This is a genomic window from Brotaphodocola sp. (assembly GCF_050873365.1).
Classification (GTDB): Bacteria; Bacillota; Clostridia; order Lachnospirales; family Lachnospiraceae; genus Brotaphodocola.
The window spans coordinates 1-57,671 of the sequence record NZ_JBNMIQ010000011.1 but is presented as its reverse complement, the minus strand read 5'-3'; the positions used below and the strand labels follow the sequence as shown (position 1 = coordinate 57,671).

General features: G+C 46.7%; 48 protein-coding genes, 1 other RNA gene and 1 riboswitch (1 of these 50 running past the window's edge). Of the genes, 34 read left to right on the top strand and 15 right to left on the bottom strand.

The window, feature by feature from the left end; translation table 11 throughout:
• From ACR0QT_RS07435 to purD, 8 genes are all read left to right on the top strand, one after another.
• Positions 1-721, top strand: partial view of a biotin-dependent carboxyltransferase family protein gene (locus tag ACR0QT_RS07435; RefSeq protein ID WP_432630193.1) — the 3' portion only. The gene continues 287 nt to the left of window position 1, outside the view; only the last 721 of its 1,008 coding nucleotides appear in the window; its start codon lies beyond the left edge, outside the window; its stop codon occupies positions 719-721.
• Positions 722-859: 138 nt separating this feature from the next.
• Positions 860-1,300 (top strand): acetyl-CoA carboxylase biotin carboxyl carrier protein, encoded by a 441-nt coding sequence (gene accB / locus ACR0QT_RS07430; protein WP_432630192.1) that lies wholly within the window; start codon positions 860-862, stop codon positions 1,298-1,300.
• 19 nt (positions 1,301-1,319) lie between these two features.
• Positions 1,320-2,666 carry an acetyl-CoA carboxylase biotin carboxylase subunit gene (gene accC / locus ACR0QT_RS07425; RefSeq protein ID WP_432630191.1) on the top strand — a complete coding sequence of 449 codons (1,347 nt, stop codon included), beginning with the start codon at positions 1,320-1,322 and terminating at the stop codon, positions 2,664-2,666.
• A 152-nt stretch (positions 2,667-2,818) separates the two neighbouring features.
• Positions 2,819-3,586 carry a LamB/YcsF family protein gene (locus tag ACR0QT_RS07420; RefSeq protein WP_432630190.1) on the top strand — a complete coding sequence of 256 codons (768 nt, stop codon included), beginning with the start codon at positions 2,819-2,821 and terminating at the stop codon, positions 3,584-3,586.
• A gap of 287 nt (positions 3,587-3,873) precedes the next feature.
• Positions 3,874-4,386 carry a 5-(carboxyamino)imidazole ribonucleotide mutase gene (purE, locus tag ACR0QT_RS07415; protein WP_308451046.1) on the top strand — a complete coding sequence of 171 codons (513 nt, stop codon included), beginning with the start codon at positions 3,874-3,876 and terminating at the stop codon, positions 4,384-4,386.
• A gap of 105 nt (positions 4,387-4,491) precedes the next feature.
• Complete coding sequence (gene purM / locus ACR0QT_RS07410; RefSeq protein ID WP_432630189.1) at positions 4,492-5,523, top strand: phosphoribosylformylglycinamidine cyclo-ligase; 1,032 nt, start codon at positions 4,492-4,494, stop codon at positions 5,521-5,523.
• On the top strand, positions 5,517-6,113 hold the full coding sequence (gene purN, locus ACR0QT_RS07405) for a phosphoribosylglycinamide formyltransferase (protein WP_432630188.1): 597 nt from the start codon (positions 5,517-5,519) through the stop codon (positions 6,111-6,113). The genes purM and purN overlap by 7 nt, the downstream gene beginning before the upstream one ends.
• 142 nt (positions 6,114-6,255) lie before the next feature.
• Positions 6,256-7,530, top strand: a complete 1,275-nt coding sequence (gene purD, locus ACR0QT_RS07400; RefSeq protein ID WP_432630187.1) for a phosphoribosylamine--glycine ligase — start codon at positions 6,256-6,258, stop codon at positions 7,528-7,530.
• Between the two features lie 313 nt (positions 7,531-7,843).
• Here purD and ACR0QT_RS07395 read toward each other — a convergent pair whose 3' ends face one another.
• A complete protein-coding gene (locus ACR0QT_RS07395; protein ID WP_432630186.1) occupies positions 7,844-9,211 on the bottom strand; it encodes a sodium-dependent transporter in 1,368 nt (455 codons plus the stop codon).
• Positions 9,212-9,547: 336 nt separating this feature from the next.
• Between ACR0QT_RS07395 and ACR0QT_RS07390 the strand changes: the two genes are divergently transcribed.
• Positions 9,548-10,495, top strand: a complete 948-nt coding sequence (locus ACR0QT_RS07390) for an AEC family transporter (RefSeq protein WP_432630185.1) — start codon at positions 9,548-9,550, stop codon at positions 10,493-10,495.
• Positions 10,496-10,728: 233 nt separating this feature from the next.
• Here ACR0QT_RS07390 and ACR0QT_RS07385 read toward each other — a convergent pair whose 3' ends face one another.
• Positions 10,729-11,241: a GNAT family N-acetyltransferase gene (locus tag ACR0QT_RS07385; RefSeq protein WP_432630220.1), complete on the bottom strand. Its 513-nt coding sequence runs from the start codon at positions 11,239-11,241 to the stop codon at positions 10,729-10,731.
• Positions 11,242-11,419: 178 nt separating this feature from the next.
• Between ACR0QT_RS07385 and ACR0QT_RS07380 the strand changes: the two genes are divergently transcribed.
• The 8 genes from ACR0QT_RS07380 (at position 11,420) to ACR0QT_RS07345 (ending at position 24,897) form a co-directional block, all read left to right on the top strand.
• Positions 11,420-11,608 (top strand): hypothetical protein, encoded by a 189-nt coding sequence (locus tag ACR0QT_RS07380; RefSeq protein ID WP_432630184.1) that lies wholly within the window; start codon positions 11,420-11,422, stop codon positions 11,606-11,608.
• Positions 11,584-12,189 carry a bifunctional phosphoserine phosphatase/homoserine phosphotransferase ThrH gene (thrH, locus tag ACR0QT_RS07375; protein ID WP_432630183.1) on the top strand — a complete coding sequence of 202 codons (606 nt, stop codon included), beginning with the start codon at positions 11,584-11,586 and terminating at the stop codon, positions 12,187-12,189. The genes ACR0QT_RS07380 and thrH overlap by 25 nt, the downstream gene beginning before the upstream one ends.
• Before the next feature lie 294 nt (positions 12,190-12,483).
• Positions 12,484-13,194, top strand: a complete 711-nt coding sequence (locus ACR0QT_RS07370) for a LytR/AlgR family response regulator transcription factor (protein ID WP_432630182.1) — start codon at positions 12,484-12,486, stop codon at positions 13,192-13,194.
• Entirely contained in the window at positions 13,194-14,507 is a 1,314-nt protein-coding gene (locus ACR0QT_RS07365) for an ATP-binding protein (RefSeq protein ID WP_432630181.1), read from the top strand. The genes ACR0QT_RS07370 and ACR0QT_RS07365 overlap by 1 nt, the downstream gene beginning before the upstream one ends.
• A gap of 317 nt (positions 14,508-14,824) precedes the next feature.
• On the top strand, positions 14,825-18,118 hold the full coding sequence (locus ACR0QT_RS07360; RefSeq protein ID WP_432630180.1) for a glycoside hydrolase family 3 C-terminal domain-containing protein: 3,294 nt from the start codon (positions 14,825-14,827) through the stop codon (positions 18,116-18,118).
• A 44-nt stretch (positions 18,119-18,162) separates the two neighbouring features.
• Positions 18,163-20,604 carry a glycoside hydrolase family 3 C-terminal domain-containing protein gene (locus tag ACR0QT_RS07355; protein ID WP_432630179.1) on the top strand — a complete coding sequence of 814 codons (2,442 nt, stop codon included), beginning with the start codon at positions 18,163-18,165 and terminating at the stop codon, positions 20,602-20,604.
• The gene (locus ACR0QT_RS07350; RefSeq protein WP_432630178.1) at positions 20,597-21,103 is read left to right on the top strand and encodes a polysaccharide biosynthesis protein GtrA; all 507 of its coding nucleotides are present in this window, start codon (positions 20,597-20,599) and stop codon (positions 21,101-21,103) included. The genes ACR0QT_RS07355 and ACR0QT_RS07350 overlap by 8 nt, the downstream gene beginning before the upstream one ends.
• Before the next feature lie 171 nt (positions 21,104-21,274).
• A riboswitch (cyclic di-GMP riboswitch) is annotated at positions 21,275-21,383 on the top strand.
• A 346-nt stretch (positions 21,384-21,729) separates the two neighbouring features.
• Positions 21,730-24,897 carry a hybrid sensor histidine kinase/response regulator gene (locus tag ACR0QT_RS07345; protein WP_432630177.1) on the top strand — a complete coding sequence of 1,056 codons (3,168 nt, stop codon included), beginning with the start codon at positions 21,730-21,732 and terminating at the stop codon, positions 24,895-24,897.
• Positions 24,898-25,041: 144 nt separating this feature from the next.
• Here the strand turns inward: ACR0QT_RS07345 and ACR0QT_RS07340 are convergent, their stop codons facing one another.
• Entirely contained in the window at positions 25,042-26,418 is a 1,377-nt protein-coding gene (locus ACR0QT_RS07340; protein WP_432630176.1) for an MATE family efflux transporter, read from the bottom strand.
• Positions 26,419-26,593: 175 nt separating this feature from the next.
• Between ACR0QT_RS07340 and ACR0QT_RS07335 the strand changes: the two genes are divergently transcribed.
• The 5 genes from ACR0QT_RS07335 (at position 26,594) to galE (ending at position 31,343) form a co-directional block, all read left to right on the top strand.
• Positions 26,594-27,481, top strand: coding sequence for a LysR family transcriptional regulator (locus ACR0QT_RS07335; protein ID WP_432630175.1), 888 nt, complete (start codon positions 26,594-26,596; stop codon positions 27,479-27,481).
• Between the two features lie 442 nt (positions 27,482-27,923).
• Complete coding sequence (locus tag ACR0QT_RS07330) at positions 27,924-28,184, top strand: Smr/MutS family protein (RefSeq protein WP_432630174.1); 261 nt, start codon at positions 27,924-27,926, stop codon at positions 28,182-28,184.
• A 28-nt stretch (positions 28,185-28,212) separates the two neighbouring features.
• Complete coding sequence (locus ACR0QT_RS07325) at positions 28,213-29,235, top strand: FUSC family protein (RefSeq protein WP_432630173.1); 1,023 nt, start codon at positions 28,213-28,215, stop codon at positions 29,233-29,235.
• A 136-nt stretch (positions 29,236-29,371) separates the two neighbouring features.
• Positions 29,372-30,013 carry an RNA polymerase sporulation sigma factor SigK gene (gene sigK, locus ACR0QT_RS07320; RefSeq protein ID WP_432630172.1) on the top strand — a complete coding sequence of 214 codons (642 nt, stop codon included), beginning with the start codon at positions 29,372-29,374 and terminating at the stop codon, positions 30,011-30,013.
• 307 nt (positions 30,014-30,320) lie between these two features.
• Complete coding sequence (gene galE / locus ACR0QT_RS07315; RefSeq protein WP_432630171.1) at positions 30,321-31,343, top strand: UDP-glucose 4-epimerase GalE; 1,023 nt, start codon at positions 30,321-30,323, stop codon at positions 31,341-31,343.
• A gap of 712 nt (positions 31,344-32,055) precedes the next feature.
• Here the strand turns inward: galE and ACR0QT_RS07310 are convergent.
• The 5 genes from ACR0QT_RS07310 to ACR0QT_RS07290 all read right to left on the bottom strand — a co-directional run bounded on the left by ACR0QT_RS07310 (position 32,056) and on the right by ACR0QT_RS07290 (position 35,057).
• Positions 32,056-32,259 (bottom strand): helix-turn-helix domain-containing protein, encoded by a 204-nt coding sequence (locus tag ACR0QT_RS07310; protein ID WP_432630170.1) that lies wholly within the window; start codon positions 32,257-32,259, stop codon positions 32,056-32,058.
• Positions 32,249-32,689: an RNA polymerase sigma factor gene (locus ACR0QT_RS07305; RefSeq protein ID WP_432630169.1), complete on the bottom strand. Its 441-nt coding sequence runs from the start codon at positions 32,687-32,689 to the stop codon at positions 32,249-32,251. The genes ACR0QT_RS07310 and ACR0QT_RS07305 overlap by 11 nt, the downstream gene beginning before the upstream one ends.
• 268 nt (positions 32,690-32,957) lie before the next feature.
• Positions 32,958-33,164 (bottom strand): cysteine-rich KTR domain-containing protein, encoded by a 207-nt coding sequence (locus ACR0QT_RS07300; protein ID WP_432630168.1) that lies wholly within the window; start codon positions 33,162-33,164, stop codon positions 32,958-32,960.
• Entirely contained in the window at positions 33,142-34,188 is a 1,047-nt protein-coding gene (locus ACR0QT_RS07295; RefSeq protein WP_432630167.1) for a C45 family autoproteolytic acyltransferase/hydolase, read from the bottom strand. The genes ACR0QT_RS07300 and ACR0QT_RS07295 overlap by 23 nt, the downstream gene beginning before the upstream one ends.
• The gene (locus tag ACR0QT_RS07290; protein WP_432630166.1) at positions 34,176-35,057 is read right to left on the bottom strand and encodes an AraC family transcriptional regulator; all 882 of its coding nucleotides are present in this window, start codon (positions 35,055-35,057) and stop codon (positions 34,176-34,178) included. The genes ACR0QT_RS07295 and ACR0QT_RS07290 overlap by 13 nt, the downstream gene beginning before the upstream one ends.
• Before the next feature lie 361 nt (positions 35,058-35,418).
• On the opposite strand from ACR0QT_RS07290, the gene ACR0QT_RS07285 reads away from it, so the two are divergent.
• Both ACR0QT_RS07285 and ACR0QT_RS07280 read left to right on the top strand, forming a co-directional pair.
• Entirely contained in the window at positions 35,419-35,676 is a 258-nt protein-coding gene (locus ACR0QT_RS07285) for a hypothetical protein (RefSeq protein WP_432630165.1), read from the top strand.
• 4 nt (positions 35,677-35,680) lie between these two features.
• Positions 35,681-37,330 (top strand): DUF4368 domain-containing protein, encoded by a 1,650-nt coding sequence (locus ACR0QT_RS07280; protein ID WP_432630164.1) that lies wholly within the window; start codon positions 35,681-35,683, stop codon positions 37,328-37,330.
• Positions 37,331-37,420: 90 nt separating this feature from the next.
• Here the strand turns inward: ACR0QT_RS07280 and ACR0QT_RS07275 are convergent, their stop codons facing one another.
• The gene (locus ACR0QT_RS07275) at positions 37,421-37,960 is read right to left on the bottom strand and encodes a DUF4364 family protein (protein ID WP_432630219.1); all 540 of its coding nucleotides are present in this window, start codon (positions 37,958-37,960) and stop codon (positions 37,421-37,423) included.
• 226 nt (positions 37,961-38,186) lie between these two features.
• Between ACR0QT_RS07275 and ACR0QT_RS07270 the strand changes: the two genes are divergently transcribed.
• The 7 genes from ACR0QT_RS07270 to ACR0QT_RS07240 all read left to right on the top strand — a co-directional run bounded on the left by ACR0QT_RS07270 (position 38,187) and on the right by ACR0QT_RS07240 (position 48,996).
• Positions 38,187-41,774 carry a DUF5717 family protein gene (locus ACR0QT_RS07270; RefSeq protein WP_432630163.1) on the top strand — a complete coding sequence of 1,196 codons (3,588 nt, stop codon included), beginning with the start codon at positions 38,187-38,189 and terminating at the stop codon, positions 41,772-41,774.
• 129 nt (positions 41,775-41,903) lie between these two features.
• Complete coding sequence (locus ACR0QT_RS07265; protein WP_432630162.1) at positions 41,904-43,127, top strand: DUF5716 family protein; 1,224 nt, start codon at positions 41,904-41,906, stop codon at positions 43,125-43,127.
• Entirely contained in the window at positions 43,124-43,936 is an 813-nt protein-coding gene (locus ACR0QT_RS07260; RefSeq protein WP_432630161.1) for a hypothetical protein, read from the top strand. Before ACR0QT_RS07265 ends, ACR0QT_RS07260 begins: the two co-directional genes overlap by 4 nt.
• A gap of 159 nt (positions 43,937-44,095) precedes the next feature.
• Positions 44,096-44,323 (top strand): preprotein translocase subunit SecG, encoded by a 228-nt coding sequence (gene secG, locus ACR0QT_RS07255; protein ID WP_177976883.1) that lies wholly within the window; start codon positions 44,096-44,098, stop codon positions 44,321-44,323.
• Between the two features lie 340 nt (positions 44,324-44,663).
• Complete coding sequence (gene rnr / locus ACR0QT_RS07250) at positions 44,664-46,790, top strand: ribonuclease R (protein ID WP_432630160.1); 2,127 nt, start codon at positions 44,664-44,666, stop codon at positions 46,788-46,790.
• A 107-nt stretch (positions 46,791-46,897) separates the two neighbouring features.
• The gene (gene smpB / locus ACR0QT_RS07245; protein WP_177977400.1) at positions 46,898-47,368 is read left to right on the top strand and encodes an SsrA-binding protein SmpB; all 471 of its coding nucleotides are present in this window, start codon (positions 46,898-46,900) and stop codon (positions 47,366-47,368) included.
• A 602-nt stretch (positions 47,369-47,970) separates the two neighbouring features.
• Positions 47,971-48,996: a branched-chain amino acid aminotransferase gene (locus tag ACR0QT_RS07240; RefSeq protein WP_432630159.1), complete on the top strand. Its 1,026-nt coding sequence runs from the start codon at positions 47,971-47,973 to the stop codon at positions 48,994-48,996.
• A gap of 325 nt (positions 48,997-49,321) precedes the next feature.
• On the opposite strand, the gene ACR0QT_RS07235 is transcribed toward ACR0QT_RS07240, so the two are convergent.
• The 3 genes from ACR0QT_RS07235 to ACR0QT_RS07225 form a co-directional block, all read right to left on the bottom strand.
• Positions 49,322-49,915 (bottom strand): L-2-amino-thiazoline-4-carboxylic acid hydrolase, encoded by a 594-nt coding sequence (locus ACR0QT_RS07235; protein WP_432630158.1) that lies wholly within the window; start codon positions 49,913-49,915, stop codon positions 49,322-49,324.
• Between the two features lie 74 nt (positions 49,916-49,989).
• Positions 49,990-50,583: a sugar O-acetyltransferase gene (locus ACR0QT_RS07230; RefSeq protein WP_432630157.1), complete on the bottom strand. Its 594-nt coding sequence runs from the start codon at positions 50,581-50,583 to the stop codon at positions 49,990-49,992.
• Positions 50,584-50,602: 19 nt separating this feature from the next.
• A complete protein-coding gene (locus tag ACR0QT_RS07225; protein ID WP_432630156.1) occupies positions 50,603-51,046 on the bottom strand; it encodes a MerR family transcriptional regulator in 444 nt (147 codons plus the stop codon).
• Positions 51,047-51,269: 223 nt separating this feature from the next.
• On the opposite strand from ACR0QT_RS07225, the gene ACR0QT_RS07220 reads away from it, so the two are divergent.
• Entirely contained in the window at positions 51,270-52,103 is an 834-nt protein-coding gene (locus ACR0QT_RS07220; protein ID WP_432630155.1) for an aldo/keto reductase, read from the top strand.
• A gap of 200 nt (positions 52,104-52,303) precedes the next feature.
• On the opposite strand, the gene ACR0QT_RS07215 is transcribed toward ACR0QT_RS07220, so the two are convergent.
• Both ACR0QT_RS07215 and ssrA read right to left on the bottom strand, forming a co-directional pair.
• Complete coding sequence (locus tag ACR0QT_RS07215) at positions 52,304-52,765, bottom strand: nucleoside deaminase (RefSeq protein WP_432630154.1); 462 nt, start codon at positions 52,763-52,765, stop codon at positions 52,304-52,306.
• 208 nt (positions 52,766-52,973) lie between these two features.
• Positions 52,974-53,313, bottom strand: a transfer-messenger RNA (tmRNA) gene (ssrA, locus tag ACR0QT_RS07210).
• A 257-nt stretch (positions 53,314-53,570) separates the two neighbouring features.
• Between ssrA and ACR0QT_RS07205 the strand changes: the two genes are divergently transcribed.
• A complete protein-coding gene (locus tag ACR0QT_RS07205; RefSeq protein WP_432630153.1) occupies positions 53,571-55,454 on the top strand; it encodes a B12-binding domain-containing radical SAM protein in 1,884 nt (627 codons plus the stop codon).
• A 140-nt stretch (positions 55,455-55,594) separates the two neighbouring features.
• A complete protein-coding gene (locus tag ACR0QT_RS07200) occupies positions 55,595-55,900 on the top strand; it encodes an iron-sulfur cluster co-chaperone HscB C-terminal domain-containing protein (protein ID WP_432630152.1) in 306 nt (101 codons plus the stop codon).
• Positions 55,901-56,215: 315 nt separating this feature from the next.
• On the opposite strand, the gene ACR0QT_RS07195 is transcribed toward ACR0QT_RS07200, so the two are convergent.
• Complete coding sequence (locus ACR0QT_RS07195) at positions 56,216-57,148, bottom strand: LysR family transcriptional regulator (protein ID WP_432630218.1); 933 nt, start codon at positions 57,146-57,148, stop codon at positions 56,216-56,218.
• Between the last annotated feature and the right edge of the window lie 523 nt (positions 57,149-57,671).

Here is a 57,671-nt window from a genome sequence, read left to right as displayed (position 1 = left end):
TAAGGGAGACATCCTGAAATTTGGAAGTGCAAGAACAGGAAGCCGTGGCTACATCGCCTTTTCCGGTTATCTGAAAATCCCGGTAGTCATGGGAAGCCGATGCACGAGCTTAAAGAGTAAGATCGGTGGTTTCAAGGGAAGAAAGCTGATGGAGGGAGATTACATCAGTTTCCGAATCAAGAGAAACTACCTTCCGTTCTTCCTCTCAAGAAAGCTCAACATCAATGAGTTTGATCAGGAGAGTGTGACCCTGCGCGTGGTCATGGGACCGCAGAACAATATGTTCAGCAAGCAGGGAATCCGCAATTTCCTGAATGAGGAATTCACCGTGACGAGCGATTTTGACCGAATGGGTTGCCGACTCGAGGGACCGTTCATTGCTCCGAAGACGACATCCGATATCATCTCAGAGGGAATTGCCCTCGGATCGATTCAGGTTCCGTCACACGGAAAACCGATCATTCTGCTCGCAGACCGTCAGACGACAGGCGGATATGCAAAGATTGCGACCGTGATCAGTGTGGATATCCCGAAACTGGTACAGAGAAAGACGGATCACAAGATTCGTTTCCAGGAGGTCTCCGTCGAGGAGGCACAGCATCTGTATCAGGAGGAGGAGAAAGAGCTTGCTGCGATGCGCGTGCAGATCCACAAGCCGTGTAAGGAAGTTCTCGAGTGCAGACAGGTTGCAAAGCGCCTGAGACGACTCTTCGCTGATTAAAGAGGATAATCCGTAGAGATAAGAGATTGATCATAAATCGATTGCAAATGCCTTGCAAAAAATAATTGTGAGAGATCATTTAAAGCATTTTGCGATATCAGAACATCGATGAAAATTAGGGATAAGGAGATTGTTCATATGGATTTAGAGAAGATTGAAGGACTGGTAAAAATTATTGAGAATTCTTCCCTGACGGAGTTTTCGATCAAGGATGGCGATACAAAGATTACGATGAGCAAGCTGACTCATCCGCCGGTAGTGACGACCGGAATTGCGCCGACTCCGGTTCCGGCAACCGCACAGCCGACCGCAGAGGCAAAGGAAGAGGAGGCAGATGACATCGAGCTGATCCTCGCTCCGATCGTAGGTACGTTCTACTCTGCATCTGCACCGGACGTTCCGGCATTCGTAAAAGTCGGAGACCGCGTAAAGAATGGTCAGACGGTATGTATCCTCGAGGCAATGAAGCTGATGAATGAGATCCAGTGCGACTATGACTGCGAGATCGAGGCTGTTCTTGTGAGCAACGAGCAGAAAGTGGAATATGGTCAGCCGTTGTTCCGCGTAAAGAAATTATAAGAGCAGGGAGGAGCGGACGATGTTTGAAAAAATACTGATTGCCAATCGAGGCGAGATTGCGGTCCGCATCATCCGGGCGTGCAGAAATATGGGAATCCGCAGTGTTGCGGTCTACTCAAAGGAAGATCAGAACAGCCTTCATGTCCAGCTTGCCGATCAGAGAATCTGTATCGGTGAGGGACCTGCCAAAAACAACTATCTGAACATGGATCAGATTATCATGGCGGCAAAAAATATGGGCGCTGATGCGATTCATCCGGGCTATGGTTTCCTGTCTGAGAACAGCGAGTTTGTGAGACGTTGTAAGGAAAACGGCATCGCGTTCATCGGTCCGGATGCGGATGTCATCGACCGTATGGGAAACAAGTCCCATGCGAGAAAGACGATGATGGATGCAGGTGTTCCGGTTGTTCCGGGCACGAGAGAGCCGGTTTACGACGCAGAGGTCGGAAAGAAGCTGGCAAAGGAGATCGGTTATCCGGTTATGATCAAGGCCTCCTCCGGCGGTGGCGGAAAGGGCATGCGTGTCGCAGAGAACGAGGAAGAGTTTGAGTTCCAGTTCGGCGTGGCTCAGAGAGAGTCCGCAAATGCATTCGGCGATGACACGATGTACATTGAGCGCTTTGTGCAGAATCCGCGCCACGTTGAGATTCAGATCATGGCAGATTCCTTTGGAAATGTCGTGGCACTCGGAGACAGAGACTGTTCCGTGCAGAGAAATCACCAGAAGCTGATCGAGGAGTCCCCGTCCCCGGCCGTTAGCGACGAGATGCGCGCGGAGATGAACAAGTATGCGATTCTCGCGGCAAAGACCGTTGGCTACACGAATGCCGGAACGATCGAGTTCATCGTTGATCCGAAGGGTCACTTCTATTTTATGGAGATGAATACGAGAATCCAGGTTGAGCACGGTGTCACGGAGATGGTGACCGGAACCGACCTGATTATCGAGCAGATCCGCGTGGCAATGGGAGAACCGCTGAGCTTTACGCAGGAGGATGTGCGCCCGAGAGGTCATGCGATCGAGTGCAGAATCAATGCGGAGATTCCGGAGAAGAACTTTATGCCGAGCCCGGGCGTTGTCAGACATCTTCATCTTCCGGCAGGAAACGGAGTTCGTGTCGATACCGGACTTTACACCGGATACAAGATTCCATCCGAGTATGACTCGATGATTGCGAAGGTGATTGTGCATGCTCCGACGAGAGAGGCAGCGCTGATGAAGATGCGCTCTGCACTCAATGAGATGCTTGTGATCGGTGTGGAGACGAATCTGGATTTCCAGTATCAGATTATGAGACATCCGATTTTTGCCGAAGGAAAGGCAGACACCGGATTTATCGAGAATGCAATGCATATCAAATAATGCAATGCATATCAAATAATGCACATCAAATAGAGATGCTATGTGATATAGGCGCCACCGGCAAATAAGCTTTGCAATGGATTTGCACAGACGTTTGCCTTGTGGCGCTGGTATTCTATGTATAGATATAGGGAAGACGGGAGGAGAAGACAATGTATCGTGTAGATTTGAACAGCGATCTTGGAGAGAGCTTTGGACGTTATACACTCGGAATGGATGACAAGGTGATTCCGTTAATCACATCTGCAAATGTGGCATGTGGATTTCATGCATCCGATCCGGTTGTGATGAAGAAGACGATTGAGATGGCAAAGGAGGCAGGCATCCGTGTCGGAGCACATCCGGGATACCCGGATCTGATGGGATTCGGTCGTCGAAACATGAATGTCTCTCCGGCGGAGGCGAAAGCCTACACCCTTTACCAGATTGGCGCTCTGGATGCATTCTGCAAGGCGTCCGGTGTCGAGATGCAACATGTAAAACCGCATGGCGCTTTCTATAACATGGCAGCAAAGGATTATAAGCTCGCAAAGGGAATCTGTGAGGCGATCGCAGAGTACAACCCGAAGCTGATCCTGATGGCACTTGCAGGAAGTGAGATGATCCGCGCAGGACAGGACTGCGGTCTGCGCACAGCATCTGAGGTCTTTGCAGACCGTGCCTATGAGGAGGACGGAACGCTCGTAGCCAGAACGAAGGAGGGCGCAATGATCACCGATGAGAATGAGGCGATTGCGCGCGTAATCCGTATGGTCAAGGAGCAGAAGGTTCAGGCAATCACCGGAAAAGACATTGCCCTGAAGGCAGATTCGATCTGCGTACACGGAGACGGTGCGAGCGCACTTGCATTTGTCGCAAAGATCCGCGAGTCGTTTGCGCGTGAGGGCATTGAGATCTGCCCGCTTGCAGATATCGTATAATTCCGCTATTGTATAACTCAGAGTGGATGCGCAGTGATAGTGATTTTGAAGTGATTCTGATAGGAAGAATTTTTGAGGGAGTGAGACAGAAGACGAATTCTGTCCACTCCCCTTTTTTATTCTCTGGAAAAATCGAGGATGGGATTCATCTATATAAGAATTAGGAAAGTTCGTCCCATTCCCTATTGACGTTGCAAAAAAAATCAGTTATGATATTGATAAGTAATAATTCATTTACAAGCACTAATTATAAGAACTACTAATATAATAATAAAGGAGAGCTTACAATGGCAAAAGTAGGAATTGTGATGGGAAGCGACTCTGATATGCCGATTATGGCAAAGGCAGCAGAGATTCTGGACAAGTTTGGAATTGACTATGAGATGACGATTATTTCTGCACACCGTGAGCCGGATGTATTTTTTGACTGGGCAAAGTCCGCAGAGGGAAAAGGAATCAAGGTAATCATCGCAGGTGCCGGAAAGGCAGCTCATCTTCCGGGTATGTGCGCAGCACTTTTCTCCCTTCCGGTTATCGGAATTCCGATGAAGACTTCCGATCTCGGAGGAGTAGATTCTCTCTATTCCATCGTGCAGATGCCGTCCGGAATTCCGGTTGCAACCGTAGCAATCAACGGCGGTGCAAATGCGGGAATTCTTGCAGCGAAGATGCTTGCAATGTCTGATGAGGCTCTCCTCGAGAAAGTAAAGGCATATGCAGAGAACTTAAAGAACGATGTTGTGAAGAAGGCAGAGAAGCTCGAGAACATCGGTTACAAGGAATATCTGGCACAGATGTAAGAAATTCGTAACTGTGAGGGTACTGAACAGTCTGAACAGTCACATTTATCCTAAAAAACATGTAGAAAACACAGTCGCAGATCGGGCGACAGAACGGAGAAAAAGATGGATTATAAGAAAGCCGGAGTGGATATCGAAGCAGGTTACAAGTCAGTAGAGCTGATGAAAGAGCATGTAAAGAAAACCATGCGTGAGGAAGTATTAGGCGGTCTCGGCGGATTTTCCGGAGCATTTTCCCTCGCAAAGATCAAGGAGATGGAAGAGCCGGTTCTGCTGTCCGGAACAGACGGATGTGGTACAAAGGTAAAACTTGCCATCATCATGGACAAGCATGACACGATCGGTATCGATGCCGTAGCGATGTGCGTGAATGATATCGCATGTGCAGGCGGTGAGCCTCTGTTCTTCCTCGACTACATCGCATGTGGCAAGAACTATCCGGAAAAGATTGCAGACATCGTAAAGGGTGTGGCAGAGGGATGTCTCCAGTCTGAGGCAGCTCTGATCGGCGGTGAGACCGCGGAGCATCCGGGTCTGATGCCGGAGGAGGATTACGATCTGGCTGGTTTTGCAGTTGGTGTCTGCGATAAGAAGGAGATGATCACCGGCGAGCAGTTGAAGGCTGGCGATGTGCTGATCGGTATGGCTTCCACCGGTGTTCACTCGAACGGTTTCTCTCTGGTACGCAAGGTATTTGAGAACGAGATGACGAAGGAAGGTCTTGACACCTACTACGACGAGCTTGGCAAGACCCTCGGTGAGGCTCTGCTTGCACCGACAAGAATCTATGTGAAGGCACTCAAGAGCGTGAAGAACGCAGGCGTGAAAGTCAAGGCTTGCAGTCATATCACAGGTGGCGGTTTCTATGAGAATGTACCGCGTATGCTCAAAGAGGGAACCCGTGCAGTGATCAAGAAGGACAGCTATCCGGTTCCGCCGATCTTTGGAATGCTTGCAAAGAAGGGCGATGTCGCAGAAGAGATGATGTACAACACCTTCAATATGGGTATCGGAATGATCGTTGCAGTAGATCCGGCAGATGTGGACAAGGCGATGAGCGCAATCCGTGAGACCGGAGATACCCCGTATGTGATCGGTTCGATCGAGGATGGTGAAAAGGGAGTGACCTTATGCTGAGAGTCGGAGTAATGGTTTCCGGAGGTGGAACGAACCTTCAGGCGATTCTGGACGCGGTAGACAGCGGAAAAATCACGAACGCAGAGATTGTGACCGTAATCAGCAACAATCCGAACGCCTATGCCTTAGAGCGCGCAAAGAAACATGGGATACCTGCGATCTGCATCTCCCCGAAGCAGTTTGAGACGCGCGAGGCATTCAACGAAGCTCTGCTTGAGCAGGTCGATGCGTGCAACCTTGACCTGATCGTGCTTGCCGGTTTCCTTGTGAAGATTCCGGAAAAGATGGTCGAGAAGTACCAGCACCGGATCATCAACATTCATCCGTCCCTGATTCCGTCTTTCTGCGGAGTTGGCTACTATGGACTGAAGGTGCATGAGGCTGCTCTTGCGCGCGGAGTCAAGGTAACTGGAGCGACGGTTCACTTTGTGGACGGCGGAATGGACACCGGCCCGATCATTTTGCAGAAGGCTGTGGAAGTAGAAGATGGCGATACGCCTGAGATTTTACAGCGCAGAGTCATGGAGCAGGCGGAGTGGGTGATTCTGCCGAAGGCGATTGATCTGATTGCAAACGGAAAAGTGAAATAGGATATCCTGCAAGATCGAACATATAGATATTAGATATGGATCGAATATGCAAAAAGAAGATAATCGAATATATAAAAAGAAGATACAGGAAAACTATACAGGAAAAATATACAGGTAGAACATACAGACGGGAGGACACAGAATGAAAGTTCTGGTTGTTGGTGGCGGTGGCAGAGAGCACGCAATCGTGTGGAAACTGGCACAGAGCCCGAAAGTAGATAAAATTTACTGTGCACCGGGCAATGCAGGAATTGCAGAGCTTGCAGAGTGCGTAAATATCGGTGTGATGGAGTTTGACAAGCTCGCAGAGTTTGCAAAGGAACATGAGGTGGATCTGACCGTTGTCGCACCGGATGATCCGCTTGCAGGTGGTGCGATCGATGTGCTTGAGAAGGCAGGACTGCGCGCATTCGGACCGAGAGCGAATGCGGCAATTCTCGAGGGATCAAAGGCGTTCTCGAAAGATCTGATGAAGAAATACGGCATTCCGACGGCGACTTATGAGACGTTTGACACGCCGGAGTCCGCGCTTGAGTATTTGGAGACGGCTAAGATGCCGATCGTACTGAAAGCCGATGGTCTTGCACTCGGAAAAGGTGTGCTGATCTGCATGAACCGCGAGGAGGCAAAGGCAGGCGTGAAGACGCTGATGCTCGACAAGCAGTTCGGTTCTGCCGGAAATCGCATCGTTGTCGAGGAGTTTATGACCGGACGCGAGGTTTCCGTTCTGTCCTTTGTAGATGGAAAGACGATCCGCATCATGACTTCCGCTCAGGATCACAAGCGCGCGAAGGATGGCGATCAGGGACTCAACACAGGCGGTATGGGAACGTTCTCCCCGAGCCCGTTCTACACCGAGGAAGTCGATGCATTCTGCCGGGAACACATCTATCAGCCGACGGTTGATGCGATGAGAGCAGAGGGCAGAGAGTTCAAGGGAATCATTTTCTTTGGACTGATGCTGACTGAGGATGGTCCGAAGGTGCTTGAGTACAATGCACGTTTCGGTGATCCGGAGACTCAGGTTGTGCTTCCGCGCATGAAGAATGATCTGTTTGAGGTGTTTGAGGCTTGTATCGATGGAACTCTCGATCAGGTGGAGCTGGAGTTTGAGGACAATGCAGCAGTCTGCGTGATGCTTGCGTCTGACGGCTATCCGGAACACTACGAGAAGGGCTATCCGATCAGCGGACTTGAGAAATTCAAGGATGCAGAGGGTTACTACGCCTTCCATTCCGGCACGAAGTTCGATGAGAACGGACGCGTTGTGACGAACGGAGGTCGTGTGCTCGGCGTGACCGCACTCGGCAAAGATCTCAAGGAAGCTCGCGCAAATGCTTACAAGGCAACAGAGTGGGTAGAATTTGAGAACAAATACATGCGCCACGATATTGGACATGCAATCGATGAAGTGTAGGATGCGATGTGCTGAGACACTTGTAAAAGAGTAAATAAAAAAAGATATGAAGTGAGAAACAAAAAAACATGAAATGAGAAACGGCTCTGTTGACAGATAAAGTTCTGCAAACTCGTTCGCACTCCGGGTTCGACGTAGTGGTGCATAAGGTTGCAAAGTACGCAACCTAAGCACCAACGTCTCACACGGGTTTGCAGAATCTTTTCTGTCCCAGAGCCTAATCTGCATGACTCAGAGTGGATGGCTTACATATATGCAAATGGGGATACCGCACAGTGTTGTGTGGTATCCCCATTTTTGTCACATCGAAATGTCACATTGAAATCCATCCAAATGCATTTGCCACGGAGCTGATCAGGATGATTCCTGCAAACAGCGGGCACAGATAACGGATCATGAAAAGGAAAATCTTTTTACGGCGGAATGGCTGTCCATTTAAGGTAACCTCTTCCTCAATTTTTTCGACGCCTACAACTCTTGACACGAACAGGCAGGTCGCAATCGCTGCGATCGGCATCATAACGGAGTTTGTCAGGAAATCAAAAAAGTCCAGGAACTGCATGCCGATGATCGTCACATTTGCGAGAGGTCCGTATCCGAGGCAGGAGAGTGTACCGAGAAGAACCATGATTACGCCCATGAATACGGTTGATTTCTTTCGACTCCAGTGAAGCTCATCTTCAAACGTGGAGACGGCACTCTCTGTCAGCGCAATCGAACTTGTCACTGCAGCAAACAGGACGAGCAGGAAGAACAGGATGCCAACACCGGTTCCAAATCCCATATTTGCAAAGACTTTCGGAATTGTGATAAACATCAGTGCAGGTCCGGCCTGAAGCGTGTCAGGATCTCCGCCGGAGAATGCAAAGACTGCCGGAATGATCATAAGACCAGCCATGATTGCGATTGCAGTGTCGAAAATCTCAACATGCTGGGTGGAATCCTCGATCGAAGTCTCCTTTTTCATGTAGGAACCAAAGGTGATCAGGATTCCCATTGCAATCGAGAGCGAGTAGAACATCTGTCCCATTGCAGATACAACCGTCATCCACGAAAAATGTGCGACATTTGGGATGAGGAAGTATTTCACACCCTCAAACGCGCCCGGTCTTGTCGTGGAATAGATCGCAATGATGACGGACAGGACAACCAGAATTGGCATCATAAATTTAGAGACGCGCTCAATTCCGTTTCGGACACCGGCATAGATGATGCCGAGGGTAAAAAATGTAAATACGATGAAACAGATCTCCGTGGAAAGTCCGTTGGAGATAAAGCTGGAGAAATATCCGTCGGAGGCGAGCGTCTGCGCATTTCCTCTCAGATACTCAAACAGATATTTGATAACCCATCCGCCAATGACGGAGTAGTACGGCACGATCAGAATCGGAATGATTGCATTGATCCATCCGCCAAATGATCGAGTTTTTGATTTTCCAAAACTCTGAAATGCACCTACCGGACTTTTCTTTGTCATGCGTCCGAGTGAGGTCTCCGCGATGATGATCGAGTAACCAAAGGTCAGTGCGAGGATGATATAGACGAGCAGAAAGATTCCGCCTCCATATTTCGCTGCCAGATATGGAAATCTCCATATGTTTCCCAGTCCCACAGAAGCGCCGGCGGCAGACAGGACAAAGCCGAGCTTTCCAGAGAAGGTACTTCTCTTGTGTTTGTGCATGATGATAACCCCTTCTGTTTTATAAAAATAACTTGGATATAGCACAAGGAAAGGCGGAGTACCGGAATTCCATGATACAGGTGAACTTATAAGTGTATAAGTGGTCCTAGCCTTTTGTGCATGAGAATTAGTGTACCACAAGCGAGAAGGAAAATCAATTTGAATACATTGGAAAAGAGTTTTTGGATCCCCTTTTATTTGACAAGGAAGGTGAATCGTGGCAAAATAAAAAACGAAATTGTTGCAAATGTGCGAAACTTTGGCGATTGAATTCGGAATGTGGGATGGATTGATTGGTCAGAGTAATTTTTTGGGGAGTACCTGGGAGGAAGTATTATGGAAAATCTGATTTTTAGTTTGAACGCCACAATTCCCATCTTTTTGTTGATGGTTTTGGGTGTTTTTTTTCGGCGTATTGGGCTGATCAAGGGGGAGATGATTGGTGGGCTCAACCAGTTTGTGTTTAAGGCGGCTCTGCCGGTTCTGCTGTTTGGTGATCTTGCAGTGGAAGATTTTGCGTCCGTCTGGGACACACGCTTTGTCGTATTCTGTTTTGCCACAACGCTTTTGAGTATCGCAATTGTTTATCTGATCTCATTGATACTCAAAGATTCCTCGATTCGAGGAGAGTTTGTACAGGGATCGTATCGAAGCAGTGCAGCGATTCTCGGCATTGCGTTCATCAAAAATATTTATGGTACCTCAGGAATGGCACCGCTGATGATTGTCGGAAGTGTCCCACTCTACAATGTGATGGCGGTGGTCATTCTTTCATTCATGCGTCCGGGACAGAGCGGAACGAATGATCCGGCTCTGATCAAAAAGACTCTGCGCGGGATTGCGACAAATCCGATCATTATCGGTATCTTTCTCGGTGCACTCTGGTCGGTACTCAAGATCCCGATGCCCGCAATCATGCTAAAGACAGTCAACACGCTTGGTGGAATGGCAACCCCGCTTGGACTTATGGCGATGGGAGCCGGATTTGACTGGAAGGAAGCAAAGAGCGGAATGGGTCCGGCATTTCTTGGAACCTTCATGAAACTTTTCGGACTCTGCGCAATCTTCCTTCCCATCGCAGTCTTTTTCGGATTCCGAGAGGCAAAACTGATTGCGATTCTCGTCATGCTCGGCTCAAGTACGACTGTCAGCAGTTATGTCATGGCCCGCAATATGGGGCATGCCGGAGTTCTGACCTCAAGCATTGTCGCATTGACGACCTGTGGAAGTGCGTTTTCCCTGACATTCTGGTTATATTTATTAAAGACATTAGAGTTGATTTAAAATTTTTATGAAAATCTAGGATGGAATAAGGCAAGATAGTGATAAGGCTCCGACGGTGGGAAAGATTTTGCAAACCCGTGTGAGACGTCGGTGTTTAGGTCGCATATTTGCGACCTTATGCACCGCTACGTCGAACCCGGAGTGCGAACGTGTTTGCAGAACTTTCTCCACCAGAGGAGCTAACTGATTTAATACTTAAATATCGAAAAAATACATCAAGAAGATGAGACAACTCAAAACTTCAACCGCATCTGGTACCACACGACATTGCCATGTACGGACTCAGAGATTCCCTCATTTTCAAATCCAAATGAGGCGTAGTAAGAAATCAACTTATCTTTGCAGGTAAGCACAAGTCCTTTGCGTCCCTGCTCTTTTGCGTCGGAGATTGCCTGACGAAGCAATTCTCCGGCGTATCCTTTTTTACGGCGGGAAGGGATTGTGTTGACGCCGAAGATCATCTGCCAGTCGCCGGACTCATCGTGGAGTTCTGCGCGTTCATAGAGATCATCGGTTAAATCTGCCTGATTTGTGACCATCCCGTCAACAAAAGAGACGAGTTGTCCATTCTCAAACATCAGCCAGAAATGGTTGCCGTAAGCGCGGATCCGGCGCTCAAATTCTTCTTTTGAGGCTGCCTCGGCAGGTGGGAAACATTCAGCCTCCACCGCAGAGACGGCATTCAAATCATCAATCGAAGCGGTGCGAATGATTCGCCCATCATCCAGAAAACGTTCTTCTTTCATCATAAAATCTCCAATCGTTTCTTTTCTTTCGTTTTTTACTTTCTTAGTTATTTTAAAACGAATCGGCAAAACCATCAATCCCATTTTATTGGCATCAGTCCTATTTTATTGACACAAAAAGAGAAAACTGTGTTACTGTCTGTGAAATACATGATGGAACGCATGAAGAAACGCATGAATGGTAGCAGAACTGCAAAAAACACAAGAAAACATAAGAAAATACAAGAAAACGCAGGAAAATGAGGAAAAACAGGGTGGAAAAATCTGGCTTCCTGTGCTAAGATCATTAAAAACTAAGATACAGGCATTTTGTCAGGCGTTTGCCGGGAGGAGAGAAAAATCATGTACATTACTTGTTTGGATTTAGAGGGAGTTCTGGTACCGGAGATCTGGGTGGCATTTGCAGAGGCGAGCGGAATTCCGGAGTTGAAGCGCACCACGAGAGATGAGCCGGATTACGACAAACTGATGAAGTGGAGACTGGGAATCCTCAAGGAGCACGGTCTTGGACTCAAGGAGATTCAGGAGACGATCGCAAAGATTGACCCGATGCCGGGCGCAAGAGAGTTTCTTGATGAACTGCGTGAGATGGGACAGGTGATCATCATCAGCGATACGTTTACCCAGTTTGCAAAACCGCTGATGAAGAAGCTTGGCTGGCCGACAATTTTCTGTAACTCTCTTGAAGTCGCAGAGAATGGAGAGATCACCGGATTTAAGATGCGCATTGAAAACTCCAAGTATTCGACCGTGAAGGCACTCCAGTCGATCGGATTTGAGACGATCGCGAGCGGAGACAGCTACAACGATCTCGGCATGATCGAGGCAAGCAAGGCAGGATTTTTATTCCGAAGCACCGAGCAGATCAAGAAGGATCATCCGGAACTTCCGGCATATGAGACGTATGACGAACTCCTCTCTGCAATCCGCCGTGCCGTGAATGAGTAACGAATTGTTGTTGACGGAAACGGACTGAACGAACCGACCCTAAGTGTCAGAGAAAAACTTTGATGCTTGGAGGTCGGTTTTCTTTTTTCTGGAAAACGTAAGGCAGTTATGATAAGATAAGAGAAAGATGTGTGCAGGTACAAAAAGGGAAGCATTTCCAAAAAGAAAAATTTCCCAAAAGAAAAAGAGGAAAACGACTCCCGAAACATGGAAAAACATGGAAAAAATTAGAAATAAAAAACACAAAGATTAGAAATAAAAAAACTAGAAATTGAAAAATGGTGGAGAAGAGAAATGATCCGTATTGCGATAGTGGAAGATGAAGAACTCTATGTAAAACAAATGGTGGAATACATTCAGGAGTATCAGAAAGAGAGCAAACGTGAGATTTCGGTTCAACTGTTTTCTGATGGAGAGGATATCACAGAAAATTATCGTGGAAATTTTGATATTATCCTGATGGATATTCAGATGCGTTTTATGGATGGGATGACAGCAGCGGAAAAGATTCGAGAGATGGATTCAGAAGTTGTGATTATGTTTATTACAAACATGACGAACTATGCGATTCGTGGATATGCGGTAGATGCGTTGGATTATATTTTAAAACCGGTGACTTATTTTGCTTTCTCACAGAAACTTGATCGCGCAATCAGCCGGTTGAAAAAGCGGGAGAAACAGTGGATCTCGATTGTAGTTGCAGATGGAGTACAGAAGTTGGATGTCTCAGCGATCTATTATGTGGAGAGTGAAGGACATATGCTAATTTTTCACACAGAATACGGTTTATATCGGACGAGAGCCAAAATGCAGGATATGGAAGAAAAAATGGAACCATATGGCTTTTTTAGAAGCAATAAGGGATACCTCGTGAATATGCATCATGTAGATGGCGTAAAGAATGGTTGCTGTTTGATTCACGGGGAGGAGCTTTTGATCAGCCGGGCCAGAAAAAACAAATTTATGGAAGTGCTGACCAATTATATGAGTGAGGGTTTGTTGTAATGGAACAGGTTTATCAGGATATTCCAAGATTTTATACAGCATTATCAGAATGGGGAGTCTGTACCGTCTATTGTCTTCTTCTGAAAAAGAGGAAAGAGGGGAGAGCTTTTCTGATTTATGAGCTGGTATGGCTGATCCTGCAAGGTGCGGTTCTTGTTCTGACAGAGAGACTTCCCATGCTTTTTTGGCTTCCGTGTATGATTTTTGCGGTGGGAATGATGATTTTCTTTCTTTACACAATCTGCAAGATTTCCTGGAAGATGGCAGTGTATTGTGGGGTCAAAGCATTTTTGCTAGCAGAATTTACGGCCTCGTTGGAATGGCAGTTGGACTGCTATGTGCGCGGGATCGGAGTGACAGAACCCATCATTCAGATTTTCCTTTTATGTGCCATTTACGGAGCGGTGTTTTTGATTGCCTGGAAGCTGGAGAAAAAAGTGATTCAGGGTCAGTTTCCGCTTGAAATATCAAGGCAGGAACTGTGTTCCGCCGTTTTGATTGTGATGGCATCCTTTGCGTTCAGCAATTTAAGTTTTCTTTATCAGGATACACCGTTTAGCAGTCGGTTTGTGGCGGACATCTTTAATATCCGGACGCTGGTGGATTTGGGAGGAGTGGCTATTTTATATGCTTACCAGAGCCGGATTTATGAGTTGAATGCAGAACGGGAAATTGCGTCGATTAACACGATGCTGAAGAGTCAGTATGATCATTACCGCCATTACCAGGAGAGCATTGATCTGATCAACATGAAATATCATGATTTGAAACATCAGATTGCGGGGCTTCGCGCAGAACAGGATTCCGAAAAGCGGACACAGTGGTTGAACGCGATGGAGGAGGAGCTGAAATGGAATCAGGCGGATATCCAGACAGGCAATCATGTGCTGGATACGGTTTTGACAGGAAAGATGATGTACTGTCAGGCGCACAATATGAATCTGACTTGTGTGGCAGATGGGGAACTCTTGAATTTTCTTCATGTGACGGACATCTGCACGATTTTTGGAAATGCCTTAGACAATGCGATCGAGAGTCTGATGATGGTCGAAGATCCACAGAAACGTTTGATTCATGTGCAGATTACGGCGAAAAAGAGCTTCCTTTTTATTCAGGTGGAAAATTATTGTGACAGAGAATTGAAGTTGGTGGATGGATATCCGGAGACGACAAAGGCGGACAAGGAAAATCATGGGATTGGATTGAAAAGCATCCGACATTCCGTGGAAAAATATGGTGGAAATGTTTCGTTTGCGGTCAATAAAAACTGGTTTGAACTTCGGATTTTGATTCCGAGACCGACAGAGGAATAAGGGCAGAGACAGAGAGAAAAAACAGAGAGCAAAACTTGGAAATGTAGAGGGAAGGCGCAGGAAAATAGCTGTGTCGTCTCTCTTTTTTCATATGATAGAAATTGCGTCCTATCATACAAAAAATGCTCCGCAAGGGTGGAAAGCACCAGTGGCGCTTGTTATGCACCGACCGCAGTGGAACGAAGAAGCGCACTCGGCGCAGGGGGCAGATGCTGTTTGTGCCAGAAAATGACCGTTTGTGCCAAATCAGGCACAAAAAGGGCAAAGATGCTATAATGCAGATACGAAAAAACTTAAAAAATTGGAGGGAACGTGAGATGAAGAAAAAGAAAAACAATCGCAAGTACATAACAATTTCCATGTCGATTGCCTCTCTTCTTCTGGTATTCAGCATGGTCGTGACAGGGGTGATGCAGTATTGGAGCACGGTCATGGATGCGGTATTTGGAAATGGACATGTCATTGTGTCCTCGAAGGCAGGAACCGAGAACTGGGATAGCGATTATTACGGTTTGAATCAGCCGGGAATGACAAAGGAGGAGACAGCAAAAGCTGGCGCTGAGGTGGCAAGAAGGGCAGAGGCAGAAGGAATTGTCCTTCTGAAAAACCAGAATCACGCTCTTCCGTTGACGAAGAACGAGGAAGCACTGTCGGCGAAGAATCAAATGACCGTAAATGCGATGGGCTGGTCGTTTTATTATCCGAGTGTAGGTGGATCTGGTTCTGGAGCAGTGGGATCGAATGATCTCGTGAAACCGAAGGAGGCACTTGCACAGGCAAATATTCAGATCAATGAGGGAATGGAATCCTATTATCTGAACTGGTCGAACGAGCATTATAGAGACTGGATGGTACTCAAAGAAAACGGATACTACACCGATGAGGATAAAAATGAAGAACCTGCCCGCCCGACGGTGAGCAAAACCTATGTGGCAGCCTGGGATGTCCCGGAGTTAAATGCAGAGGAGATTGAGGAGGCAAGCCAGAATTCACAGGCGAGTCAAAATGAAGTTCAGATTGTGTGGATTGGACGCGGAGGCGGAGAATATCATGATCTTCCAACGGTTATGACAAAGGAAGATGGAAGTGTGAACCGTTACGGAATAAATGCAGAGAAACATTATCTGGAACTTACCGATGAAGAGAAAGCGGTTCTTGACAAGGCAAAAGAACTCCGCGGAGAAAATGGAAAGGTGATTGTGATCATCAACTCCAATAACACGATGGAACTTGGAACCCTTCAGGATGACGAAAAAGTGGACGCAATTTTGTTTGTGGGCGGTCCTGGTAAATCCGGTTTTTATGCGATTGGAGATGTGTTAAACGGTACGGTTTGTCCTTCTGGACGTTTGGCAGATACCTATGCAGTAGATCTTTTAAAAGATCCGGCAATGCAGAATTTTGGAGATCCAGCATATTACAATGCAGATGCACCGTTCTCCTGTGAATACGATACGAAGATTGCCTATACGGCAACAGATGGATCACAGAAAGAACGCCCGATCATGTTTGTGGGATATGAGGAGGGTATCTATGTTGGCTATCGATTTTATGAAACGGCAGCGGATATGGGATATTTTTCCGCTGACCAGATGCCGGAAGGTGTGACCGATCCGTATTACAATCGAGAGAATGGAGTTGTATATCCGTTTGGCTATGGTCTTTCCTACACCACATTCTCACAGAATATCGTCCGTGCAGATTATAAGGATCGCCAGTTTGTGTTTGAGGTGGAGGTTGAAAATACCGGAGACACGGCAGGAAAAGATGTTGTAGAACTTTATGTGGAGACACCGTACATTTCGGGCGGAATCGAGAAGGCGAAAGTTGTTCTGTGTGGGTTTGACAAGACGGAGACGTTGAAACCGGGAGAAAAGCAGATGGTCACGATTGCCGTGGACGAGGAAGATTTAGCTTCCTATGACGATCAGAATGAGCGTTGCTATGTGTTAGATAAGGGAGATTACTCGTTCTATCTTGGCACTGTGGAAGAGACGGTTTACGGCTCTCATGCGTGGGCTTATGCAGAGGTAAAAGATTCTGAGGAGTTGGAAGTGGCAGAGGATGTCAGTGCCATCGTCTTCAGAGCAGAGAACGGAATCGACAAGACCCGAATTTATAAAGAAGGTCAGGATGGACCGCGTGACAGCGAGCGATACGCTCACAACGCAGACGGAACGGATTACACGGTAGCCGAGAATGCGTTTGACCGGGAGATGACCGGAAATAACTTAAAAGTTGCCAATGGCGATAAGACTATGAATCGTGCCGCAGGTTTTGCGGAATCGTTCCCGACAAGACCGACAGAAGAAGACTGTGTAATGCCACAGGAGCTGAAAGAAATTCTCGATCAGAATAATTACAGTACGAAGAAAGACATTGCGACCCACGATGAGGATGTGGAGATGCCGGTGACCGGCGCAAAGGCAGGAATATCCCTGATTGATCTTCGCGCAAAAGATTTTGAAGATCCGCTGTGGGAGACCTATATCAGTCAGTGGACTCCATCCGAGATGGCATTGCTCCTTGGAAAAGCAGGATTTCAGACGGAGGCATTTACGCAGTATGGAAAACCAACCACACTTGACAATGATGGTCCGCAGGCATTCCGCCATCAGGCGTTAGGAGAAGAGAATGAGAAGATTGACACCTATTACATGTCAGCATTTCCGTGTGAGGCATTGCTTGCATGTACATGGAATGTCGATCTGATGGAAGAGATTGGAGAGGCAGTCGGAAAAGAAGGAATGGTCAATGACATGACCGGATGGTATGCTCCGGGACTGGATACACACCGAACTCCGTTTGGAGGAAGAAACTTTGAGTATTTCTCAGAGGATGGTTTCCTTGCCGGAAAATTGTGTGCAAAGGAAGTGGCAGGAGCTGGAAAATATGGAGTCTTTGCGTATATCAAACATTTTGCGATGAACGATCAGGAGGCATTCTGTCGTTCCTGGTGCTGTGGAACGCATATGCATGAATCTCTGGATCGATACAAGAATCCGGAGTGGCTGTTGATGACGTGGGCAACGGAGCAGACCGTGAGAGAGATTTATTTGAAACCGTTTGAAATTGCAATCAAGGAAGCAGTCGGTGATCTTAATTATCTGGATCAGGATGGAAATCGTCAGGTAAAGAAGGATTTCCGCATGGCAACGGGTGTGATGACAGCATTTAACTGTGTGGGAAATACCTGGTCTGGCGCAAACCACGCACTGTTACAGACAGTTCTGAGAGACGAGTGGGGCTTCCATGGTACAGCGCTGACGGATTATGCACTTCATGACTTTATGTACCCGGATCAGATGATCCGAAATGGAGGTACCGCATGCTTACAGTCTAACAGAAAGAATTTTGTTGATCAGGACAATCCGAGTGCGACTACGGTAACGTATTTGCAGAAAGCGACAAAAGAAATGTGTTATATGGTAGCAAATTCCAATGCGATGAATCAGATTGCACCGGGAGCTGAGATCACTTATACGCTGGCTCCATGGGAGAAGGGATGCTATGCAGGAATCGCAGGGGCGAGTGCATTTTTCCTGCTGATGCTCGCAAGCTGTATCTGGCGAGTGCGTGATAAGAAGCGAAATCCGGAAAACTATCTGTAAGTCCAGATGGGGATACAGAGGTAACGTAGAAAAGGGAGGCAGAAATGAAGGAAAAGCAGTTGAAGTATGAGAAGATCGTGCGGAACATGACGCTGGAAGAAAAGGCCTCCCTGATGTCTGGAAAGAATTTTTGGGAGACGGTGAATATTGACCGTCTGGGGATTCCGTCCATTACACTTGCGGATGGTCCTCATGGAATTCGCAGACAGGCAGGGAATGCGGATCATCTGGGTTTAAATCCCAGTCTCCGGGCGACCTGTTATCCGACCGCATCTGCGATGGCAAACAGTTGGGACCCGAAGCTCGGGGAAGAAGTGGGGCATCATCTTGGAATTGAGGCGAGGAGTCAGGGGGTTCACATTCTTTTAGGTCCTGGTCTGAATATGAAGCGAAGTCCTCTGTGTGGAAGAAATTTTGAATATTTTTCCGAAGACCCGTATCTCGCTGGAAAAATGGCTTCTGCCTATATCCGGGGAATTCAGGAAGAGGGCGTTGCCTCATGTCCGAAACATTTTGCAGTGAACAGTCAGGAACTGCGGAGAATGTCAACAAATTCCGTTGTGGACGAGCGGACTTTGAGGGAGATTTATCTGACCGGTTTTGAGATTGCAGTCAAAGAGGGGAAACCGAAGACCCTGATGAGTGCCTACAACATGGTAAACGGTGTTTATGCGAATGAGAATGAGCACTTGTTGAAAGAAATTTTGACCGAAGAGTGGGGATTTCAGGGAGTTGTGGTATCGGATTGGGGTGGAAGCAATGATCATGTAGCGGGAGTGATTGCGGGAAGCCATCTGGAAATGCCGAGTACTGGGATGGATGGAATCCTGGAGATCACAACGGCGGTGAATGAGGGAAGATTGTCAGAGCAAGTGTTGGATCAACGGGTGGATGAACTCCTGGATCTGATTTTTACGACAGATCGGGCAGAAAAGGAAAAAGGAAAAAATCCGTTTGATAAGATGGCGCATCACAGGATGGCGGAACAGGTGGCGGAAAACTGCATCGTTCTTCTGAAAAATGAAGAACAGCTCCTCCCGTTAAAGCAGGGAACACAGGTGGCGGTAGTTGGCGACTTCGCAAAAGATCCAAGATACCAGGGAGCCGGGTCGAGTATGGTAAATCCGACGAGACTCGATCATACGCTGGATCTGATCGGGCAGAGTGGATTGGACTGTTTGGGCTATGCGCAGGGATTTCACCGGAATGGAGAGCCGGATGAGAAACTGGTAGAAGAAGCGGTAAAACTGGCACAGAATGCAGAAGTGGTTCTTGTGTATATGGGACTTTCAGAACAGAAGGAGTCCGAGGGCATGGATCGCAAAGAGATGAGTCTGCCAAAAAACCAGATTGAATTGTTGCGGGCAATCTCAGCGGTAAATGATAAGGTTGTGGTGATTTTATCCGCCGGTTCGGTGGTGGAGATGTCCTGGGATGTGGAAGCTAAGGCGATTGTGCATGGATATCTTGCAGGTCAGGCCGGGGCGAATGCGATCTTGAACGTTTTAACTGGTAGAGTATGTCCGAGTGGAAGACTCAGTGAGACGTATCCGATTTGCTATGAGGACACACCTGCGTATCACTACTATCCGGGAAAAGAGAGAAACTGCGAGTATCGGGAAGGGTTATACATCGGTTATCGCTATTATGATACCGTGGGGATACCGGTAAAATATCCATTTGGATATGGATTGAGTTACACGACATTTGCCTATAAAAATCTGAGAGTATCGAGGGAGCGTGTCTGTCTCGAGGTGACGAACACGGGAAACGTGGATGGCGCAGAAGTGGTTCAGATTTATGTTGCAAAACCAGACAGCCGGGTATACAGACCGAAGAAGGAATTAAAGGGATTTCAGAAAATCTTTTTGAGAGCGGGAGAATCGGCGAAGGTGGAGATCCCTCTCGATGATAAGGCATTTCGTTATTTTAATGGAAAAACAAATCGCTGGGAAGTAGAAGCGGGAATGTATACGATTATGGCGGGATCGAATGTGCAGGAGATTCATCTTGAGGAGGAGATCTTCGTAGAAGGTTCTCCGGTTCCGCGAAAAGAGGAGACGAAACTCCCGTCATACTGGTCAGGACAGATTCAAGATGTCTCGGACGAAGAATTTGAGAGATTGCTTGGACATCCGATTCCGGATGGAAGCTGGAAGCACGGAGAGGATCTGGGGATGAATGATACGATCTGTCAGATGCAGGGAGCAAAAAGTTTTCTGGCGCGGATGGTCTTTCGGGTTCTGGATGCGATGAAGAAAAAAAGTGACAAGAGTCGGGAACCCAACTTGAATCTTTTGTTTATCTATCATATGCCGTTTCGTGGGATCGCAAAAATGTGTGCGGGAGTCGTCAGTATGGACATGGTTCGCGCTCTGTTAGAACTGGTAAATGGGCGATATGTTTCAGGAGTGTCCCATCTTTTCACGGCATACTGCAAAAATCAGAGACTTAAGCGTGGGGCAAGGAGGAAGCAAAGTGGCTGAATCAATCAGAGAATGGAAGAGAAAGAATCCAGATCTGTATGAGTTTATTTTATTCAATCTCATGAGTAATGTCGCGACGATTGTAAATTTTGTGGTTCTGGCAATTGCATCTGGATATCTGTTTCGAGGGCTGTCAGAGATCCCGGTTCACTGGTTCATCTTTGATTATCCGGTGAAGGAGAGCGGAGACGGAGGACTCTGCGGATTTTTGGGATTTGTTTTGGCATATGTCTGTGCGCAGATTGTGAATTTTTTTGTGCAGAGAAAAGTGGTATTTGGTGTGGATGGAGAGATCGGGAAAAAAGTGTGGTGGTATATCCTCACAGTTACCGTTGCAGGAATTATTTCCGTCTGGCTTCCGCCTCATGTAATGAAATACACCGAACGTTTTGTGGGAGGAATGTTTGCGACTTATCTTGCGAACGGAGTCAATATTCTTGTTCAGGTGGCAATCAACTACCCGATGATGAAGTTTGTGATTATGCGAAAAGAAGCATAGCGCATCGTGTATCGAAAAGATAGCGAATTTCTTATTTCTTAATATTTTTACGTTTTATAATTGTACGAAATCAAGCGCAAGAGAATTCCTTTACTTGACATGGGGAAATCGAGAGAATATAATAAAGCTGATTTCATGTTCAGAGAAGGAACATGATTGCCGAAGGAAAAATAATATATTTAGTAAACTCGCCGAAAGACGGGGACACAAAGCCAAATGGGTCTAAGGTTTCAGGAATTACGTTCAAAATTCCGCAGGACTATGACAGCCGGTTGCATCAGTGATCTGATCTTTTTGCGGAGATTTTTGCTTATTGCATACCGTCTGTGGAAGTTGTATTTTCACAGACGGTTTTTTCGTATATCCCATGTCCCACCGTTTTTGGAATGAGGATTTATTAGATTTATTGAGGACGTTTCACCTGATGGAAAGATAACTTTGTATCACAAAAGTAGAATGATGAGAATGGGCAGGAACTATCCGAACGGATATGGTTGATGCCTGTTTTGTCATGGAAGAAAAAGAGAAACATGTTGAGTACAGAGTCGAAGGAAAAACTCGGGGGGGGGTATTAAACCGCAAGGGTTTCGCGTTTGACGGAAAAAATTAAGAAAGTAGAGTTTTGCATGAGAAATGAGACACTGAAGAAAAAGATAGAAATTCTGGAACATTCACTTGCTGAGAGTGCAGGCGCGTATTACAGCGTGAATCTGACGAGGGATCTTGTCCCGGGATATATGTATCAGGTGATTGATGGAACGGAATATTGCCTGAATGAGCAGATGGGATTGCCGGAGAATGCCCGTTTCAGCGATGTGGTTGCGTTCTGGGGAGAGAAGCTGTCGGAAGATCAGAAGACGGCTTATTTTGATTTTCTATCGATTCCGAATCTTCTGCATCGTTTTGAGAAAGGGGAAACGCACGTCTTCCATAAATACTGGACAAAGTCTGCTGTTTTTGAGCCGATGCTTGCAGAACAGCACATCGTCATGTTTATGGATGAGGAGACAGGGGATGTGCTTGCGATCACCTATGTTCTCGATCTGACACAGAAATTCAGAGAAGAGAAGGCAAAAAAGACGTTGGAAGAAAAACAGCAGAAACTGGAACTTGCCCTGAAGGAAGCCGAACAGGCAAGGAAATATCGGTCGCTCCAGGAGGTGCTCGGGACGGTCGATGACGTTCTCGACAACTTGAAGCTGTTTGACAATGTTGCCAGCATGGAGGAACTCAACCAGATCATGCCACGTCTCCTCGCTTCTCTAGGTTCTTATTCGATGTCAGATCGTGCGTATCTCTTCACCTGGACTTCCGATGATCGGAATGCTCTTCGCATGACACATGAGTGGTGTGCAGACGGAGTCCGTCACACGATGCCAGAGATGCAAAATTTAAGATTGGCGGATATGCCGAACTGGACGCCAAAGCTGACCGGTGGGGAAGCGATTGTCTCGATGAACTGGGAAGATCAAAAGAAGACGATGCCCGAGGAATATGCGTTGTTTGAGGGGCAGGATCTGCATGCAGTTATCATGATCCCGATTTTGGTGAGGGGAGAGTTAAATGGTTGTATCGGATTTGACAATCCGGAGCGCAACCGATCGGAGCTATCTCTGAGACTTTTAACCTCAATCGGTGGTCATATCGGAGGATTGAAAGAAAATCTGACAATAATGGAAAAGCTGGAGCAGAAACAGCAGTCTTTAGAGAACAGTCTTCGGGAACTGAATAAGGAAAAGAAGATTCTTGATGTGCTGAGCATCGATTACACTTCGGTTTATTATTGCGATCTCATGGAGGATACCATGATTGCACTGAAACAGGGATGTGACACGAATGCGGCGGTTGCAGATCAGAAGATCACAGTGGGACGTCAGTCATTTTCTTTCCGGATTCAGTATTACTTCGATCACTTTGTCGTCAAAGAGTCGGCACCGGATTTCGTGGAAAAACTGAGTGCAGAGTATCTGATGGAGTATCTCAAGACGAACAAGCGATTTGCGTACCGTTTCCGCACCTATCCGAATCCGGCAGGGCAGGAGTTCTTTGAGGTTCAGATTGCGCGCCTTCAGGACACCGACGGATTCAAGGTCATCATGGGCTACCGCTACATTGACGATATCATTGCCGAGCAGGAAAAACAGAAGATTCGGCTTGAGAAGGCGCTTGCCGATGCGACGATCAACAGCGAGATCATCAACTCGATCAGCAAGCTCTACTGGCTGATCTATCGGATTGATGTGGTTCGCGGGACGTATGAGGAGATCTCAGCGGGAGAAGATATGCACCGCCTTACCGGTAGATGTGGAAGTGCAGAGGAGATCTTGAGGGAGGCACGCGAGAGCGTTGTCGCTCCGGAGCATCAGGAGATGATGAAAGAGTTTCTCGATGTCTCCACGTTGCAGGAACGCCTTCGCGACACCGAGAGTGTCGCAGTTGAGTATCATGCGATCATGGGTTCGTGGCATCTCGCCCGTTTTATCGTGAAAAAGCGCGACCGGGATGGGCAGGTGACGAATGTCCTCTATGTGGTTCGCCAGATCGACGCGGAGAAGCAGAAAGAAGCCGAGTACAAGCAGAAGCTCATGGAGACTGCGGAGGATGCCCGCCGTGCCAACATGGCAAAGACGGATTTCCTGCGCCGGATGAGTCACGACATTCGCACGCCGATCAATGGAATTCTTGGAATGATTGCGATTGCCGATCACTATTCGGACGATGTGGTGACGCTGAGGCGGTGCAGAGACAAGGTGAAGGAAGCGGTTGGATTTCTGCTTGATCTTGTCAACAATGTCTTGGATATGAATAAGCTCGAGTCCGGTTCGATTACTCTTGAACACAAGCCGTTTAATCTGTTTCAGATTTTGAGAGAGATCAGCAGTATTGCGGAGATGAACGGCGAGGCGAGAAACTTGACGATCTCGTTCCAGCATGAGAAGACGAAACATTTTCATCTGATCGGAAGTCCTCTCCATCTCAAGCAGATCTTGCAGAATGTCGCAGGAAATGCAGTTAAATATAACAAAGACGGCGGAACGATCCAGTTTTCTACGGAGGAGATTTCCTGTGAAAATGGACGAGGCATCTATCGCTTTACCTGTTCGGACAGTGGACGGGGAATGAGTCCGGACTATATTCAGCACGCATTTGAACCGTTTTCTCAGGAGGAGGACAATGCGAGAACGTCTTATATGGGAACGGGACTGGGACTCACGATCACAAAACAGCTTGTCGAGATGATGGGCGGAACGATCGAGGTGGAGAGCAAACTTGGTGTCGGCACTGTCTGCACGCTCACGATACCGATGGAGATTGATTACGGATATAAGGAAAGTGCAGAAGTCAGGAAAGAAGCACCGGATCAGATGCTTGAGGGTGTAAAAGTTCTTCTCGCGGAGGACAATGAGCTGAATATGGAGATCGCAAAGTTCATTCTCGAGGATGCAGGAATTGAGGTGACGATGGCAAAGAACGGAAAAGAGGCAGTCGATCTCTTTGCCTCTTCCGATGAGGATGGTTTTGATTTGATTCTCATGGACATCATGATGCCGGTGATGGACGGACTCACGGCGACAAAGCTGATTCGAGAGATGAACAGATCGGATGCAAAGACAATTCCGATTTTTGCGATGACGGCGAATGCGTTCACTGACGATATTGTACTCAGCAAACATGCGGGCATGAATGAGCATTTATCAAAACCTCTGAATGTAGAACTGCTGATGAGTACAATCCGGCAATATGTGGAAGCAAAAAATGAGGACAGAAAGAATAAAGAGACAAAGCGACTGTAAAACAGCGAGAAAACGATAAGAAAACAATAATAGGGCAATAATAAGGTGATAATAAGAAAATAACTAAGGCAATAAATAAGAAAACAGGGCGAGATGGATGAAGCACTCGCCCTGTTTTCTTATTTATACTTGATTTATTTTGTCTTACTTTGCCTGTTTTGCCTGAAAACGGTGTGCCGGATGACAGATCAGAAGCGCAGTCAGGATCAGTACAGCTGTGATCGAGAGGCTGAGCGGATATGCCATCAGGAGCGTGTGAAACGTCTTGTTTTTCGGAAAAGCAAAGTAGACCCAGGCGAGTCTCGTTCCACAGACACCGATCGTCGTCAGAAGTGCGGGGATAAAGGAAATTCCAAAACCGCGCAGATATCCGGACATGACTTCATAGAGCATGCTGAAGATGTATGCGGTGAAAATCAGGAGCAGACGGGTGTAGCCAAGCTCAATGACCTGAGGATCGCTGTTGAAGAGCGAGAGCAGGAATTTTCCACTGCTGAGGACGAGGATAATCGCACTGACTGACGCGATGGAGTTCTCGATCAGAGACAGGATCAGGGTGCGCTCACACCGCTTGATCTGTCCGGCACCATAGTTTTGACCGACAAAGGTGGTGCATGCCTGACTGAAGGCATTGAAAACGTAGTAGACGAGAATTTCAATGTTGTAGGCGGCACTTGAAGCGGCGATGACGACGGTTCCAAGGCTGTTGATTGCAGACTGGATCACGACGTTTGCAATATTGAAGACCGCAGTCTGGATTCCGGCAGGCAGTCCGATCTGAAAAATTTTAATCAGAGACTCTCCGTGAATGTGCAGTTTGTTGATATGAACCTGAATCCACTTCTCGGTGTGTGTGAGCCGATAAAACAGGATCAGGGAGCTGACAGCGTTGGAGATCACGGTCGCGATTGCAACGCCGTTTACGGTCATCTTGAGACCGACAACGAAAATCAAGTTGAGCACGACATTTAAAATGCCGGAGAAGGCGAGAGCCTGAAGCGGGATTCTGGTGTCTCCGATGCTTCGAAAGATCGCCGCCTCAAAGTTGTAGAGGAAGATGACCGGCAATCCGAGCAGATAGATGCGGATGTACAGGAGTGCGTAGGGAAAAACCGCATCGGGAACATGGAGAAGCGTCAGCATGGATCCGATGCAGAGTTCTCCGATCAGGGCGACGAGGAGTCCGCCGAGAAGGGAAAAAACGATCGATGTGTGGACAGCCCGTTCCACTGCTTTTTTGTCATTACGCCCGATCGCATTTGCGATGACGACGTTTGTTCCAAGAGAGAGACCGATGAACAGGTTCAGAATTACGCCGATAACCGGGGCATTTGCGCCGACGGCAGCGATTGCGACGGTTCGGTCTGTGGTCGCAAAATTTCCGACAATGGCAAGGTCGGAGGCATTAAAAAGCTGTTCTAAGATTCCGGTCATTGCGACAGGGAGCGCGTACTGCGGGAGTTTACTCCAGATCGGTCCGTTCAGCATGTCGAGCTTTTTTGCCTTTGTATTCACTTTCATACCAGAAAACCTCCTTCTGTATTGGAAATATAAAAAATCTGTTTTTATCGATGGTTATCGATTTGTGATCGTGAACATTATACATTTGAAAAATCATAATATCAAATACCTATTGTGTATGATAAAATATAGCTAAAAGGAATGATAAGAACGATATGGGGAGGGGAAGAAAAGGATGGAAGTTCGACAACTGCGTTATTTTCTCGCTGTGGCGAGGGAGGAGAATATCACGCGGGCAGCGGAGCGCCTGCACATGGCTCAGCCATCTCTGTCGAAACAGATCATGGATTTGGAGCGAGATCTTGGAAAACAGCTTCTGATTCGCGGAAAGCGAAAGATCGTGCTGACGGAAGATGGAATTTTGCTTCGCAAGCGTGCAGAGGAGATTGTAGAACTTGTGGAAAAGACAGAGCGTGAGATTCGCTCGGATTCCACGGAGATTGTTGGGGAGATTCAGATTGGTGGAGGGATGTCGGAGACCGTGTTGCGTGTTGCTTCTGAATTCAGGCAGATCTATCCGGGCGTGCGGTTTTATTTTTATAGCGGGGATGCCGTGGATGTCTCAGAGAGATTGGATCATGGAACTTTGGATTTTGCGGTGATGCTCAGACCAATCGACAATGTGAAGTATGATTTTCTTGCACTTCCCGATTCGTCTGAGTGGGGGATTCTGATGAAAAAGGACGATCCGCTGGCACGGCAGAGTGCGGTGACGAGAGAGGAGATCCGGCGACTTCCGCTGGTGGCACATCGGAGAGCTGGATTGCAGAATGAGATTGCACACTGGGCGGGGACGGATCCGGAACATTTGCAGATCGTCGCGACCTACAATGTGCTTCACGGAAGTCCGGTTGCGCTTGTAGAACAGGGAATGGGATACTTTGTGACGACGAGAAATTTGCTCGATCCGGTGCTCGATCCGAACGTACATTTTCTGCCGTTAGAGCCAGAGCTTTCCACAAAGACGGCGCTTGTCTGGAAGAAACATGCGGTGTTCAGCAAGGCGGAAGAGAAATTCTACGAGAAGATCAAAGCCTACGAAAGAGCTTCTGAAAATGAGTAGAGAATCAGCAAATAGAGAATGAACGAATGGAGAATGAACGAATAGAGAATGAGAACGTGCTTTGGCGCATGGCACATTCTCATTCTTATCAGAAAAAACGGAGTGACCTAGGGGGAGGGTGCTTCGTAACTCACATTGACCTCGCTCCACTGTATCCAGATGGAAGTTCTTGCACCGCCGTTTGAGATAAAAGAGCGAATCTCGCACATCGACCAGAGTTTTGTGATGGGATTTTGTTGTCGAATTTTCATTATACATTATGCGGGTGGGTGGAAGATTGACGCAGAAGAATAAAAATGGGTGAGGGGAAACAAAGATTCAAGTCTTTGCAAGCGTTGACTTGAAAAAATAAGGTAGATAAATGAGCGTGTATGCGTTAAAATAGATTTCAAAAACTTATCTGATGAAGAAAACATAAGAAAAAAACAGAGTAGGAGAACTTATGAGACAGGAACCATACATCGATGCGGATCTGCATGGAATGACAGCGGATCAGGCGATCGAGAGAATTACTTCGCTGATTAAGCGGGCGAATGGAAGTACTTATCGGATTCGGATTGTTCACGGATATAACCGGGGAAATGCGATCCAGAGAGCGATTTACCGGGAACTTGGACACGGGCAGAATCCCAAGGTTCTTCGAGTTACGGGTGGGGAGAACCCCGGAATCACGGAGCTGGTTCTCAGGGAATATTCGATTTAAGGTTAAAGTTAAGGAGAGACAACAAAGGATGACATTTTATCAGGAATTACAATTGAATTCTGCCGGTTCCAAACGACTGATCAAAAACACCGCAGATAAGAAAGAAAAAATACGTCACATTTTGATTTATAATTTCAAAGTGTATTTGGTGATGGCGTTTTGTGTGGCAGTGGTGAGTGCATACAGTAAGTTGACGGGCAGTGAGAACAGTGTAGTCGGCGTCACGGTTCTGCTGTCCGTACTTGTGTTGCGTCAGGCAGATTTTGGAATCAAAACGACTCATGGAATTTTTTCCATTGCAGGAATTTTTGGCATTTTGATGGCGGGACCGCGTCTGGCTCATATGGTTTCTCCGGTCCTCGCATTTGTGATCAACGTTATCTGCATATTTCTGTTGATGATACTGGGGTGTCACAATGTGATTATGCATAATCATTCCACCTTTGTTCTTGGATACCTGCTTCTTTTGGGATATCCGGTGACGGGGCAGGCATATCTCTTGAGAGTCGAAGGGCTTGCGGTTGGAATGATTCTCTGTATGATTATTTTTTATAAGAATCAGAGAAAGCGTCCGTACCGGAGGACATTTTTAGATCTTTTCAGAGAGTTTGATCTGAAATCCGCGCGTGGCAGATGGTACATCAGACTGACACTGACTGTCTCCAGCGCGATGCTTTTTATGAATCTCTTGGGATTGCCGAGAGCAATGTGGGCAGGAATTGCCTGTATGTCTGTGTGCCTTCCATTTCCGAAGGATTGTATCACAAGAGCCAGAGACAGATGGATATTTAATGTTGTCGGTTGTCTCTTGTTTATCGGTTTGTACCTGTTGCTTCCAAAGTCGATGCACCCCTATATCGGGATGATTGGCGGAATCGGAGTGGGATATTCTGCGGGATATGCATGGCAGACTGCGTTCAATACATTTGGAGCTTTGTCAATCGCAGCGGGATTATTCGGATTGCCGATGGCAGTGTTGCTTCGTATCGGAGCGAATGCGTTCGGAGCTCTTTACACGTTGAGCGGCAATAAAGTGGTACAGCAAATATAAGACTGGACCAACATAAATAAAACCGGACAAACATAAGAACATAAAAATAAACCGCAAATTCGGAAAAGCCGAAGATGCACTGGAAAAGCCACCGAAGCATACATTATCATGAGTAAGCTTCAGGGTGGCTTTTTCTGTGCAGACATTTCCAAAGCCTTTGACACCTGAAGAAGAACGTGCCTGCCTGAAACGCTTGAGAGAGGGAGATCGGGAGGCACGCAATATCCTGATTGAACGAAATTTGAGACTCGTGGCTCATGTGGTCAAAAAATATCAGAGTACAGACTATGAGACGGAGGATCTTCTGTCGGTGGGGACGATCGGTCTGATCAAGGCGGTGAACACGTTTCATCCGGAGCGGGGCTCGAAGCTGGCGACATACTCGGCAAAATGTATTGAGAACGAGATTCTCATGCTCCTGCGTGCAGGAAAGAAGTACAGCCGGGAGGTCTCGCTGTTTGAGCCGATTGGTCTCGACAAAGATGGGGAGGCAATCGCGCTTGTGGACGTGGTGCAGGCGGAAAACAAGGATTTTCTGGAAGAGATCATTCTCGATCAGGATGTCAGGGAACTATACGAAGCATTTGAGACCTGCTTGAGCGAGCAGGAGAAGACGGTCATCAGCATGCGATATGGTCTTTTGGGAAAACGGGCGTGGACGCAGAGGGAGATCGCAAAACACTTGGGGATTTCCCGTTCTTATGTCTCAAGAATCGAGAAGAAGGCGGTGCTGAAAATGCGGGCATTTCTGTGCGCAGAAAAATTTTCTGCCAGATGAAATCAGATGAAATTATATGAAAACAGGTAAAAACGGAGAGCGGAGAAAAATTTATAGAAGAGATAGAAGCGATGGAAGATTCTGAGACAGACGAAAATTAGATTGATTTGTAAAGCGAGGGGGAAGGGATTCCTCCTCAAATTTTTGGAAAAATAAAAAGAAGATAGAAAAACTTCGATAAAAGTTGAACGAATTCAGAAGAAAATATCATTGTTTTTCCCGGACTCTCCATTTATAATAAAAAATAAAGTTATTATTAATCTCATGAAATCTCAGGATTTTTGAGAACAGCAAAGAGGAGGACATTATGGCTACTATTTTGGTAACAGGCGGAGCCGGATATATTGGAAGTCATACCTGTGTGGAACTGTTGAACGCAGGCTACGAGGTGGTAGTGGTTGACAACCTGTGCAATTCCTGCAAGGAGTCATTAAAGCGTGTGGAGGAGATTACCGGAAAGCCGGTAACATTCTATGAGGCAGATCTTCTGGACGAGCCGGCACTTGAGCACATCTTCCAGAATGAGAAGATTGATGCAGTCATTCATTTTGCAGGTCTGAAGGCAGTTGGTGAGTCTGTATACAAGCCATTGGAGTATTATCACAACAACATCACCGGAACTCTGATTCTGTGTGATGTGATGCGCCGTCATGGAGTGAAGAACATCGTGTTCAGTTCTTCCGCAACCGTATACGGAGATCCGGCATTCATCCCGATCACCGAGGAGTGCCCAAAGGGTGAGATCACGAATCCTTACGGACGCACGAAGGGTATGCTTGAGCAGATTCTGACCGATCTTCACACCGCAGATCCGGAGTGGAAGGTTATGCTTCTTCGTTACTTCAACCCGATCGGTGCACACAAGTCCGGTCGTATCGGTGAGAACCCGAAGGGAATTCCGAACAACCTGCTTCCGTATGTAACCCAGGTTGCAGTAGGAAAGCTCGAGTGCCTCGGAGTATTCGGAAACGACTACAACACCCCGGATGGCACCTGTGTTCGTGACTACATCCATGTAGTAGACCTTGCAGATGGTCATGTGAAGGCTCTCGATAAGATGAGCAAGGAGCAGGGCGGTGTCTGGATCTACAACCTCGGAACCGGTGTTGGATACAGCGTTCTCGATGTGATTCATGCATTCGAGGAGGCAAACAACCTCAAAATCAACTATGTCTTCAAGGATCGTCGTGCAGGAGATGTTCCGGCATGCTACTGTGATCCGAGCAAGGCAGCTCGTGAGCTTGGCTGGAAGGCAAAGAACGGAATCAAGGAGATGTGTGAGGATTCCTGGCGTTGGCAGAAGAACAACCCGAACGGTTACGAAGAGTAAGAGATAAGAATCGGGAATCTGAGACGAAGCAGAATGAAAACAGAAAATTAAAAAAGAAACTGCAAGAAAAAGAAACGGGGGACAGCCATTTGTTAAACGCCGATAAGGAAGTATTGAAAACAAACCAACTTAACGGCTGACAAACAGGGTGCAAACAAGAACAGAGAGTTAATCACTTTCAACGGTGGTTGGCTCTCTGTTTTTGTTACGCAGTAGAACGCCATTTTTAAGGATATGAGTATAAAACCATTACCCCCGTACTTAACGCGCCTTAAAAGCCTTACAAATCAAGAGGAAAATACCCTCTATTGCGTAACACACTACCCCGAAAAACAAATTCACAAGGTGATTTATCGGGTGAGCTTTGAATACAGTAGTAACTCCCGGTGTTGGGTTATCCGATATTGGATTTTCCGACGTCGGAAAATCCAACGTAAATAAATAAAGATATACAAAGTAAAGATATATCAATTACGGATTAAATCAATTCCATTCCTTTCCGTTCTGTCAAGCCCGTTTGAAGTTATGTTTTCGGAATGGAAGCGAAAGGAAACGGTACAAAATCATTTTCCACATTTCATCATAGGTAGAGAGCGTAAGCGTTTTATCCGATTACGCTCTCTTGACTACCCAACAGCAAGGACGAAAACAGCAGTCAAGGGCGCGAAGCGCAAAGTTTACCCTTGATGGCTGTTTTTGGCTTTGCTACTCATTATCGGTCAAACTGAAACTGTAAGATAGCTTTCATAAGCTGTGCTTTCAATCGGTCTTGAATATCATCATTGATACCTCCTTGATAGTTGGACAAATATTTTATGTGTCCTGTGTAATGCCGCAATACTGTGTCTATCGCGTCCGGCTCTCCGGCGACAGCTTTTTCAATGACTTCAAAAGATACCAGTTTTCTATTCCTCATGTTTTGTTTTCTCCCATTCTTTTTTTAACTGCTTCAATGCTGCTAATTTCCAGTAGTTAGCGGTGCTTCTGCTGCGTCCATACTCATTTCCGATTTTTGTATCAGTGTAGCCAAGGAAAAAGTACATCAGCAAGACAACGCGCCTTTGTTCCGGCAATCGGGATAATGCAATGGCTAACCGTTCGTTTACAATAATAATTTCATGACTTTGTACGATAAAGACAGTCGGCTTATCGTACTGTTCAAAATAAATATCCATTGTAAATGGTTCAAAAGATGTTTCAGACATCAGGTAGTTAAGCGATACTTCCCGTTTTTGTTTCCTTTTCATATCGCGGTATGCGTTGATTGCCGCATTGCGCAGTACGGTTTTGCAAAAGGCATTGAACGTATATTCAATATGCTCTTTGAATTGTTCAGAATATCTCATATTCATTCACCCCCTTTCTTCCCAGTCGGGGGCTACTACAACAAACGCCCATGTAACAAAAAAGCTACATGAGCGTTTGAATGATATGAGATATAAGAGCATACGCAAGGAACTGACAGTGCATATTTATGGACGAAATATGCCGTTGTATCGGTTAGGATTTTTTTGACGAATTGGATAGTCCTACGATAACAGTAAATGGCATAATAATACCTCCGTCCAAAAGAAAAGAGCCAATAGCCGCTATATTTCAAGCGTGCTATCGGCTCTACGTCTGTGCGTCTGGCTCTCTGATAACTGATATATGAAATTGTTGTAGGTTAATAAGCGTTTCTTGTTTGCATTTCGGGCAATATAGAGGGAAGTTAATTAAAACAGTGTCTGTTCGGACTTTGTTGCGTGTTTTGCCTTTACATACAGGGCATGTTATCCATTGATATATTTCCAAAGTCCTATTTTCCTTGCACAATGTCATGTAATCTGCTGTCTACAAGAAATTTCTTTTTCCGCGGATCACCCTCTGCGCGATATATTATCAGACTTTCCAAATCAAATACAGAACTCCAGACCGTTTCAAAATCCGGCTCATCATCATATTGACATATAAACCCATAAGCCCCTTTTAAGAGCTGTTCTGTCGCTTCAATGAGATTTCCGTTTATGTGGGCATGGAAACTATCCATAACGGTATGATAACGTTTAGTGGCATGATAATCGTCACCATTTGCGGCGTCATGTAGCTTCATTTCATCAGAAGTAAAGTTGTTTACAGTACACACGATTTTACCGCCGTCCACATTTTCAGCTTCCCGTATCCTCTTTGTGAATGGTGTACATTCAATTACAACCATTTTTCCGCTTTTATCTGCGATAAGAATATTACAATTTGAAGCTATCGGTAATTCCATAAGCATCGAGATTGCGTTGTCTGTACTATCTGCTTTTTCAAGCAAATACCTCACGATAAAACACGAATTAAAGCCTGCCCGTATTTTTTCCAGACTGGTCATAACAAAAGTCATTGCGACAGCCAGCCCATGCTCATTCAGCCCCTCCTCGCCGTTGATGAAAGAAGAAGTTGTTATGTTAAATTTGTTTCCATTTGACGGGGAATAGATTTCGCTTTTACTTCCGCTTTTCAAATACGGGGGCAAATCATTGTTACGTCCATAAATGACTTTTCCGTCTTTGGAATAAGCAAAAGCAGTACACCCCCTAATTTCGACAGGGATATTATCTTCCAGATTATACATACAACAGCCCATACATAAAAGCCATGAAGCAAAGGTTATATAGTCCACGCCTATGGTATCGCTGATACCCCGTATTTCTTCGCATACTTCTGGAAAATAACCTTTTAATATCCGTTCACTTTCTCTTCCGTATTTCATCTGAAAGTCGTCAAGATGCAGTGGAAAGGTTATGTTGCATTTTTGAAAAATCTTTCCTCTCTTAACGCCCATTTGATAATGTTCGCCCTTTAATCTCAAATGGTACATTTTTTACCCTCCTTGTCCTTATTTATAGCTATCCATACTTCGGAGTGTCCACTTATAGGCGTTTCCTCACAGACAGGATATACCTCTATATCTGGAAGTTCTGCGTATTCATAGCCCGAAAAAGGCAACCACTCTGTATAAAATCTTTTGAAAACACTCTGCACATTCTCTTTGAAAAAACCATTATTTTCAAAGACAACCCATGTAGCCGCAGGAATTTCAAATTCAAACATATCGGGTGGTACGGGTGCGTCTGTGGCAACTGCGATATAATAAAATATTCTTTGCGGACTTTCATATACGCTAACACCTAATATCCCTTTGGGGGATTGATTAGACAAAACACATATTTCTGAAAACAAATTGCTGCTTAAAACAGACTTCCAAAATTCTGGAATAATCCTATAATTTTCTTCCATGTCTGTGGATAATGGAATACGAACCCCCACCATACGCATGGGATATTTCTCTGCAATGTGATATGCCATAGCATTTCCTCCTGTGATTTGAACTGAAAAACGAATTGCAGGGTATGCGTTTAACGTGCTTCCCAGATTGCGCGCGGCAGTCGGGGTGATATTGTGAACACTTTGAAATGCCCGGTTAAATGAAGTCGGGGAAGTATATCCATACTTCAAGGCAATATCAATCACTTTCGCATTTGTCCGCTGCAATTCAAACGCCGCTTGTGTCATTCTTCTGCGGCGGATATATTCTGACAACGAAATCCCCGACACATAAGAGAAAAGACGTTGAAAATAAAAAGGTGAACAACAGGCGATCTGCGCAGCTTCGTCATACGATATGTCATTGTCCAGATTATGCTCTATGTAGTCTATGGCTGTACTTAATTTTTTTAACCATTCCATTCGTGTGCCTCCTTTATACAATCATATACTTTCAAAACTTATTTTTCCGCGCTTTTCATGCGCTCTTTTGTAAACTCATAGATAGTGTAAATGAATAAAAAATTTGTTGCAAACTTTCTTTCCACTTTTGGCATTTCAGAAATTTTCCCGTATTAAGAAGTGAGAAAAACTCTTTGAAAAATTTTCGTTTAACCTTTGTCAAAATCGCCTTGTGTGGTGTTGTAGGTAGTGAAAGAAAAATGAGGGTTTGGGAAACTTCCCAACAAGCAAAATGCGACGCATTTTACGGAAAAGGGTACTCTTTTCCTATGCTTGCTGAGAAACTTCTCACTTCTTAAAACAGGGAAAGGACGTGACCGGAATGGAAAGGAAACGAGAAACAGAATACAACAATTTGTTTCCGGAAAAGAGCAATCCGCTGCACGAAACCGTTGTTTACAAAATAGGCGGTACGCTTTATGAGGTATCAACGATTTGCGGCGGCTCTGAACTGCTCTATGACAAAATGGAACGGCTCATAAAATCAGAAATTTCAAAAATGCCTGCTGACAATAAAAATTATGTTCGCTATAATAAAGACAGCAACCTGTTTGTCGGGCGTTCATTACAGGAGGAATGAACACATGACAACGACAAATAATTATCCCGACAACATTACTGCTTTATATGCAAGACTTTCTCAAGAGGACGCCCTTGACGGGGAGAGCAACAGCATTGCAAACCAGAAGAAAATCCTTTTGAAGTACGCAAAAGACAATGGTTTTTCAAATCCCATATTTTTCATTGATGACGGCGTTTCTGGTGTGACCTTTGACCGCCCCGGTTGGAATGAAATGATACGCCTTGCGGAAGCCGGAAAAGTCACGACGGTTATCGTCAAGGATATGTCGCGCATGGGGCGTGACTATCTGAAAGTCGGCTACTATACAGAGAGCTTCTTTGCGGAGCGTGATATTCGCTATATCGCAATCAACGACGGTGTAGACAGCGACAAAGGCGATAATGAGTTTACCCCTTTCCGCAATCTGTTCAATGACTTTTATGCGCGTGATACAAGCAAAAAAATTCGCGCTGTCATGCGGGCGAAAGGAAACGCCGGAGAACATCTTTGTACTAATCCGCCCTATGGGTACATGAAATCCCCAGACAACAAGAAACAGTGGATCGTGGACGAGGAAGCCGCCGCTGTGGTAAAGAGGATTTTTGATTTATGCGTTGCCGGAAAAGGACCTATGCAGATAGCAAAGATACTGACAGCAGACAAGGTTTTGACGGTCAAAGCCTACTATGCAAAGCGCGACGGTAAAACAATGCCGGATAACCTTTATCGGTGGGATTACAAGTCAATATCGGGAATTTTGGAACGTCCCGAATATACTGGCTGTACGGTCAACTTCAAGACCTATTCCAAATCCCACAAGCTGAAAAAGCGTTTGCAAAATACGCCGGAAAATTACCGTATCTTTCCGAATACGCAGTCTGCAATTATTGAGGAAAAAGTATTTGAGAGGGTACAGGAACTACGGGCAAACAAACGCCGCCCAACAAAGACAGGACGGCAAGGCTTGTTTTCGGGTTTGCGCTATTGTGCTGATTGCGGCGAGAAGCTCTATTTCTGCACAACGAACAGCTTTTCTCCAAAGCAGGAACATTATGTTTGCTCTAATTACAAGAGCAATACGGGAACTTGTTCCGCACATTTTATCAGAGAAGAAACCTTAACGCTGTTTGTCCGGCAGAGGATTTTTGATGTAACTGCAATGTTCTTTGATGATATACAGGGTTTTCAAAACATGGTGTATCAGCAACGGTTTGAGGAAGCAGAAAAAGCAGTAAAACAGAAGAAAAAAGAATTGGAACAGGCAAGGAAACGAATTGCCGAACTTGACCGTATTTTCAAGCGTATCTATGAGGACGATATTAGCGGTACGATCAGCCACGAACGGTTTTTGAAGCTGTCCGCAGAGTATGAAGCGGAGCAAAAGGAACTGACTGCGTTTGTCAAAACGGAACAGACCGCCGTTGATACCTATGAGCAGGACAGGACGGATTTTGACAGCTTCGCCGCCATTATCCGCAGATATGTGGGAATACGGGAATTAACGCCTACTATCGTCAATGAGTTTGTGAAGAAAATCATTGTTCATGCGCCGGACAAGTCCAGTGGACACCGTAGACAGAAGATAGAGATTGTGTGGAACTTTATCGGGGAACTGGAACAGGACGAGAACAAGCAGACCATTGAACGGCAAAGAAAAAGCAAGACAGCATAGCGAAATGCCATGCTGTCCTGCAAAATTGAATTTACTTCCTTATGGGTGCGCCGCTTTTTGACTGTCCCCTGTTTTTTGAAAAATCTTATCTTAATTTTCCGAGTCTTCCCCGCTTCCCATCAGCGTTTTCATGATATAGGCGTAGATCGTCTGGCTCTTGTCCTTCCATTTCGCGCACATATCCTCCGCCTGCTCGCGGTCCGGCACCGAGATGCTTAAATCGATCAGTGTGCTCTTGCCCTCGCGCACTTCGCAGTGGACGGTGTAGTCCTGACTCGTGGACTTGAAATAGTCGGAGACAACGCCGACCTCATTTCTCATGCGCAGACGGTTCTCTTTCAGGTAGTGGTCCATGTCCTCAACGATCGCCGGGGAGATGTTTTTTCCGAAGAAACTTAAGGTCTCCTCGCCCTCTTTTGTGATCATGTAGCGCGTCGTGTTGTGTGTGGATTCGGTGCGCACAAGACCGGACTCCTGAAGTTCCTTGAGTGCCTGCTGGAGCGTGAAATAACTCGTGTACTCATGCTGTAAAAAAAAGTCAGTCAGCTGAGCGTTTGTCAGTGGGAAACTGACCTGTCGAAGCATGTAGAGATTCATAAGTTTGTATAAAGTCATCGGTTCCGATAACATCATGATTAGCCTCTTTCCGTAAAGCAGTATTTATATGCTTGCTTAGTTTTTTTTCTTTTTTCTTAATTTCTTAATCATAACAATTTAATCCTTTTAAATCAAGTAAAAATGTGATAATATAGGGAAGATTAATGTAGGAGTTTGTCGAAATTTCTGAATCTCTTTGGAATGGGAAAAGAGGGAGATCAGGAGACGGCACAAAACTCCGGAGTTTGCGGGAGATACGATGAGAGAGAAAATTAACCGTCTGGCGCGGGGAATTGTAGATACAGATGTATTACAGGTGAATGTTGTTCCGGAGTCCGTGGAAGAAGCGATACAGGCTGGAGAGCTGACGAGAAAAGAACTGTATGTGACGGATCTTCAGGGACGTTTTATCAAGGGACTGGTATATTCTTCCAATCCCCGGGTCCGGATTCATAAAGAAGCATTTGGAGGCAATCGCAATCACATCACTTATGAGATTGATGGCAGAAACCTGTCAAAGGATGATGTGATTTCGGGTGCTTTTTATCTTGTAACCAACGGGGGAGAGAAAAAGGTACCTTTTTCTTTTTCCGTGGATATCGGCGCGTCGGGAAAAGTTCTCGATGGGCTTCAGACGGCAGGAGATTTGGCGGAGCTGGTTCACCGGGATCAGGAGCTTGCGCTGAGACTGTTTGAGTACCAGGATTTTGCAGAGGCACCGTTTATGCAGGATCTGCGTGTGCGTGCGCTCTATGATGGATTGAAGGGAAGACCGAACCGTCAGAATCAGCTTGAGGAGTTCCTTGTTGTTCAGGGAGCGAAAAAGCCGGTCAGCCTGAGTGTGGACACGAAGACGAGACGCTATGAGGGACTTTCCGACATCCGCATGGATCTTCTTGAGATCAAGGCGGATACCTGGGGCGCTGTCTCGATCGAGGTCACAGCGGAGGGAGATTTTTTGGAGCTTCCGAGAAAGAGCTTTGAGCGGAAGGATTTTAAGGATCAGAGCTGTATGGTCTCGTTTGCAATCAATCCGGGACGCCTTCACCGAGGAAAGAATCTCGGTGTGATTCATGTGCGGACAATCCGTCAGCAGTTCGATGTTCCGATCGAGGCAGTCGGGGAGGACGAGAGCACAGAGCCGAGACAAAAAGGGCGTAAGAAATCGATCTCTCGTTACCTGAAGATGAGACTGGAGTATGAGACGGTCTCCGGCAAACGCCGTCAGGCACTTGCCGGAAAGATGAAACAGGAGCTGGAAGTTCAGAGAGAGACCGAGGGGGAGAATGCGAGAAATGCACTCTGTCTTGCAGAACTCTATGTGGCGAGCGGGGAGAGAGAGCGTGCGATCGCGCTTCTCGAGTCCTGCCGTGCACAGGTCAACAGCCAGCGGATGGACGATCGGGTGCTCTACTCCTTTTTCCAGTACCTTCTCTACCGGATTCAGCAGAAACCGGGACAGAGAGAGGGACTTCTCCGCCTTGTCAGACAGAATGAGTCGATTGAGAAGAAGGCGATGGCGAGAGGATACCTCTATCTGATTCAGCTCTTGATCGACCCGGATCAGGCGATGAATCCGGCGGGAACTCTCGATGAGATGCACACGCTGTTTGCGCAGGGTTGTACGAGCCCGTGGATGTATGTGCAGGCACTCAAGATCTTTGAGGAGGATGTGAAACTGCTTCGCCGTCTCGATGAGTTTGAGATGCAGGTGATGAGCTTTGGCGCAAGACGTGGGCTGATCAGCGAGGAGCTCGCAAAGCGGATTGCCCAGCTCTCCGTGACTGTGAGACCGCACCGTGCCCTTCACTATCGGATGCTCAAGGCGCTCTACGAGAAGTATGAGAACAAGGAACTGCTCTCTGCGCTCTGTGGGGTTCTGATCCGCAGTGACTGCCGGGACAAGCGCTATTTTTCGTGGTATCAGAGAGCACTCAAGGAGGGCGTCAGCCTGACAAGGCTTTATGAGTATTATCTCTACTCGCTTCCGGAGGATTACGCCTACCTGCTTCCGAGAGAGGTGCTTCTCTATTTCTCTTACGAGAAGAGCTTGGATGAGGACAGCAGAGCGTCGCTGTATGTGAATATTCTGCGCTATATGAATCCGGAATCCGAGCTTTATAAAAAGTATGAGCGCGACATGGAAAAGTTTGCGATGGATCAGCTTCTCAAGTCGCGGATCAACAGCCGGATTGCTGTCCTGTATGAGCACATGCTCTACAAGGAGATGATTGACGAGAAGGTCGCAAGAGTGCTTCCATCCGTCCTTCGCTCCTACCGGATTCAGATTGACAATCCGTCGATCCGCTATGTTGTCGTGTGCAGTGGAGAGACCGAGGGGCAGGATGCATTTCCGATCAAGGATGGAACGGCGTATGTTCCGCTGTTTTCCGAGAATCCGGTTCTGCTGTTTCAGGATGAGTACGGAAACCGCTATGCGAACCTTCCGTTTAAAAAACTTCCGGCGATGTCGCACAAGGAGGAGAGAGAGCTTGAGGCGCGCTGTTATGAGGTCTTCCCGGAGCATCCGATGCTTCGCCTTCAGGAGTGCCGGATGATCGTTGAGAATGGCATTTCCGATGACGGACAGCTGATCCGTCTCAGAGAGGCATCCGAGGAGATGAAGTTTAACCTGCTGTTCCGTCGCAGAGCCCTCTCGAGAATTCTCGAGTACGATCAGCGCATGATTGAGAGCGATGCCGGGGAGCTTCCGGATGATGTGGAGTACCTAGCTCGCCTTGATCTGACGAAGATGAACAATGCGGAGCGCGGACAGATCTGTGAGATTCTGACTTGGCAGGGATATTACCGGGATGCATTTGACATCATGTGCACTTACGGATGGGAGAATGTCCGCAGTGCGCGACTCTTAAAGCTGTGTTCCGGCATGATCTTAAAGGAGATCTCGGGGCGCGATGACTGTCTCGTATTGCTCGCATGCAAGCTGTTCTCGGAGGGACGTTACGACGATGCGGTTCTCGACTATCTCTGTGAGTACTTTAACGGCTCGACAAAGCAGATGTTCAAGGTGCTCAGCCAGAGCGTTCGCGACCACATTGCACTCTACGATCTGCCGGAGCGTCTGCTTGCCCAGATGATGTTCAGCGGGGAGACGGATCGTCTCGATCAGGTCTTTGACTGGTATGCAGATGGCAAGGAGACGAGTGAGCTTGTCGTGCGAGCCTACTTTACGACAAAGTCGGTGGATTATTTCCTGCATGAGAAGATTGGTTCGGAGCGCGTCTTTGACTATCTTGAGCGCGTGATGAACAAGGCGGAGGACAAGAGCCGTGTTCCGACGATTTACCTGCTTGCGCTCTGTCGCCATTATGCGAGCATGAAGGCTTTGAGTGAGGAGCAGAAGGAGCTTGCGAGAAAGATTGTCGATCTCCTGATTTCGGAGGGCAGAGTCTTTGCCTGGTTCCACGATCTCGGACGCCTGATGCCGATGCCGGATGGAATCATGGACAAGGTGATCGTCGAGTATCACGGCGATCGGGACAGCCGACCGGAGCTGATGGCGAGAGTGCTTCCGGATGAGGAGCAGTATGCGCCGGAGGAACTCAGAAAAGTATATCCGGGAATCTATGTGCACCAGAAAGTTCTGTTTGAGGGAGAGCTTCTGGAATACCAGGTTTACGACCGGAAAGAAGGAAAGCGCGTGCTTGTCGATGAGGGAAGCATTTCCTGCGATATTGAGATGACAAATTCGGCGGGAAATCGATTTGCCTCCCTCAATGAGATGGGGCTTTGCCTGTCTCTGAAGGAGGAGAGCACGCTTAAAGATAAGATGAAAAAATATCTCACAGACAGTGCAGTGATGGAGGAGCTGTTTGGGCTGATGTAAGGAGTGCATCAGCACGGGCTTGCGAATGTGTAAAATTTGTAAAGTTTATAACTTTGTAGCTTTGTAACTTTGTAGCTTTGCGAGTTTGCGAACTGTGACTGTGAAAGTGAGAGAAAGGGTAAGAGTTGTATGGACGGACTGATTGTTGGCATCGATTTATGCGATGAATATACGCAGGTCAGCTGTGCGGATGAGGAAAAGATCTGGTCGCTTCCGTCCGTGATCTGCAAGAATAGAACGGCGGATAGCTGGTATGTGGGAGATGATGCCTATACGCACACTTTAAATGGCGACGGTGTGATTCTCGACAAGCTCGTGAGCCGTGCGTTAAAGGGAGAGTCTTCGACAGTCGGAGATGTCCGTTATACGGGAAAAGAGATTCTCGGGCATTTTCTCGAGGAGATTTTGAAAATGATCCGGGCGGAGACGAAGAAGGAGACGGTTGAGCGCATTGTCGTTGCAGTGCGCCGGTACGATTCCAAGATGCTTGAAATTCTTGAATCCTGCGCAGACCGGCTTGAAATTCCGGCAGAGCGGATCGATATGATCAGCCATGCCGAGAGTTTTTTGTACTACATGGTCAGCCAGAAGCGTGAGATCTGGATGGGGACGACCGGAATGTTCGACCTCTCCGATGAGGGATTTCGCTATTACGAGATGAAAGTGCAGAAGACGACGAATCAGACGATCGTCACGGCAGATTACGAGGAGCTTGAGGAGAGTTTTCGTCTCGACATTCTCGCAACTGCATCCGGAAAACGTCTGGCGGACAAGATTGTCTGCTCGTGCGGAGAGCGGATGATGCAGAAAAAAGCATATTCCGCGATCTTCCTTGCCGGAAAGGGATTTTTAAAGCGCGACTGGGCGCCGGAATTCATGAATATGGTCTGCATGAAGCGCAGAGTCTATATGGAGACGGCTCTGTTTGCGAGAGGCGCGTCCTACTGTGCGAAGGACATGAATCAGGAGAAGACTTCGTTCCCGTACACGATGATCTGTGAGGGACGGTTGAAGACGACGATCTCGATGAATGTCATCCGCAAGGGGCAGGAGACTTCTGTCGTGCTTGCGTCAGCCGGAGACCGCTGGCACAGCCGTGTTGCGAGTGTGGATGTGATTCCGGATCATCAGAACACCGTCGATCTTGTGGTGACTCCGCAGGATGTGACGAATCGGAAGACTGTTTCAATTTTTCTGGAAGGATTTCCAAAGCGGGAAGAGCGGACGACGAAGGTGCGGGTGCAGATTTCGTTTCCGGATGAACAGACGATGGAAGTCATCTTAAAGGATCAGGGACTCGGAGAACTTTTCCCATCCTCCGGAGTACAGATCAGACAAGAGGTTATGATATGAGTTTATTGTTATGTAGACAGGAACATGTCACCCATCCTTACTATGCCGAGGAACTGGGACTGCGCCTCTCCTCCACTCAGGAGTTGGCCTATGTGATCTACCATTATCCTTTGCTTGTGCTCGACGGTTTTGTCGGAGAATCCCTGCTTGATTTCATGCGGGAGGAACTCGGACAGGGCTTTCTCGCACTCAAGATTGAGCAGTGGATGAAGAGTGGGGAGAATCCGGATGAGATTTTGCCGATGATTCTTCAGGAGAGCGACTATTACACGGCACAGGAAGTCGCGCACTATCGCCAGCAGATCACGGATCTGCGCGGAAAACATCCGGCAGAATATCGCAGAATGAAGGCAGATGAGCTGTTTTCGATGCGCCAGTATGGGCGAGCTGTCAAGATTTATCAGGAACTTTTGGAGCTTCCGGCGGATGAGGTTGTCAATGAATCCTTCCGCTCGCGTGTCGGAAATAATCTCGGCTCCTGCTATGCGAGAATGTTTCGCTATGACAAGGCATTTGAGGCGTATAAGCGCGCGTACTCAGCAGATGGAAATCCGGAAATTCTGCGAAAAATTTATTATCTGACAAAGCTCGATCCGGATTTGAGACTCGGGGAGAGATTTAAGGCACTGGCGACGCCGGAGCTGAAAAATGGCTGGGAGCGGGAGATGGAGAGCGCAAGAAAGCGCGCAGAAAACTCCGTTCAGGTCAGACAGCTCGACACGCTCTTTGCGCAGGAACAGCCTCAGAGAGAGAAGGGCGAAATGAAGCTGATCAAGCGCTGGAAGCAGGAATACCGCACAATGGCATAAGGAGTAATTGCAATTCGTTGCTGTTCGCGTGTTGTATCAACATCGATTTCCCTTGTGTTTTAGGCAGACCTGTGATAAAATATCTTTGTTTTATGGGAAAATACAAGAATCCCGCAAGAGAGATTCTTTATTAGTTTGGGAATTAGGAGGTGTTTTTGGATGCTGAAGACAATTTTGTGCGTAATTTTCGTTCTTATATGCCTGTTTCTGACCGTAGTCGTTCTGATGCAGGAGGGAAAGAGCCAGGGTCTTGGAGCAATCGGTGGTATGGCAGATACCTACTGGGGCCGTAACAAGGGCCGTTCCATGGAAGGAAACCTGGAGAAAGCGACGACGGCTGCCGCAGTTCTGTTTATGCTGTTGTCTCTTGTTCTGAATATTTTATAAGACAACGAAAATGAAGCACTCTTGTGGAAACAAGGGTGCTTTTTTCAAATAACGATAACAAACAGTGCAAGCAATAAAGTGGCGGTAGAATGAAATTAAAATAAAAGCGTGGTAAAATAAAAGCATAGTAAAATCAAAGCATGGTGAAATAAGAGTATAGTAAAATAAAAGTATAGTGAGATAAAAATATAGTGAAATCAAAGTATGGTGAAATCATAGTAGGATATGGAATGCCGGTAAAAGTAAAATAGTAAGTAAAATAGTAATAGTAAATGATATTAATGATATTTTAGAAAATTAGAAAAATGATAGTTTGGAGAAAGGAAATAAACTGGAATTTATGACAGAAGAATTATTGAATCAGAGAAAAGAGACGATGATGGCACTGCTCAATGATCCGACGTATGTGCCGATGAAGCTCAAGGAACTGGCGATGCTTCTCAATCTTTCGAGGGATCAGAGAGACGAACTGCGCGAGGTCATGGAAGCGCTTGAGCAGGAAGGAAAAGTCATTCTGACGAAGCGCGGAAAATATAAGATTCCGTCAGCGGAATTTCTCACGGGTACATTTTCCGGAACCGCGAAGGGTTTCGGCTTTGTCACGGTCGAGGGTCGTCCGGATGACATTTATATTCCGTATGACAAGGTCAAGGATGCAATGCACGGCGATCGGGTGCAGATCGTCGCAGAGCCGGCGCGCGGGGGACGCAGAGCCGAGGGCACGGTCGTGAAGGTGCTTGAGCGCGCAAATCAGACGCTTGTGGGATATTATCAGAAGAGCAAGAATTTCGGATTTGTGATTCCGGACAACCAGAAGATCGGGGAGGATGTCTTCATCCCGCAGGGCAAGGATATGGGAGCAGTGACCGGTCACAAGGTTATTGTCAAGCTCACCGATTACGGCGGAGAGAGAAAGAAGCCGGAGGGCGAGATCGTTGAGATCATCGGTCATGTAAACGATCCGGGCACGGATATTCTCTCGATCGTCAAGGCCTACGGAATTCCGGATGAGTATCCGCAGGAAGTCATGGAGCAGATTGAGCACATTCCGGATGAGGTGCAGGAGGCAGAGAAGGTCGGAAGAAAGGACATCAGAGACTGGCAGACCGTCACGATCGACGGCGAGGATGCAAAGGATCTCGATGATGCAATCACGATCAGCAGAGAGGACTTTGGATACCGTCTCGGCGTTCACATCGCGGATGTCAGCCACTATGTCAGAGAGGGAAGTCCGCTCGACCGTGAGGCGTTGAAGCGTGGAACGAGTGTCTATCTTGTGGACCGTGTGGTGCCGATGCTTCCGCACAAGCTCTCAAATGGAATCTGCTCGCTGAATCAGGGAGTTGACCGTCTCGCATTAAGCTGTATCATGGATATTGATCCGCACGGAAAACTGCTCAGCCATGAGGTCGCAGAGACGCTGATCCGTGTCGACAGACGAATGACTTATACGGCAGTCAATGCGATTGTCACCGACCGCGATCCGGCTGTGATGGCGGAGTACGACGGTTTTGTCGAGATGTTTGACTGCATGAAGGAGCTTGCGGACATTCTGCGCGAGAAGCGTTCTCAGCGTGGATCAATCGACTTTGATTTCCCGGAGACGAAGATCCTGCTCGATGAAAAAGGGCACCCGACGGAGATCAAGCCGTATGAGCGCAATTCTGCGACGAAGATCATTGAGGATTTCATGCTGATGGCGAATGAGACGATCGCGGAGGATTACTACTGGCAGGAAATTCCGTTTTTGTATCGTACACATGACAACCCAGATCCGGAGAAGATGAAGAAACTTGGCATTTTCATCAACAATTTCGGATATTCCCTGCATTTGCAGAATGGGGAGGTTCACCCGAAGGAGATCCAGAAGCTGTTGACGAAAATCGAAGGAACGGAGGAGGAGGCTCTGATCAGCCGTCTGACACTCCGCTCGATGAAGCAGGCAAAGTATATGCCGATCTGTGGTGGCCATTTTGGACTTGCAGCGCGCTACTACACGCACTTTACGTCCCCGATCCGCCGTTATCCGGATCTTCAGATTCATCGCATCATCAAGGAAAACCTGCATGGAAATCTGACTGGAAAGCGGATCAGTCATTATGACAGCATTCTGACGGAGGTGTCGATCCAGTGTTCGCAGACGGAGCGCCGTGCCGATGAGGCGGAGCGCGAGGTTGTGAAGATGAAGAAGTGCGAGTACATGTCGAAGCGGATTGGACAGGTCTACGAGGGTGTAATTTCCGGTGTGACGAACTGGGGATTCTATGTGGAGCTTCCGAATACGGTTGAGGGACTTGTGCGCGTGAGTGATCTCTATGGGGATTATTATCTGTTCAGCGAGGAGAAGATGGAGCTTCGCGGGGAGCGGAGCGGACGGAGTTACCGCCTTGGACAGAAGGTCAAGGTCACGGTATCCGGAACCGATAAGCTGACGAGAACCGTGGATTTTCTGCCGTATTTTGAGTAGACAAGACAATAAGCAGAGATCCGGAATGATTTTGGATACAGATATTGAGAAAGTCGAAAGATGAAAATAAGCATGGAGAGGAAATAAGCGAGGAGGAGTGAGAAAAGATGGGTAGCAAAGAGGCATTTAAACTGATTGCGAATAACAAAAAAGCATATCACGATTATTTTATCGATGAGAAATATGAGTGCGGAATCGAGCTGTTTGGCACGGAGGTCAAGTCGATCCGCATGGGAAAATGTAGCATCAAGGAGGCATTTGTCCGAATTGACAACCACGGCGAGGTCTATGTTTACGGCATGCATGTCAATCCGTATGAGAAGGGAAATATTTTTAATAAAGACCCGCTCCGCGCGAGAAAACTTCTGATGCACCGCAAGGAGATCTTAAAACTCGAGTCCAAGATCAAGGAGAAGGGATATACACTCGTCCCGCTCCAGGTTTACTTTAAGGGAAGCCTTGTAAAAGTCGAGATCGGTCTTGCGCGAGGAAAGAAACTCTATGACAAGCGCGATGATATGGCGAAGAAGGATATGCGCCGAGAGGTTGAGAGGGATTATAAGCAGAAGTTGCGCTAATTAATGGTCGTGTTGTGTTCGCATGTGTGTACGGACTTAGATTTGGGCATGGGCATAGACATAGATATAAATATGTATACGGCTTCTCAGGCAAAAGAAGTCATGCAAACTCGTTCGCACTCCGGGTTCGGTCAGCGGAAGCGTCACTGGCGCTTCCTAGACATGCAGAGCAACGTAATGGTGCGTAAGGTCGCAAAATACGCGACCTAAACACCAACGTCTCACACGGGTTTGCATTGCCCTTTTTGCCATCGAAGCCTGTGCGCTTTGACCGCATGAAAGTTAAAATGACAAATAAGCGCTTTTATAAGATAATGGCGGTTATATCTGACATAGAAGACAGATATGCCAAAAACGAAAAAGAGGCATTGATTTTGACGGATAATGGGGATATAATAGCTTTATCGTTCAGACAGAAAATAAAATTGGGCTGAATTAAAAAAGAAAAGGGTAGCGGTTCAGTGAGTTTGTAAACTGGCTGAGACGCTATGAAAAAAGAATGTGTGTCTGCCGGGGAGCGGTGCGGAGCGTACTTTCGGGTATCGTTTCGTATTTTCAGAGATTTTCCGGTAAGATGCGGATACCGAATGGAGGAAAGATTTATGGCTAAGAAAGATCTTGACTGGGGTAATATCGGTTTTGCATATCATGTTACCGACAAACGTTATGTGGCAAATTATAAGGATGGAAAGTGGGACGAGGGTGGTCTGACCTCCGATCCGAATGTCGTAATCAATGAGTGTGCAGGCATTCTTCAGTATTGCCAGGAATGTTTTGAGGGTCTGAAGGCTTACACCACCGAGGATGGAAGCATTGTTACCTTCCGCCCGGACTTAAATGCAGAGCGTATGATGGATTCTGCAAGCCGTCTGGAGATGCCGGCATTCCCGAAGGAGCGCTTCCTTGAGGCACTCGATGAGGTTGTAAAGGCAAATGCAGATTGGGTTCCGCCGTATGGCAGTGGTGCAACTCTCTATGTTCGTCCGTATATGTTCGCATCAGGTCCGGTTATCGGTGTAAAGCCGTCTAACGAGTATCAGTTCCGTATTCTGGTAACTCCGGTTGGTCCGTACTTCAAGGGTGGTGCAAAGCCGTTAACCCTGTGCGTAAGTGATTTTGACCGTGCTGCACCTTGCGGAACCGGTCATGTAAAGGCTGGTCTGAACTACGCAATGAGCCTGCATGCAAATGTAACTGCTCATGCAAACGGATTCGATGAGAACATGTTCCTTGATCCGGCAACCAGAACCTACGTTGAGGAGACCGGCGGTGCAAACTTCCTGTTCGTAACGAAGGATGGCGAGGTTGTTACTCCGAAGTCTAATTCCATTCTGCCATCTATCACCAGACGTTCCCTGCTTTATGTAGCAGAGCACTATCTTGGTCTGAAGGCAACTGAGCGTCCGGTTAAGTTAGAGGAGCTGAAGGACTTCGCAGAGTGTGGTCTGTGCGGTACCGCAGCAGTTATCTCTCCGGTTGGCAAGATCGTGAACCACGGCGAGGAGATCTGCTTCCCGAGTGGAATGGAGAAGATGGGACCGGTTACCCAGAAGCTGTATGACACCCTGACTGGTATCCAGATGGGTAGAATCGAAGCTCCGGAAGGCTGGATTCGCAAGATTCAGTAAGAAGATTGAGAAAACAGGAAATCGAGCTTACGGGAAATAGAACTTGATTGAAAGATCAGCGTTTCTTGAATTAGAATTTGATTTGAGACAGATTTTGAGATAAAGCGATTTCATGAAGAGTTTCAAAGCGAAGAACAGGCAGAGATCCGAGATGGGTTTCTGCCTGTTTTTTGTCGCCATTTTTCTGGTTCTATACGGAATATGGGGTGTGTTGAAAAACATACTTCCAACATTCATATTGGGTTCTGTGTCAATAGTGGCTCTATGTCAATCGTTGGGGTGGGATTCTTTGAAATCCCGCCCGATTGTTGACTTTGAGGAATGGTTATTTCTTGAAAAAATGAAAATCACAGCAGTCCCCACCATAACCTAAAGTTTTTGTCCGCGAAAATCCCAGTTTCTTTAAATTTCCATAGGTCACGTTGTCGACATCACAGAACAGAGGGCACAGGTTTGCACATCCGTTTTCTACGCAGGCTGTGTGCCAGAGACATTTTGTGATTGTAAAGTCAAAGAAATCTTTTCCGTGATTCAGCTTGCTTTCATGCAGATCGCTTGCACGCATGATTTTCAGAGCGATTGTGCTGTAAAGCCAGTAAAATCCGGGGATGAGTTCCATTTTTATCATAGCGGAATGTTTTTGTTTTGCGACAATCTCAAGCATATAAGTTTGCATATAGCTGTATACACGCTCTTCTGAAAGATTTTCTTTTGTGAGAACCTGATAGAGCGCAATGCGGGGAAGGATGGTTTGCGTGAGCGTTTTCATCTGATTTTTGGACTTGTTTTTTGTGCCGTTTATCAGCCTTTCCAGTGCTTGAGTCTGCTTGTCAAACAATACCTTGCCCGTACTTTCGCCAAATTCTTCGACTAAAAATAAATTTATCTGTTTTTGCTGTTTTATCTGTCTTACTTTCACTGAAAATTCCACCTTTCGGAAAATTCCGAATGATCAATCATCAAATATTGTCTTGTCCTGGAATAAATCTTGCCTTAGAATAAAATTTCTTCCGGTTTGAATTTATCTTGTTCTGTGATCGGGCGGATGACCTTGCATGGAACGCCTACGGCAATCACATTTGCCGGAATATCGTGGGTGACAACGCTTCCGGCACCGATGACGGAGCCGGCGCCGATGGTCACACCACCGCAGACCGTAGCGTTTGCGCCGATCCAGACATTTTCTTCTATGGTGATGGGAGCGGAAGTGCCAATGCCGTGACTGCGCTGTTCTGGATCAATCGCATGGCCAGAGCAGGCAAGGCAGACACCCGCTCCTAAGAAAGCACCGGCACCGATATTTACCGGGGAGGTATCGAGAATCACGCAGTTGTAGTTGATCACAGTCAGACCGTGAGTGTAGATGTTGAATCCATAGTCACAGTGAAAATCCGGTTCAATATTGGTCATGGGAGCGCAGGTGCCAAACAATTCCTGCAAAATCGCACGGCGTTTTTCCTGTTCATTCGGTGCTGTGCGATTGTATTCCCAGCATAATTGTTTTGCACGATTCTGGGCTTCGGATGGAAGGTTTTCGTAACCGCTGACGTAGGAAGCGGGGCGTTTGATATATTCAAGTGGGGTCATGGTGTTCTACTTTTTTTATTTATTTATAAGGATCGGAATGATCGTGCGAGGGACGATTCTTCGCCGTCCAGTTTTTGGGGTTGGTGTCATCCGGTGCCAGTCCGGCGAGAATTGCTTCGTAGTGTGCCACTTTTTCGTCCATATATTTCGCGGTGGCCTTGGCTTCTTTCACCCGCTTATAAGCCTCCTCCCGCTGTTTCAGGATGATAGCATACCGTGCCCGAAGATTTTCCTCCGATTCTTCCAACAGACACAGGCGACAGTACTCCTGAATATCCTCAATGGACGCGCCACAGCCTTTCAGACACTTGATTCCCTGCATCCAGTTGACGGATTCGTCATTGAAGACTCGCCGGTTCCCACCGTCACGCTCACAGGGCAGGAGCCCTTTGTCGGTGTAAAATCGCAGGGTATGTTCGGTGACATCAAACATCTCTGCCATTTGCTTGATTGTATAGTACATGGTCCTCCTCCAATTTTCAGGAAATGACTGAGAATTCCTGCATAGATAAAAAAATTTCTCTTGACTTCGTGTTACACGAACTTGTTAGAATCATTATAACACAGAGAAAAACATCTCTGCAAGCGTCGACTTAAGCGCAGAGGGGTTAAGCTCAGAGATGGGATTTCTTGCTCACGGCGTGTTAAAAGCAAGAGAAATATAAATTTTTTCAGGAGGGCGAAATATGGAATATTTGACTCTAAACAATGGTGTACAGATGCCACTTGTCGGATTTGGCACATTTATGCTCGGCGGAGAAACCTGCACGAATGCAGTTGCTTCAGCGATTGAAAGTGGCTATCGAATGATCGACACAGCAGAAGCCTACGGCAATGAAAAGGAAGTGGGAGAGGGGATCAAGGTCAGTGGAATTGATCGCAAGGAGCTGTTTCTTGTCACAAAGGTAAACTTTAAGTCTTACGAGAATGCAGAGCGGACCGTTTTGCAGTCGTTTAAAAATCTGAAAACCGACTATATTGATCTGTTGCTTTTGCACTGGCCATTTGCGAATTATTATTCGGCATGGCGCAGTCTGGAAAAGCTGTACGCGGATGGAAAAATCCGGGCGATCGGTGTTTCCAATTTTGAGCCGGATCAGCTTCTTGACCTGATTGCCTACAACAAGATTGTCCCGACAGTCAATCAGATTGAGACGAATCTCTACTGTCAGCGCAGTATCGAACGCAGTTGGATGGACAAAAAGCAGGTCGCACATATGGCTTATGCACCGCTCGGTCAGGGAAATCGCAATGAGATGTTTGGTGAGCCGGCTGTGCTTGCGTTGGCGAAAAAATATGGAAAGACACCAGCTCAGATTCTGCTTCGTTTTCTGACACAGAAAGGGATTGCCGTCATTCCAAGAAGTACACAGCCACAGCATATCAAAGAGAATTTCGATTTGTTTGATTTTTCGCTGAATGATGAGGAAATGGAAAAGCTGTCCGGTTTGGATAGAAGAGAACCGCTGATTGGCAAGCCGGAGACACCGGAATTGGTCGAGTTCTCGCTGACATGGTAATCGCGGATAAATTGGATACTAATTTTCACATAAGAGAACGTGTCAGTATCACACATGATGCAACAAAGAAGAGCTGTTAAGGATAAAAAACAGCCATGGATATTTCATGAATATTTTTTGAACAGATGGCAATTAGAATATGGCAATTAGAAAAACGGAGAACGTTTTATGCGTTCTCCATTTTTGCATTATGGAATGAATTAGTAAATCTGGTGCTCCATCTCTGCATAATCCTTAAACAGGTCTTTGCAGGCATCGCGCTCGAGTTCTTCGCCGTAGTTTCCGTCCTCGCCTTCGCCCCATTTCTGATAGAAGACCTCATCGCGGAAACCGATCTGGTCGGTGTCGTTGATCGTGCATCCGTAATAAACTTTGTCGATGTTTGACCACAGGATAGCGCCTTTGCACATCGGGCAGGGAGCAGCGGTTGTGTAGAGGACAGCACCTGACAGATCGTGGGAGCCAAGATTGCGGGATGCATCTCGAATCGCTTCCATTTCGCCGTGGCAGGTGGCATCGTGATTGATGAGAACGCGGTTGTGCCCTCTGCCGATGATTTTTCCGTCTTTTGCGATTACACATCCGAACGGACCGCCGTGTCTCTTCTGAATTCCCTCATAGGCTTCCTGAATCGCAAGTTTCATAAGCTCGTTATGGTTCATAAAATCTCCTCCTTTATATAAATATAAGATATAAAATTTTCGATTGATCAGAAATTAGCTCAGTTTCCCGGTTTCTGTTGATGCTTAGAGAAGTTTCGTGTGTGATTTGGGTCAGTTTTATGGATGGTTTCTCAAAAAAATAACGATACTGTACTTTGTGCTACTCACATACAGTATCGTTATTCCATAAAATCTTTCTGTCCCATAAAAGTGGACCTGAGGGGAATCGAACCCCTGTCCGAAAACCAATTCCCTGTTCTTCTACTATCATAGCCGGTTATTTGACATTCCCTCCGCCACACGAAAACAGGCACCCTTGTGGCTTTAGTAGCTTCATCATACGCCCATACACGCAAAGCTTAATGTATGTCGTTTCTCACATAGTCGATGCCAGATTCTTAATGTGTGAGTGCACTAAGGCTGACAGCAGCACTTAGGCTGCGTATGCTAAATTATCTTCAGCGTTTAATTTTAATTTTGCCATTTAACGCATCGCATGCGGATAGCTTCACCAGCTGCATGATCCCCGTCGAAACCAGTACAAGCCCTGACTGGTCCGCAGTATCTCAGCGGTAGACTTATTTTATCACCGAAGCCTCAGATTGTCAAGGAGTAGAAAAATCGTTACTGGGCACGTGCGCGTGAACAGTAACGTGTGGACAGTAACCAATATTTTTATCAAAGAAAAGAAATCTTCCTCTTGTATAAATCCGGAAAATCGATTATAATAAAAACAGAACAAATGTTCGCAAAAAGGCAAGTGAAGATAAAATCGAGCGATAGAGAAAAGTGAGAAAATCGAGCAATGAAAATTCTTTTGACGGCGATCAATGCCAAATATATTCATTCCAATCTTGGAATTTACAGTTTGAAAGCATACGGGGAGAAGATTCTCAAAGAAAAGTTTGGAAACTTAGAGGTGGATTGTTCAAATAACTCAGAGAGTTTGGATGATTTGGGCAACTCAGGTAACTTGGGTGATTTGGGCAATTTTGGCAGTTTGGATGATTTGGATAGGGCGGACTGTCGGAACTTCTCAGATCATCCGGTACAGATTGAGCTGGCGGAGTACACGATCAATCAGCAGATTGGTCAGATCTTGCAGGATCTTTATCGGAGAAAACCGGATATCATCGGATTTTCCTGCTACATCTGGAACATTTCCTATGTCAGGGAGCTTCTGGCAGATGTGAAGAAGGTGCTTCCGGATGTGCAGATCTGGCTTGGAGGCCCGGAGGTTTCCTACGATGCATCCAAGACACTCCGGGAGAATCCTGTCGTGGATCTCGTGATGAAAGGAGAGGGGGAGGAGACGTTTGCACAGCTTCTCGAAAATTGTGTGAGAGATGGCGGAGATCCTCAAAATTGGCGGGAGATTGATGGTCTGGCATTTCGCAATCCGGATGGATCAGGGGTGACGGAGACGAAGGTTCGCTCCTACATGGATATGAGTCAGATTCCGTTTCCTTACGAGTGCGTGCCGGAAAAGGAGCTTGAGCACCGCATCATTTATTATGAGAGCAGTCGCGGTTGTCCGTTTTCCTGCGCGTATTGCCTCTCCTCAATTGACAAGCGGGTGAGATTTCGCGGGCTTGATCTTGTGAAGAAGGAGCTGGCATGGTTTCTCGAGACGAAAGTTCCGCAGGTCAAGTTTGTGGACCGGACATTCAATTGCCGGAAGGATCATGCGATGGAGATCTGGCGTTTTATCCGGGATCAGGACAATGGGATCACGAATTTCCATTTTGAGATTGCAGCGGATCTTCTCGATGAGGAGGAGCTTGAGCTTCTGTCCACGATGCGACCGGGGCTTGTTCAGCTCGAGATCGGAGTTCAGTCGACGAATGAGCGGACACTTGAGGCGATCCACAGAAAGACGGATATTGACCAGATTCGTCAGATCACCGCAAAGATCAACAGCTGGGGACGGATTCACCAGCATCTTGACCTGATTGCGGGACTTCCGTGGGAGGATCTGGAGAGCTTTCGTCATTCGTTCGATGACGTTTATCGGATGGAGCCGGAACAGCTTCAGCTTGGTTTCTTGAAGGTGCTGAAAGGTTCCTGCATGGAGGAGATGGCGCAGGAATGTGAGCTTCAGTACGCATCCGCTCCGCCGTATGAGGTTTTGTCGACGCGCTGGCTTCCTTACGGGGATGTGCTAAAGCTCAAGCAGATTGAGGAGATGGTCGAGGTCTACTACAACAGTCGCCAGTTCTGCCTGACTTTGAAAGAACTGGAAAAAGAGTATGACTCTCCGTATGAGATGTTTGAGATGCTTGCACACTACTATGAGAAGAATCATCTGTTTGAGGTGAATCACAGCCGAATGGCGCGCTACGAGATTTTGTGGGAACTACTGACAGAACTGTTCCCGGAAAAACGAGAGTGCTTCCGTGACCTTCTGATGTGTGATCTTTACTTAAGGGAGAATATCAAGAGCCGTCCTTCGTTTGCGCCTGATCCAGGAGCGTGGAAGGAGGAGACGAGAAGATTTTTCCGTGGGGAGGAATTAAGTCCTCACTATCTGAAGCATTATGAGGGTTATGATTCGAGACAGATGGCAAGAATGGCGCATTTAGAGCGAATGAGTGATGGCAGTTACCGGTTGTTTGACTATAAGAAGAGAGATCCTTTAAGCAAGAATGCAGGGATGACACAACTTTCCAAAGAGAAACTCGCAGGGTAATCGTTCACATCAGGTGACGAGAAAACGATGCCGGTCTGGAAGGGGAATCTTGGCGCAGTCCGTTACCGCCTGAAGAAAAGTAGAATAAAGAGCAGACGATGTGAACAGAATTTCATGACCTTCGGACAGGAGGAGATGCGATGAAAAAAGAGTACGGTGGCGAAATAGGCAAGAGAATGTACCCGGTGATGCAGAGATTTCGGGAGCGGGCAAGGGCAGAGTTTATCCTCTTACAGCCGAAACTCAGAGAGGAGATGGAGGAGGCTGCCAAGGCGAGCGATCACTATGCGCAACTGAGATTGGAGCTTGACCAGAGACACTGTATCGATGAGATGATTGAGAAGATCACGTCAGCATATGAGTGTGAACTAAACTGGACTTACATGGCGGGAATTCTGGACTGTCTGCGTTTTTTGGAGGAGATGGATGGAGTGGATTTGAGCTGAGCGAAAATGCTTGAAGATGTCCGTTTTGTATGCATTTTTATGCAAGAAATACCGGTATCCCGCTTGTAGAAGCGACAGAGAAGTGGTAAAATAAAGACATCTTACAGGATACAGTAAGAGGGAAAATAGAGCGTTCGCAAATTGGATGTTTGCAGAATGCTCAGGGGGAAATGTATTTTTATACAACGTTGAAGAAAGAGAAAATTTTTGCAGAAATTTTCTCTTTCGGATACGAAGAAATCTCAAACTTAATTTGCTTTTTGAAAAAACGTTTACAATCAGGTTTCAGATCCGCTTATTTTTGATTTGACATCTCTAGTTTGATACTGTGTGAGACTCCGCAAGATAAGGAGATTCTGTGATGGAATCAAAATAGTGGAGCAGAAGCTGATAAAATACCTGTTCAGCCTCGCTGGGTTTCCAGTTCTTGCGGTTAAAGAGTGCATTGAGCCGGAAAAGTGGCGGATTGAACGAATAATAGGTGATCCGGTCGCGGTCGACTGCACAGGACTCCGCGATAAAAGCGACACCATTCCCGTGAGCGATCATACTGCGGGTTGCGGCAATGTTGTTCGTTTCGCAGAAGGTGTGGGGCGTGAAATTTGCCTCACTCAGAATCTGATCTGCGACGATTCGCAGGGAAGAACCGCGTTTGGAATTCAAAAAGTTCTCGTTCGAGAATGCCCTTGCTAACTCCTGAGGAGTCAACGTATCGTTTGGATGCTCCTTCGCATAGGGATGAGAGGACGGGACTGCGAACAGAACCGGCTCTTTGCGGAGCACTTTTGCCTGATCCGCAAACGGTGCGAGATTCGGGACGGCGGCGATTCCAAGATCGAGAGATTCCTCCATGATCATCTTTTTGAGCGCAGGAAGTCCGAGTTCTGAGATCTCGATCGACACGTCTGGATATGTTTTCTTATAATCGGGAATCAGTTCTGACAACATACGCATTCCGAAGTTGGAAGTCACTCCGATTCGGATATTTCCGCGTTGATTCAGCGCGGCAATATTATGGTAAAGCTCTTTCTGAATGGCTACAACCTTTTTTGCAGAATCGATGTAAAGCTCCCCTGCTGGTGTGGGAACGAGCTCTGTCTTCGTCCGGTAAAAAAGAGGAGTGCCAAGTTCCTGCTCCAGTCTGGAGAGATATTGGCTGAGAGAGGATTGAGAGACGAATAATTCTTCAGCAGCAATCGTCATATTCTTGTGTTTGGCAATCGCCAAAATGTAATTCAAATATTTCACATCCATATCCGTATTATACCTACCTTTTTTGAGTTTTGACACGTAAGAAGTGTTACAGTGCCATCTGGCTGGACTTAAAAGTATCTGAAATGTTGATTTGTATTTTCCCTCTAACTGTTTGCTTGTAGGCTCGCAAACATGCGCTTTCGCACTCGCCTGTCTGCTGATACAGGTGGTTTGCTTGCCGACATTTATTAGATCACGATTCGTACCTTCGGTACTTGATGTTACTTCATAGCTATCGTGATCACCATTCGCCACTCGGGATGAACAAGTAAACTTGTTCCCCCTCGTTAACACTGATTCATTATATCATGTTTAAATCTCAATTCCAATCGTTTCGTATCCATTTCAACAAAACTCCCATATAAACAGTAAAAACAAAGGCTCTATGTCAATAGTTGGGGTGGGATTCTTTGAAATCCCGCCCGATTGTTGACGTTGGAGCCATTTTTATATACAGCTCTGATACATCCTGTTTTTGGGCATGCCAAATAAGCCTCCCTCATTTACCGACCAATTT

Coding starts and splice junctions, on each gene's coding strand:
- ACR0QT_RS07225 (WP_432630156.1), bottom strand. CDS start 51,046: ATGTACTATACAATCAAGCAAATGGCAGAGATGTTTGATGTCACCGAA.
- ACR0QT_RS07240 (WP_432630159.1), top strand. CDS start 47,971: ATGGCTAAGAAAGATCTTGACTGGGGTAATATCGGTTTTGCATATCAT.
- ACR0QT_RS07385 (WP_432630220.1), bottom strand. CDS start 11,241: ATGAAAGAAGAACGTTTTCTGGATGATGGGCGAATCATTCGCACCGCT.
- ACR0QT_RS07340 (WP_432630176.1), bottom strand. CDS start 26,418: ATGAAAGTGAATACAAAGGCAAAAAAGCTCGACATGCTGAACGGACCG.
- ACR0QT_RS07390 (WP_432630185.1), top strand. CDS start 9,548: ATGGAAAATCTGATTTTTAGTTTGAACGCCACAATTCCCATCTTTTTG.
- ACR0QT_RS07220 (WP_432630155.1), top strand. CDS start 51,270: ATGGAATATTTGACTCTAAACAATGGTGTACAGATGCCACTTGTCGGA.
- ACR0QT_RS07285 (WP_432630165.1), top strand. CDS start 35,419: ATGGAAAGGAAACGAGAAACAGAATACAACAATTTGTTTCCGGAAAAG.
- ACR0QT_RS07325 (WP_432630173.1), top strand. CDS start 28,213: ATGACATTTTATCAGGAATTACAATTGAATTCTGCCGGTTCCAAACGA.
- ACR0QT_RS07200 (WP_432630152.1), top strand. CDS start 55,595: ATGAAAAAAGAGTACGGTGGCGAAATAGGCAAGAGAATGTACCCGGTG.
- ACR0QT_RS07345 (WP_432630177.1), top strand. CDS start 21,730: ATGAGAAATGAGACACTGAAGAAAAAGATAGAAATTCTGGAACATTCA.
- accC (WP_432630191.1), top strand. CDS start 1,320: ATGTTTGAAAAAATACTGATTGCCAATCGAGGCGAGATTGCGGTCCGC.
- ACR0QT_RS07300 (WP_432630168.1), bottom strand. CDS start 33,164: ATGACATTGTGCAAGGAAAATAGGACTTTGGAAATATATCAATGGATA.
- ACR0QT_RS07205 (WP_432630153.1), top strand. CDS start 53,571: ATGAAAATTCTTTTGACGGCGATCAATGCCAAATATATTCATTCCAAT.
- ACR0QT_RS07395 (WP_432630186.1), bottom strand. CDS start 9,211: ATGCACAAACACAAGAGAAGTACCTTCTCTGGAAAGCTCGGCTTTGTC.
- rnr (WP_432630160.1), top strand. CDS start 44,664: ATGACAGAAGAATTATTGAATCAGAGAAAAGAGACGATGATGGCACTG.
- ACR0QT_RS07290 (WP_432630166.1), bottom strand. CDS start 35,057: ATGGAATGGTTAAAAAAATTAAGTACAGCCATAGACTACATAGAGCAT.
- galE (WP_432630171.1), top strand. CDS start 30,321: ATGGCTACTATTTTGGTAACAGGCGGAGCCGGATATATTGGAAGTCAT.
- ACR0QT_RS07275 (WP_432630219.1), bottom strand. CDS start 37,960: ATGTTATCGGAACCGATGACTTTATACAAACTTATGAATCTCTACATG.
- ACR0QT_RS07215 (WP_432630154.1), bottom strand. CDS start 52,765: ATGAACCATAACGAGCTTATGAAACTTGCGATTCAGGAAGCCTATGAG.
- ACR0QT_RS07360 (WP_432630180.1), top strand. CDS start 14,825: ATGAAGAAAAAGAAAAACAATCGCAAGTACATAACAATTTCCATGTCG.
- secG (WP_177976883.1), top strand. CDS start 44,096: ATGCTGAAGACAATTTTGTGCGTAATTTTCGTTCTTATATGCCTGTTT.
- ACR0QT_RS07335 (WP_432630175.1), top strand. CDS start 26,594: ATGGAAGTTCGACAACTGCGTTATTTTCTCGCTGTGGCGAGGGAGGAG.
- smpB (WP_177977400.1), top strand. CDS start 46,898: ATGGGTAGCAAAGAGGCATTTAAACTGATTGCGAATAACAAAAAAGCA.
- ACR0QT_RS07270 (WP_432630163.1), top strand. CDS start 38,187: ATGAGAGAGAAAATTAACCGTCTGGCGCGGGGAATTGTAGATACAGAT.
- ACR0QT_RS07265 (WP_432630162.1), top strand. CDS start 41,904: ATGGACGGACTGATTGTTGGCATCGATTTATGCGATGAATATACGCAG.
- purM (WP_432630189.1), top strand. CDS start 4,492: ATGGATTATAAGAAAGCCGGAGTGGATATCGAAGCAGGTTACAAGTCA.
- purE (WP_308451046.1), top strand. CDS start 3,874: ATGGCAAAAGTAGGAATTGTGATGGGAAGCGACTCTGATATGCCGATT.
- ACR0QT_RS07365 (WP_432630181.1), top strand. CDS start 13,194: ATGGAACAGGTTTATCAGGATATTCCAAGATTTTATACAGCATTATCA.
- ACR0QT_RS07305 (WP_432630169.1), bottom strand. CDS start 32,689: ATGAGATATTCTGAACAATTCAAAGAGCATATTGAATATACGTTCAAT.
- ACR0QT_RS07310 (WP_432630170.1), bottom strand. CDS start 32,259: ATGAGGAATAGAAAACTGGTATCTTTTGAAGTCATTGAAAAAGCTGTC.
- ACR0QT_RS07355 (WP_432630179.1), top strand. CDS start 18,163: ATGAAGGAAAAGCAGTTGAAGTATGAGAAGATCGTGCGGAACATGACG.
- purN (WP_432630188.1), top strand. CDS start 5,517: ATGCTGAGAGTCGGAGTAATGGTTTCCGGAGGTGGAACGAACCTTCAG.
- ACR0QT_RS07280 (WP_432630164.1), top strand. CDS start 35,681: ATGACAACGACAAATAATTATCCCGACAACATTACTGCTTTATATGCA.
- ACR0QT_RS07260 (WP_432630161.1), top strand. CDS start 43,124: ATGAGTTTATTGTTATGTAGACAGGAACATGTCACCCATCCTTACTAT.
- ACR0QT_RS07330 (WP_432630174.1), top strand. CDS start 27,924: ATGAGACAGGAACCATACATCGATGCGGATCTGCATGGAATGACAGCG.
- accB (WP_432630192.1), top strand. CDS start 860: ATGGATTTAGAGAAGATTGAAGGACTGGTAAAAATTATTGAGAATTCT.
- ACR0QT_RS07420 (WP_432630190.1), top strand. CDS start 2,819: ATGTATCGTGTAGATTTGAACAGCGATCTTGGAGAGAGCTTTGGACGT.
- ACR0QT_RS07295 (WP_432630167.1), bottom strand. CDS start 34,188: ATGTACCATTTGAGATTAAAGGGCGAACATTATCAAATGGGCGTTAAG.
- ACR0QT_RS07370 (WP_432630182.1), top strand. CDS start 12,484: ATGATCCGTATTGCGATAGTGGAAGATGAAGAACTCTATGTAAAACAA.
- ACR0QT_RS07230 (WP_432630157.1), bottom strand. CDS start 50,583: ATGACCCCACTTGAATATATCAAACGCCCCGCTTCCTACGTCAGCGGT.
- purD (WP_432630187.1), top strand. CDS start 6,256: ATGAAAGTTCTGGTTGTTGGTGGCGGTGGCAGAGAGCACGCAATCGTG.
- thrH (WP_432630183.1), top strand. CDS start 11,584: ATGTACATTACTTGTTTGGATTTAGAGGGAGTTCTGGTACCGGAGATC.
- ACR0QT_RS07380 (WP_432630184.1), top strand. CDS start 11,420: ATGGTAGCAGAACTGCAAAAAACACAAGAAAACATAAGAAAATACAAG.